At 50.6% G+C, this 57671-nt stretch carries 59 protein-coding genes (2 of these 59 only partly in view); 31 read left to right on the top strand and 28 right to left on the bottom strand.

The genetic code is table 11. The features are described from left to right. The 3 genes from EL216_RS10820 to EL216_RS10810 form a co-directional block, all read left to right on the top strand. Positions 1-16 carry the end of an ABC transporter permease subunit gene (locus EL216_RS10820; protein ID WP_085390318.1) on the top strand. It extends 962 nt beyond the left edge of the window, so 16 of the gene's 978 nt are visible here — the last part of the coding sequence; its start codon lies beyond the left edge, outside the window; the stop codon is at positions 14-16. After that, positions 16-906: an ABC transporter permease subunit gene (locus tag EL216_RS10815; protein WP_085390317.1), complete on the top strand. Its 891-nt coding sequence runs from the start codon at positions 16-18 to the stop codon at positions 904-906. Before EL216_RS10820 ends, EL216_RS10815 begins: the two co-directional genes overlap by 1 nt. Positions 907-1173: 267 nt before the next feature. Beyond that, complete coding sequence (locus EL216_RS10810) at positions 1174-2232, top strand: NAD(P)H-dependent flavin oxidoreductase (RefSeq protein WP_085390316.1); 1059 nt, start codon at positions 1174-1176, stop codon at positions 2230-2232. 408 nt (positions 2233-2640) lie between these two features. Here EL216_RS10810 and EL216_RS10805 read toward each other — a convergent pair whose 3' ends face one another. The 6 genes from EL216_RS10805 to EL216_RS10780 form a co-directional block, all read right to left on the bottom strand. After that, positions 2641-3762, bottom strand: coding sequence for an endonuclease/exonuclease/phosphatase family protein (locus tag EL216_RS10805; protein WP_085390355.1), 1122 nt, complete (start codon positions 3760-3762; stop codon positions 2641-2643). Between the two features lie 156 nt (positions 3763-3918). Continuing rightward, a complete protein-coding gene (locus EL216_RS10800) occupies positions 3919-4779 on the bottom strand; it encodes a phosphoribosylaminoimidazolesuccinocarboxamide synthase (protein ID WP_085390315.1) in 861 nt (286 codons plus the stop codon). A gap of 158 nt (positions 4780-4937) precedes the next feature. Continuing rightward, positions 4938-5615, bottom strand: coding sequence for a hypothetical protein (locus EL216_RS10795; RefSeq protein WP_085390314.1), 678 nt, complete (start codon positions 5613-5615; stop codon positions 4938-4940). A gap of 463 nt (positions 5616-6078) precedes the next feature. Next, entirely contained in the window at positions 6079-8256 is a 2178-nt protein-coding gene (locus EL216_RS10790; protein ID WP_085390313.1) for a malate synthase G, read from the bottom strand. 484 nt (positions 8257-8740) lie between these two features. Continuing rightward, positions 8741-9271, bottom strand: a complete 531-nt coding sequence (locus tag EL216_RS10785) for a cupin domain-containing protein (RefSeq protein WP_085390312.1) — start codon at positions 9269-9271, stop codon at positions 8741-8743. Positions 9272-9486: 215 nt separating this feature from the next. Then, complete coding sequence (locus EL216_RS10780) at positions 9487-9951, bottom strand: universal stress protein (protein WP_085390311.1); 465 nt, start codon at positions 9949-9951, stop codon at positions 9487-9489. Between the two features lie 140 nt (positions 9952-10091). Here EL216_RS10780 and EL216_RS10775 point away from each other — a divergent pair, with 140 nt between their 5' ends. From EL216_RS10775 to EL216_RS10740, 8 genes are all read left to right on the top strand, one after another. Then, positions 10092-10868: a tRNA threonylcarbamoyladenosine dehydratase gene (locus EL216_RS10775; protein WP_085390310.1), complete on the top strand. Its 777-nt coding sequence runs from the start codon at positions 10092-10094 to the stop codon at positions 10866-10868. Beyond that, positions 10865-11707: a segregation and condensation protein A gene (locus EL216_RS10770; protein WP_085390309.1), complete on the top strand. Its 843-nt coding sequence runs from the start codon at positions 10865-10867 to the stop codon at positions 11705-11707. The genes EL216_RS10775 and EL216_RS10770 overlap by 4 nt, the downstream gene beginning before the upstream one ends. Before the next feature lie 519 nt (positions 11708-12226). Then, positions 12227-12814 carry a Csu type fimbrial protein gene (locus tag EL216_RS10765; RefSeq protein WP_085390308.1) on the top strand — a complete coding sequence of 196 codons (588 nt, stop codon included), beginning with the start codon at positions 12227-12229 and terminating at the stop codon, positions 12812-12814. Between the two features lie 44 nt (positions 12815-12858). Next, on the top strand, positions 12859-13590 hold the full coding sequence (locus tag EL216_RS10760; protein WP_085390307.1) for a fimbrial biogenesis chaperone: 732 nt from the start codon (positions 12859-12861) through the stop codon (positions 13588-13590). A gap of 112 nt (positions 13591-13702) precedes the next feature. Continuing rightward, complete coding sequence (locus EL216_RS10755; RefSeq protein ID WP_232005244.1) at positions 13703-16090, top strand: fimbria/pilus outer membrane usher protein; 2388 nt, start codon at positions 13703-13705, stop codon at positions 16088-16090. Positions 16091-16188: 98 nt separating this feature from the next. Next, positions 16189-17115 carry a Csu type fimbrial protein gene (locus EL216_RS10750; RefSeq protein WP_158087728.1) on the top strand — a complete coding sequence of 309 codons (927 nt, stop codon included), beginning with the start codon at positions 16189-16191 and terminating at the stop codon, positions 17113-17115. 161 nt (positions 17116-17276) lie between these two features. Continuing rightward, positions 17277-18497, top strand: a complete 1221-nt coding sequence (gene pncB, locus EL216_RS10745; RefSeq protein WP_085390304.1) for a nicotinate phosphoribosyltransferase — start codon at positions 17277-17279, stop codon at positions 18495-18497. Between the two features lie 432 nt (positions 18498-18929). Beyond that, positions 18930-20300, top strand: a complete 1371-nt coding sequence (locus tag EL216_RS10740) for a DEAD/DEAH box helicase (protein WP_085390303.1) — start codon at positions 18930-18932, stop codon at positions 20298-20300. A 78-nt stretch (positions 20301-20378) separates the two neighbouring features. Here EL216_RS10740 and EL216_RS10735 read toward each other — a convergent pair whose 3' ends face one another. Both EL216_RS10735 and EL216_RS10730 read right to left on the bottom strand, forming a co-directional pair. Next, positions 20379-22007 (bottom strand): ABC transporter substrate-binding protein, encoded by a 1629-nt coding sequence (locus EL216_RS10735; RefSeq protein ID WP_085390302.1) that lies wholly within the window; start codon positions 22005-22007, stop codon positions 20379-20381. Between the two features lie 111 nt (positions 22008-22118). Further along, entirely contained in the window at positions 22119-22913 is a 795-nt protein-coding gene (locus tag EL216_RS10730) for a thymidylate synthase (protein ID WP_085390301.1), read from the bottom strand. Positions 22914-23308: 395 nt separating this feature from the next. Here EL216_RS10730 and gdhA point away from each other — a divergent pair, with 395 nt between their 5' ends. Then, entirely contained in the window at positions 23309-24646 is a 1338-nt protein-coding gene (gene gdhA, locus EL216_RS10725; protein ID WP_085390300.1) for an NADP-specific glutamate dehydrogenase, read from the top strand. A gap of 88 nt (positions 24647-24734) precedes the next feature. Here gdhA and EL216_RS10720 read toward each other — a convergent pair whose 3' ends face one another. The 3 genes from EL216_RS10720 to EL216_RS10710 all read right to left on the bottom strand — a co-directional run bounded on the left by EL216_RS10720 (position 24735) and on the right by EL216_RS10710 (position 26792). Continuing rightward, positions 24735-25232 (bottom strand): DMP19 family protein, encoded by a 498-nt coding sequence (locus tag EL216_RS10720; protein ID WP_085390299.1) that lies wholly within the window; start codon positions 25230-25232, stop codon positions 24735-24737. Positions 25233-25301: 69 nt separating this feature from the next. Then, a complete protein-coding gene (gene lapB, locus EL216_RS10715; protein ID WP_085390298.1) occupies positions 25302-26471 on the bottom strand; it encodes a lipopolysaccharide assembly protein LapB in 1170 nt (389 codons plus the stop codon). A 6-nt stretch (positions 26472-26477) separates the two neighbouring features. Continuing rightward, a complete protein-coding gene (locus tag EL216_RS10710) occupies positions 26478-26792 on the bottom strand; it encodes a LapA family protein (protein ID WP_085390297.1) in 315 nt (104 codons plus the stop codon). Positions 26793-27081: 289 nt separating this feature from the next. On the opposite strand from EL216_RS10710, the gene EL216_RS10705 reads away from it, so the two are divergent. The 3 genes from EL216_RS10705 (at position 27082) to EL216_RS10695 (ending at position 28819) form a co-directional block, all read left to right on the top strand. After that, entirely contained in the window at positions 27082-28014 is a 933-nt protein-coding gene (locus EL216_RS10705; protein WP_085390296.1) for a branched-chain amino acid transaminase, read from the top strand. 92 nt (positions 28015-28106) lie between these two features. Next, complete coding sequence (locus EL216_RS10700; protein ID WP_085390295.1) at positions 28107-28292, top strand: zinc-finger domain-containing protein; 186 nt, start codon at positions 28107-28109, stop codon at positions 28290-28292. Positions 28293-28471: 179 nt separating this feature from the next. Next, positions 28472-28819, top strand: coding sequence for an MliC family protein (locus EL216_RS10695; RefSeq protein WP_085390294.1), 348 nt, complete (start codon positions 28472-28474; stop codon positions 28817-28819). A 177-nt stretch (positions 28820-28996) separates the two neighbouring features. On the opposite strand, the gene EL216_RS10690 is transcribed toward EL216_RS10695, so the two are convergent. The 7 genes from EL216_RS10690 to EL216_RS10660 all read right to left on the bottom strand — a co-directional run bounded on the left by EL216_RS10690 (position 28997) and on the right by EL216_RS10660 (position 34792). Beyond that, on the bottom strand, positions 28997-29824 hold the full coding sequence (locus tag EL216_RS10690; protein ID WP_085390293.1) for an undecaprenyl-diphosphate phosphatase: 828 nt from the start codon (positions 29822-29824) through the stop codon (positions 28997-28999). Positions 29825-29917: 93 nt separating this feature from the next. Then, entirely contained in the window at positions 29918-30625 is a 708-nt protein-coding gene (locus EL216_RS10685; protein ID WP_085390292.1) for a thiol:disulfide interchange protein DsbA/DsbL, read from the bottom strand. A gap of 22 nt (positions 30626-30647) precedes the next feature. Further along, entirely contained in the window at positions 30648-31457 is an 810-nt protein-coding gene (locus EL216_RS10680; RefSeq protein WP_085390291.1) for an SPOR domain-containing protein, read from the bottom strand. Between the two features lie 109 nt (positions 31458-31566). Beyond that, the gene (locus EL216_RS10675) at positions 31567-33057 is read right to left on the bottom strand and encodes a YifB family Mg chelatase-like AAA ATPase (protein WP_085390290.1); all 1491 of its coding nucleotides are present in this window, start codon (positions 33055-33057) and stop codon (positions 31567-31569) included. A 16-nt stretch (positions 33058-33073) separates the two neighbouring features. Then, a complete protein-coding gene (locus EL216_RS10670; protein WP_085390289.1) occupies positions 33074-33355 on the bottom strand; it encodes an accessory factor UbiK family protein in 282 nt (93 codons plus the stop codon). Positions 33356-33475: 120 nt separating this feature from the next. Further along, positions 33476-33916, bottom strand: a complete 441-nt coding sequence (locus tag EL216_RS10665; RefSeq protein ID WP_085390288.1) for a hypothetical protein — start codon at positions 33914-33916, stop codon at positions 33476-33478. A gap of 75 nt (positions 33917-33991) precedes the next feature. Further along, on the bottom strand, positions 33992-34792 hold the full coding sequence (locus tag EL216_RS10660) for an NUDIX domain-containing protein (RefSeq protein ID WP_085390287.1): 801 nt from the start codon (positions 34790-34792) through the stop codon (positions 33992-33994). A 231-nt stretch (positions 34793-35023) separates the two neighbouring features. Between EL216_RS10660 and EL216_RS10655 the strand changes: the two genes are divergently transcribed. Then, positions 35024-35701 (top strand): hypothetical protein, encoded by a 678-nt coding sequence (locus tag EL216_RS10655; protein WP_085390286.1) that lies wholly within the window; start codon positions 35024-35026, stop codon positions 35699-35701. A gap of 138 nt (positions 35702-35839) precedes the next feature. Beyond that, positions 35840-36760: a hypothetical protein gene (locus EL216_RS10650; protein ID WP_085390285.1), complete on the top strand. Its 921-nt coding sequence runs from the start codon at positions 35840-35842 to the stop codon at positions 36758-36760. A 69-nt stretch (positions 36761-36829) separates the two neighbouring features. Here the strand turns inward: EL216_RS10650 and EL216_RS10645 are convergent, their stop codons facing one another. Beyond that, positions 36830-37870, bottom strand: coding sequence for an endonuclease/exonuclease/phosphatase family protein (locus EL216_RS10645; RefSeq protein WP_085390284.1), 1041 nt, complete (start codon positions 37868-37870; stop codon positions 36830-36832). A 373-nt stretch (positions 37871-38243) separates the two neighbouring features. On the opposite strand from EL216_RS10645, the gene EL216_RS10640 reads away from it, so the two are divergent. The 3 genes from EL216_RS10640 (at position 38244) to EL216_RS10630 (ending at position 42247) form a co-directional block, all read left to right on the top strand. After that, complete coding sequence (locus EL216_RS10640; protein ID WP_085390283.1) at positions 38244-39452, top strand: ABC transporter permease; 1209 nt, start codon at positions 38244-38246, stop codon at positions 39450-39452. 110 nt (positions 39453-39562) lie between these two features. Beyond that, positions 39563-40705: an ABC transporter permease gene (locus EL216_RS10635; RefSeq protein WP_085390282.1), complete on the top strand. Its 1143-nt coding sequence runs from the start codon at positions 39563-39565 to the stop codon at positions 40703-40705. A gap of 369 nt (positions 40706-41074) precedes the next feature. Next, positions 41075-42247 (top strand): MFS transporter, encoded by a 1173-nt coding sequence (locus EL216_RS10630; protein ID WP_197720432.1) that lies wholly within the window; start codon positions 41075-41077, stop codon positions 42245-42247. 106 nt (positions 42248-42353) lie between these two features. Here the strand turns inward: EL216_RS10630 and deoC are convergent, their stop codons facing one another. Continuing rightward, the gene (deoC, locus tag EL216_RS10625) at positions 42354-42893 is read right to left on the bottom strand and encodes a deoxyribose-phosphate aldolase (RefSeq protein ID WP_232005243.1); all 540 of its coding nucleotides are present in this window, start codon (positions 42891-42893) and stop codon (positions 42354-42356) included. Positions 42894-43126: 233 nt separating this feature from the next. Continuing rightward, on the bottom strand, positions 43127-43855 hold the full coding sequence (rph, locus tag EL216_RS10620) for a ribonuclease PH (protein WP_085390280.1): 729 nt from the start codon (positions 43853-43855) through the stop codon (positions 43127-43129). Positions 43856-43955: 100 nt separating this feature from the next. Between rph and EL216_RS10615 the strand changes: the two genes are divergently transcribed. The 4 genes from EL216_RS10615 to EL216_RS10600 all read left to right on the top strand — a co-directional run bounded on the left by EL216_RS10615 (position 43956) and on the right by EL216_RS10600 (position 46457). Continuing rightward, complete coding sequence (locus EL216_RS10615; protein ID WP_085390279.1) at positions 43956-44828, top strand: YicC/YloC family endoribonuclease; 873 nt, start codon at positions 43956-43958, stop codon at positions 44826-44828. Between the two features lie 97 nt (positions 44829-44925). Further along, positions 44926-45702: a ferredoxin--NADP reductase gene (locus EL216_RS10610; RefSeq protein ID WP_085390278.1), complete on the top strand. Its 777-nt coding sequence runs from the start codon at positions 44926-44928 to the stop codon at positions 45700-45702. A 168-nt stretch (positions 45703-45870) separates the two neighbouring features. Beyond that, positions 45871-46125, top strand: a complete 255-nt coding sequence (locus EL216_RS10605; RefSeq protein ID WP_085390354.1) for a type II toxin-antitoxin system HicA family toxin — start codon at positions 45871-45873, stop codon at positions 46123-46125. Next, a complete protein-coding gene (locus EL216_RS10600; RefSeq protein WP_085390277.1) occupies positions 46122-46457 on the top strand; it encodes a type II toxin-antitoxin system HicB family antitoxin in 336 nt (111 codons plus the stop codon). Before EL216_RS10605 ends, EL216_RS10600 begins: the two co-directional genes overlap by 4 nt. 161 nt (positions 46458-46618) lie before the next feature. Here EL216_RS10600 and EL216_RS10595 read toward each other — a convergent pair whose 3' ends face one another. The 7 genes from EL216_RS10595 to EL216_RS10565 all read right to left on the bottom strand — a co-directional run bounded on the left by EL216_RS10595 (position 46619) and on the right by EL216_RS10565 (position 52591). Continuing rightward, positions 46619-47980, bottom strand: a complete 1362-nt coding sequence (locus EL216_RS10595) for a PFL family protein (protein WP_085390276.1) — start codon at positions 47978-47980, stop codon at positions 46619-46621. Between the two features lie 12 nt (positions 47981-47992). Then, positions 47993-48265 carry an ACT domain-containing protein gene (locus EL216_RS10590; RefSeq protein ID WP_085390275.1) on the bottom strand — a complete coding sequence of 91 codons (273 nt, stop codon included), beginning with the start codon at positions 48263-48265 and terminating at the stop codon, positions 47993-47995. A 93-nt stretch (positions 48266-48358) separates the two neighbouring features. Next, positions 48359-48736, bottom strand: coding sequence for a holo-ACP synthase (gene acpS, locus EL216_RS10585; protein ID WP_085390274.1), 378 nt, complete (start codon positions 48734-48736; stop codon positions 48359-48361). A 47-nt stretch (positions 48737-48783) separates the two neighbouring features. Then, complete coding sequence (gene pdxJ, locus EL216_RS10580; protein ID WP_085390273.1) at positions 48784-49515, bottom strand: pyridoxine 5'-phosphate synthase; 732 nt, start codon at positions 49513-49515, stop codon at positions 48784-48786. A gap of 55 nt (positions 49516-49570) precedes the next feature. Then, a complete protein-coding gene (gene recO, locus EL216_RS10575) occupies positions 49571-50317 on the bottom strand; it encodes a DNA repair protein RecO (RefSeq protein WP_085390272.1) in 747 nt (248 codons plus the stop codon). 202 nt (positions 50318-50519) lie between these two features. Next, positions 50520-51896, bottom strand: a complete 1377-nt coding sequence (locus tag EL216_RS10570) for a HAMP domain-containing sensor histidine kinase (RefSeq protein WP_085390271.1) — start codon at positions 51894-51896, stop codon at positions 50520-50522. Between the two features lie 17 nt (positions 51897-51913). After that, positions 51914-52591, bottom strand: coding sequence for a response regulator transcription factor (locus EL216_RS10565; RefSeq protein WP_085390353.1), 678 nt, complete (start codon positions 52589-52591; stop codon positions 51914-51916). 364 nt (positions 52592-52955) lie between these two features. On the opposite strand from EL216_RS10565, the gene hisH reads away from it, so the two are divergent. From hisH to EL216_RS10530, 7 genes are all read left to right on the top strand, one after another. Further along, positions 52956-53600, top strand: coding sequence for an imidazole glycerol phosphate synthase subunit HisH (gene hisH, locus EL216_RS10560; protein ID WP_085390269.1), 645 nt, complete (start codon positions 52956-52958; stop codon positions 53598-53600). Positions 53601-53695: 95 nt separating this feature from the next. Beyond that, a complete protein-coding gene (gene hisA / locus EL216_RS10555; protein ID WP_085390268.1) occupies positions 53696-54436 on the top strand; it encodes a 1-(5-phosphoribosyl)-5-[(5-phosphoribosylamino)methylideneamino]imidazole-4-carboxamide isomerase in 741 nt (246 codons plus the stop codon). Positions 54437-54548: 112 nt separating this feature from the next. Next, positions 54549-54866, top strand: coding sequence for a hypothetical protein (locus EL216_RS10550; protein WP_126300871.1), 318 nt, complete (start codon positions 54549-54551; stop codon positions 54864-54866). A gap of 226 nt (positions 54867-55092) precedes the next feature. Further along, positions 55093-55860: an imidazole glycerol phosphate synthase subunit HisF gene (gene hisF, locus EL216_RS10545; RefSeq protein ID WP_085390352.1), complete on the top strand. Its 768-nt coding sequence runs from the start codon at positions 55093-55095 to the stop codon at positions 55858-55860. A 58-nt stretch (positions 55861-55918) separates the two neighbouring features. Next, on the top strand, positions 55919-56464 hold the full coding sequence (locus EL216_RS10540) for a CreA family protein (RefSeq protein WP_085390267.1): 546 nt from the start codon (positions 55919-55921) through the stop codon (positions 56462-56464). Between the two features lie 55 nt (positions 56465-56519). Then, on the top strand, positions 56520-57278 hold the full coding sequence (locus tag EL216_RS10535; protein ID WP_085390266.1) for a sulfite exporter TauE/SafE family protein: 759 nt from the start codon (positions 56520-56522) through the stop codon (positions 57276-57278). Between the two features lie 46 nt (positions 57279-57324). Then, positions 57325-57671: the 5' portion of a copper resistance protein NlpE gene (locus tag EL216_RS10530; RefSeq protein ID WP_085390265.1), read on the top strand. It continues 112 nt past the right edge of the window; 347 of the gene's 459 nt are visible here — the first part of the coding sequence; its start codon is at positions 57325-57327; its stop codon lies beyond the right edge, outside the window.

Below are 57671 nucleotides of genomic sequence, written 5' to 3'. Positions count from 1 at the left end.
AGAAGGAGCCAGATAATGTCCAAATACAAACTTTCTTGGTTTCTCAAAATGATGCTGGTGCTGGGCTTGGCCTTTCTGTATATCCCGCTGGTTATTTTGATTATTTATTCTTTCAACGAATCGAAACTGGTAACGGTTTGGGGCGGGTTTTCCACCAAATGGTACGGCGCATTGGCTAACAACAGCACGATTCTCGAAGCGGCATGGCTGTCATTGCGCATTGCCGTGGTGTCTTCGTTGGCGGCGGTAACGCTGGGCACGCTGGCCGGTTATGCTCTGGCGCGTATCAAGCGTTTCCGCGGCAGCACACTGTTTGCCGGCATGGTGTCCGCGCCGATGGTGATGCCCGATGTGATTACCGGTTTGTCGATGCTGCTTCTGATTATTCAGGTGCAAATGTTTCTGCAAAGCAGCGAATTATTGAGCTGGCTTTATTTCGACCGCGGGTTCTTCACGATTTTTCTGGGCCACACCACATTGTGCATGGCCTACATTACCGTGATTATCCGTTCGCGGCTGGTAGAGCTCGACCAATCGCTCGAAGAAGCTGCCATGGATTTGGGCGCACGACCGTTGAAAATCTTTTTCGTAATTACCCTGCCGCTGATTGCTCCGGCAATCGCTTCAGGCTTCCTGCTCGGCATTACCTTGTCGCTGGATGATTTGGTAATTACTTCGTTCCTGTCAGGCCCGGGTTCCTCCACCCTGCCACAGGTGATTTTCTCGAAAATCAAACTCGGTCTCGACCCGCAGATGAACGTGCTGGCAACCATTATGATTACCATCGTCGGCACATTGGTGATTGCCATCAACTACTACATGATGCGCCAAGCCACCAAACGCGAACGCGAAGCTGCCGAAGCCTACCGCCAAGAGAAGCTGGCATTAGAAAATGTAGGCCGTTAATCACAACCGGCTGCCCGTTAAACGGCAGCCTGTTTTTTTGCCTGAATTTGCCTGCTTTATGCGGCCTAAACGCTCATACTGATGGCCGGATTTGCCGATATAATCAATCAACGCATTTTTACAAGGCAGCAAGCTGCAGGCAGTACAGGTAGTACGACGAGGCAGTAACGCCGTAGTAAAAGTTAAATTGATTGACTATATCGCGAATATAACAGCCTGCCGTCTGAATCTTTTCAGACGGCCACAATCCGTCGCAAAGGAAAAATCATGAGCCCTGTTACCAAACTACTCGGCCTTATCCGTACCCGCCTGCCGGTTATCCAAGCACCGATGGCCGGCGTTCAAAGCAGCAAACTGACGATTGCCGCCTGCCAAGCGGGAGCATTGGGTTCATTGCCTGCTGCCATGCTGCCGTCTGAAAAACTGTGCGCCGAAATAGAAACAATCCGCCGACACACCGACCGACCGTTCAACATCAACTTTTTCGCCCACCGCCAACCTGAAGCGGACGCAGTGCAACAGGTAAAATGGCTTGCCGCACTCGCGCCGTTTTACCGTGAATTCGGCTTGTCGGAACAAGACGTACTGCAACGCGGCGGCCGACAGCCGTTTGGCGAAGAGCAGGCGGAAATCGTGATGCGGTACCGCCCGCCTGTGGTCAGTTTTCATTTCGGCCTGCCGGAACAAGCCTTGTTAGACAAAGTAAAAAGCAGCGGTGCCAAGCGCCACCACCGTCGAAGAAGCCTGTTGGCTGGAAGCGCACGGCACAGACATCGTTATTGCGCAAGGTTTGAAGCAGGCGGGCATCGGGGCATGTTCCTCAGCCGCGACGTAAACCGCCAACAAGGATTATTCAGCCTGTTGCCGCAAATCCGTGCCGCGGTGAATGTGCCGGTTGTGGCTGCCGGCGGTATCAGCGATGCAGCCACCGCACGGGCGGCGCGTGCTTTGGGTGCCGCCAGTATCCAAATCGGCACGGCTCTGATGTTGGCAGACGAAGCCGATACCTCCGCACTCCACCGCAAAGCCCTGCAAAGCGAACGGGCTGCCGATACCGTGTTAACCAATCTGTTCAGCGGCGGCTTTGCCCGCGGTATCGTGAACCGCTTTATCCGCGAAGCAGGCCCCGTCAGCGATGCCGCACCGCCTTTCCCGCTCGCCCAATCCGCATCCGCACCTCTAAAGGCAGCCGCCGAAGCGCAAGGATCCGATGAATTCTCCTCATTATGGGCAGGACAAAACGCACCGCTTGCCCAAACCGGCAGCACGAGAGAAATTATCAATAGCTTGGCGGATGCGTTTGGCAGTTATCACTGCGAGGCGTAAATTTCATAACAAGCGGCAAATTATGCCTGTTTCAGCAACCCGCAATCATTATCTGCACATTAAAACGAGGGAGACGTGGCATGAGATATCAAGTTTGATGGTTGCGGCGATATTTTTGCTATTTTTCATATAGCAAATAAACTTATTTTTGATACAACGTGGCAAGCCGTAGACTATACAAATAATACGGAACCGATTCCGTTGCCGCTCGGCAGCTTACAAAATCATTCTCTTTAAACTAAAGCGCAACAACGCCGTAGTGGAAATAAAGTTCATTTGCTATGGATAGAATGTATAGATAAAGTGTGTACGACAACAAAGAGGCCGTCTGAAAAATTTTTTCAGACGGCCTCTTTAACTGTCTTTCGAATACGGCGGCAAAACCATTCCCGCAGTCGTGTCTTTTTCTTATTCTCCGCTTTTGCCGTTATATTTTTCTTCCACCACTTCTTTAATCGGCTCGGCTTCGGCAATTTTCTCCTCTGCTTCCCGCTTCTCCTCCGCATCCGCTTCTTCTTTTTCCTGCACGGCTTCGGCATGCGGCGAGAACTGGAATTTCCCATATACGGGGAAATGGTCGGAACCGATATAAGGCAGCACTTTGATTTCGCTCATCATGAAATCGCTGCTATGGAAAATATGGTCTAGCGGCCAACGCAGCAGCGGATATTCGGCATGGAAGGTATTGTACAAACCACGCCCTTTGCGCGGATCGAGCAGGCCGCTAATCTGCTGGAACAAACGCGATGTACGCGACCAAGCCACATCATTCAAATCACCGAATACCAACACGGAATGATTGTTTTTGGCAATCTCCTTACCGACCAGCAATAATTCGGCATCTCTGTCGGTAGAAGTGTCGGCCTCGGTGGGGCTGGGCGGCATCGGATGCAGGCAGTAAATACGTATCCATTCTCCCGAATGCAACTGCATTTCGGCGACAATCGACGGAATATCTTCGGCCACCCAATGGCGTATTTCGACATTGCGTAACGGCAGGCGGCTGTATAAATGCATGCCGTAGAGGTTATCAAGCGGAATCTTCACCGTGTATCCGTAACCGTATTCATATTCCAATGGTGCAAGCTGTTCTTCCCACCATTCGTCGCTTTCCAAAGCCAACACCACATCCGGGCGGTATTGCCGCACTTGTGCCAACAGTAAATCGGCACGGCGGTTGCTGGTCAACACGTTGCCGGTAATCAGCGACACGGTGCGGTTGTCGTCTTCGCCTCGGTAACGTATCACTTCCGGCCTGCTTAAACGCGTGTAGGCGGCAATTTCTTTCAATTGATAGAGAAAGCAGAGAATGTTGAGGATTTCGAACGCAACGAACGCCGGATGGTTGTTGGCCTGAAAAGCATAATTCAAAACCACGCACAGTAAACTGAATGCGGCAATTTGCAGGCGCGGAAAATCGAAAATACGGAACGCCCAGTGGTTATGGTTAATCAACGGCAGCAGAGTCGCCAATATCGGCAAGGACAATAAAACGAACAACAGCCAGTCGGTAACAGTAAAATCCGGCATGGTTAAAATATCAATGAATTGTTGGTAATAAACGGCATAATCCGTCGGCAATGCATCGAATATAACATATATCCTGCAAGAGAGGCCGTCTGAAAACCCTCGTTTGCAGGTTTTCAGACGGCCTCTCGATGTATCGGAAGTAACAAACTCCAATTATCACCGAGTCAGTAGATTTAATGCTTCCTGATATTTTTCAACGGTTTTGCGGATCACATCGTCGGGCACTTTAGGCGCGGGAGCCTGTTTGTTCCAGCCGCTTTGCTCCAGCCAGTCGCGTACGAACTGCTTGTCGAACGACGGCGGGTTGGTTCCTACCCGGTATTGGTCTGCCGGCCAGAAACGGCTGGAATCAGGCGTAAGCACTTCATCCATCAAGGTCAACGTACCGTTTTCATCCAAGCCGAATTCAAATTTGGTGTCGCAGATGATGATGCCGCGGGTTTTGGCGTATGCTGCCGCTTCACCGTAAAGCCGGATGGCCTTGCTTCGCACTTCGGCGGCAAGCTGTTTGCCGATAATGTTTTCGCACTCTTCAAAGCTGATGTTTTCATCGTGATCGCCAACCGCCGCTTTGGTAGACGGGGTAAAAATCACTTCGGGCAATTGCTGCGCCTCCTGCATGCCTTCGGGCAATTTAATGCCGCATACTGTACCGGTTTTGCAATAATCTTTCCAACCGCTGCCGGCCAGATAGCCGCGTACGATGGCTTCCACTTTCACTGGCGTGAGTTTTTTGGCAACGACGGCACGGTTTTCCAATGCTTTAGCTTCGGCTTCGGGCAAAACGTCGTACACGGTGTCGCCGGTAAAGTGGTTGGGCATGATGTGGGCAAGCTTTTTAAACCAAAAGTTTGAGATATGGGTAAGGATTTCGCCCTTGCCGGGAATGGGATTACTGAGAATTACGTCGAATGCGGAAAGGCGGTCGGATGCAACTATCAACATGCGCCGGTTGTCGATTTCGTATAAATCACGGACTTTACCGGAATAGATTTTCTTCAGGCTGATGTCTGACATGGCTTTCTCTTTGTGAATTTAAGCGGTATTTGCGAAAGCTATTATTTTAGCCGAATTCTTGTATCGGATGCGGATTGTTTACAAAACGAAGGAAAAAAGGCCGTCTGAAAACATGATTTTCAGACGGCCTTTGTTCAATCATTCACCACTCTAATTTATCAGATAATGCCCTGATTTTGAGTTTGTTGTTGGATTTGATCTTGGCCGGCGGCATAACCGCTGTCAACGCCGTAACCACCTGCAGTAAAATCAGCGGCCACATTATCCCAAGTAGTATTGCTTTCAGTGAAAACAAGATCTCCGATGTTGTGTGTGTTTACTGCAAATAGGTCGTTAATAACGATACCGTTATCTTGACTTCCGTTACTTTGCAAGTCCGCACCTACATTATGATATGGGATGGCACAATCCCAACCCCAATCAGGTTCCAGACATGGTGGGCAGGGTTCCGGTACAGGACAATCCGGCTCGGGTTCCGGAATCGGGCAATCCGGCTCAGGTTCCGGAATCGGGCAATCCGGCTCGGGCTCCGGAATCGGGCAATCCGGCTCGGGTTCCGGAATCGGGCAATCCGGCTCGGGTTCCGGAATCGGGCAATCCGGCTCGGGTTCCGGTATCAGGCAATCCGGATCTGGTAATGGCAGAGGCTCTGGCAACAGGCAATCCGGATCCGGTAATGGCAGAGGCTCCGGCAGCGGGCAATCCAGTTCAGGTTCTGGCAACGGGCAAGGATCCAGTTCTGGCAATGTACCGGGATCTATTTCAGGTTCGAAGCAAAAATCATAAGCTGTATCCGAAGATGCTCCCGCTTGATAGCCGGAATAAAAATCTTTCATAATTGATACTCCCAAATGTAAGTTTTAAATATATTTTCAACAAATTTCATAGTAAGCATAAGAATTCATTAAGGCTTACAATAATTTGCATAATTATTCTAATTTAAGTTCTTACATTCTTCCAATTATCATATTGAACGGTACTTTCTTATGATAAACGGTTTTTTAAATAATAAAATAAAAACTCTAAACCGATAGTTATTGAAAATTCATCCCACCATCAAAAAATCTAATATCATAGTATTTTCAACAATTTAATTCTGATTATTTCTACCTTCTCAAGATATGGCGAAAGTTTTTCATCGCACTATTCACTATTAAACAGCAGAGGTTGGAGTAGGTGCACCTGAAATACCTCACCAACCCCACGAGATTCATCCGTTGTCATTTAAACCCATAAAAAAAAGCCACTTGAAAAAACTTCAAATAGCTTTTTAAAAAATATATTTTTATATTCAGTTTACTATTTTAGCTTCGCAACACGTCTCCACCGGTGCAGCAGCGGTTCGGTGTAGCCGTTCGGCTGTTCCGTGCCTTTAAACACCAAGTCACAGGCGGCGAGGAAGGCGGGGGAGGTGTCGAAACGGCCGACCATCGGCGTGTATGCCGCATCGCCTTCGTTTTGTTTGTCCACCACGCCGGCCATGCGCTCCAACGTTTCGCGCACTTGCGCTTCGCTGACTACGCCGTGCAGCAGCCAGTTGGCGATGTGTTGGCTGGAAATGCGCAGGGTGGCGCGGTCTTCCATCAGGCCGACGTTGTGAATGTCGGGCACTTTCGAGCAGCCTACGCCTTGTTCTACCCAACGCACCACATAGCCGAGAATGCCTTGGCAGTTGTTGTCCAATTCTTGCTGGATGTCGGCGGCAGACCAGTTGCGTTCGGCGGCGAACGGAATGGTGAGCAGGTCGTCGGTGTAGTTTTTCGGCTCTTGCGCCAACAAACCCTGCTGCACGTCAAACACGTTCACTTGATGATAGTGCGTGGCGTGCAGGGTGGCTGCGGTGGGCGACGGCACCCAAGCGGTGGTGGCACCTGATTTGGGGTGGCCGATTTTCTGCTTGAGCATTTCGGCCATCAAATCGGGCATGGCCCACATGCCTTTACCGATTTGGGCTTTGCCGCGCAAGCCGCATTGCAGGCCGGTTTGGACGTTGCTTAATTCGTAGGCGTTGATCCATTTGCTGGCTTTCATGTCGCCTTTGCGGATGAACGCGCCGCCGTGCATGGAGGTGTGCATTTCGTCGCCAGTGCGGTCGAGGAAGCCGGTGTTGATAAACACCACGCGGTCTTTGGCGGCTTGGATACAGGCGGCGAGGTTGGCGGAGGTGCGGCGCTCTTCGTCCATAATGCCCATTTTCAGGGTGTTGCGCGGCAGTTTGCCCAAGTCTTCAAACGCGGCGAACAGTTCGTTGGCAAAGGCAACTTCTTCGGGGCCGTGCATTTTCGGTTTTACGATATAGACGGAACCGGAACGGCTGTTTTTGTTTTCGCTGCGGTTGAGGTCGAACGGGGCGATTAAGGCGGTCATCACGCCGTCGAGAATGCCTTCGGGGATTTCGTTGCCGTCTGAATCGAGTACGGCGGGCGTGGTCATCAGGTGGCCGACGTTACGGATAAACAGCAGCGAGCGGCCGGGCAGTTTGAATTGGCCGCTGCCGTCGGGTTTGGTGTATTCGCGGTCGGCATTGAGTTTGCGGGTAAAGGTTTTGCCGCCTTTTTCCACTTCTTCGGTGAGCGTGCCGTTCATCAGGCCGAGCCAGTTGGCGTATACCAGCGCTTTGTCTTCGCCGTCGACAGCGGCTACGGAGTCTTCGCAGTCCATAATGGTGCTCAAGGCGGCTTCTAAGATGATGTCTTTCACGCCTGCCGGGTCTTGGCTGCCGATGGCGCTGTTTTTGTCGATTAAGATGTCGATGTGCAGGCCGTTGTGCAGGAACAGCAGGGAAGCGGGCGCGTCGGCACTGCCGTTGTAGCCGACGAATAATTCGGGAGAGGCCAAACCGCTCTCGCCGCCGTCTTTCAAGGTGGCTTTCAGACGGCCTTCGGCTACTTGGTAGGCGATAACGTCTTTATGGCTGCCGTTGGCAAGGGGAATGCTGTTGTCGAGAAATTCGCGGGCGGCCGTAATCACGGCATCGCCGCGTTTGGGGTTGTAGCCTTTGCCGGGTGCCAAGTCGCCGCTTTGGTCAACGGCATCGGTGCCGTAAAGCGCGTCATACAGGCTGCCCCAGCGGGCGTTGGCGGCGTTCAGGGCGTAGCGGGCATTGTTAATCGGCACCACCAATTGCGGGCCTGCTTGCTCGGAAAGCTCGCGGTCTACATTTTGAGTAGAAATTTTGAATTCGGACGGCACATCAACCAAATAACCCAACTCTTTCAAAAACGCCTGATAAGCGGCTTCATCTTTAACCGCGCCGGCGTTTTGCTTGTGCCATGCGTCGATTTTGGCTTGGATTTGGTCGCGTTTTTCCAGCAGGGCACGGTTGCGCGGGGCGAACTTTTGCACCAGCTCGGTGAAGCCCTGCCAGAATTGGGCGGATTTCACGTTGGGGTGTTCGGCAAGCACTTCGTTTTCGATGAATTGATAGAGATGGTTGTCCACCTGCAAACCGGCGGCTTGGGTGTAGTTGTATGCCATGATGATTCTCCTGAATTGAATGTTTTTCTGATTGTACTTTGTGCATTGTCGACAAAGTTAATGCGAAAATACCACTAATCGCAGGAATAATCCATAGCCGGAAACCGTCTTTTTCAGCAAGAGGCCGTCTGAAAAAAGTTTTTCTACTCAATCGGTTTCACGCGACTACATTTTCAGACGGCCTCGATCTTTACAAATTGCAATTGCATGCCAATGTACATCAAATTCTCCGCCAGAATAAAGGTCAAAATCACAATCCATGCCTTCGAACACTGTCTGTTCGCATGACAACCGGCAACCACGCAAAAATTTAATTGCAGCAGTACCAAACACCGGCCGGATGAAATTCGTCAAATATTAAGACGGCCTAAAACCATTGTAATCTGTAGTACATATTTATATTACGGCTAAACACTCCCCCCCTTGATAAAAAGAGGCCGCCTGAAAACTTTTCAGACAGCCTCTATCTTTCCCCAAAACAATACTACTTAGCCTGCTCTTTTACCGGTGCAACTTTACCTGCAGCAGGGTTAACCGCAGAAGGTGCGCGCTGGGCAACCACATTGATAAACACCAACGGTTTGCTGCCTATATTTTTTAAAGCATGGCTCTGTCCCGGACGGGCAATCGTAATATCTCCCGGCCCTACGCGGGTTTCTTTGTTATTCGAATCGGTAAACAGCCCTTTTCCCGACACGATAATATAAACGTCTTCATTATCTATATGCTTATGCAGCCCGATGGATGCACCCTTGGGCAAAGTCAGCCAACCGGCCTCCCTAAACGCGTCCTGATCGTCTGTTTGATGGCGCGTATAGGCAAATTCACCCAACAAAGGCCCCTCGCCACCGCCTGCTTTCTCGCGGTTCCACTGCATCAGCTTGCTTTTTTTATAAACCTGTACGCTTCTATCCACCGGTGTTTTATCCGTTTGGGTAGGTGTCGGCGGCGCGGCAACGGCAAAATGAACACTCAACAACCCGGCAATCACAACAAACAGTGCTTCTTTCTTCATGGCAGTTTCCTTAAAAAACACAACGAAAAATAAGCCCGCAGCCTGTCGGAACCGCATCGGCAGCTTGGTTTGTATACAGAAAACCAACTTCCCTCCTCTCGATTCAGACAAACTCCAAACCTCGATACGCTTTTATCAGACAACATTAAAAAAGGCCGTCTGAAAACATGCTAATGATATTTTCCAAACGGCCCGTTTTTATTTCAAACGATAACTTATTCTTCTTCGGATACGCTGCGAATCACTAACAGCGGCAAATGGCTTTGGCGCATCACGGTTTCGGCAAAGCTGCCCATCAAAAGGTGCATCAAACCGCTACGGCCGTGCGTGCCGAGCACCAAAAGATCGGCACCCTGCTCATCAGCGTAATCTACTAAGTCCTGAGCCATTTCACGTGCGCCTTTATTAGCCACCAGCAAATGCTTGGCTACATTGGCAACGCCTTTTTCCTTCGCGCTTTTTTCCGCAAATTCCAACACCTCGTTACCCTGCGCGATGGCGGCGGCTTCATAACTTTCGTGTTGCAGGAATTCGGGAGCCAGCGCCATGTATTCGGCAGGATTGGCCACATGTACCAGAGTCAGTTGCGCACTACCCATCCGCGCCAACTCGGAAGCATGCTGCAAAGCGTTCAGCGCAGTAGCACTGCCGTCAACGGCAACCACTAAATGTTTGTACATCGTCTTCTCCTTTCCCATCACCGGAACCTACCGGCCTGTTGTGTGAAATGTGATTCATTAATGAGCTTGCAGTATAATACTCCTGCGCTGTTTTGCCAGCGTTTTTTTGTTGAATTTTGATTTATCACAAGGCACTGTTTATGTCCCGCCCCGCTTCCGTCTCTTCACGCCGCTTCGGCGGCATTGCCCGCCTGTATGGCACCAAAGCCCTGCAACATTTCAGTCGGGCGCATGTGTGCGTGGTGGGCGTCGGCGGTGTCGGCTCTTGGGCGGTAGAAGCACTCGCACGCACCGGCATCGGCCGTCTGACCTTGATTGATTTGGACAACGTGGCCGAATCCAACGTCAACCGCCAGCTTCCCGCGCTGACTTCCGAATTCGGCAAAGCCAAAGTCAGCTCGCTGCACGAACGTATCCTGCAAATCAACCCCGCCTGCCAAGTAACCGAAATCGAAGACTTCGTTACCGAAGAAAACCTCGACGAACTGTTCAGACGGCCTTTCGATTTTGTGATCGACGCCATCGACCAAGTGCGCGTAAAATCAGCAATGGCGGCCTATTTCGTCCAACATAAACAACCTTTTATCCTCAGCGGCGGTGCCGGCGGACAGAAAAACCCCGCGCTGATTCAAACGGCCGATTTGAGCCGCGTAACCCACGACCCGCTGCTCGCCAACCTGCGCTACACCCTACGCAAACGCTACGGCTTTTCCCGCGACACCAAAGCCAAAATGAACGTACCCTGCGTGTTTTCCACCGAAAACATCACCCCGCCGCAATCGGGCGAAGCCTGCGCCGCCGATGCCGCCCCGCAAGGATTGTCCTGCGCGGGTTACGGCGCGAGCATGTTGGTTACCGCATCATTCGGCCTGTATTGTGCGCAGGCAGCTATCGACCATATAGGTAATCGGAAATGACTTCGACAGCCGAACACACCAACAGGCCGTCTGAAAACGCCGTCGCATGGATTTTCGGCCAGCCCGTTACCGACGTGCCGCAGGATTTGTTTATCCCGCCCGATGCGCTCAAGGTGGTGCTACACAGCTTTCAAGGGCCGCTGGATTTGCTGCTTTACCTGATCCGCAAGCAGAATATCGATGTGCTGGATATTCCGATGATAAAAATCACCGAGCAATATCTGCACTATATCGCCCAAATGGAGGCTTATCAGTTTGATTTGGCTGCGGAATATCTGCTGATGGCGGCGGTGCTGATTGAAATTAAATCGCGCCTGCTGCTGCCGCAACCGGCCGGCATCGAAGAAGGCGAAGAAGCCGACCCGCGCGCCGAATTGGTGCGCCGCCTGCTGGCTTACGAACAAATGAAGCTCGCCGCCGCCGGTTTGGATGCCCTGCCCCGCGCCGGACGCGATTTTGCATGGGCTTACCTGCCGCTGGAAATCGCGGTTGAAGCCAAACTGCCCGACGTACACGTTGCCGATCTCACGCAAGCATGGCTGAACATCCTTTCCCGCGCCAAACATACCCGCAGCCATGCCGTGGTACAGGAAGCGATTTCGGTGCGCGCCCAAATGAGCAGCATCTTGCGCCGCCTGAACGAACACGGGCAATGCCGTTTTTCCGAGCTGTTCCATCCTGAACAGGGCATCGCTTATGTGGTGGTCAACTTTATCGCTTTGCTGGAATTGGCAAAAGAAGGCTTGGTACGCATTATTCAGCCCGAGAATTTTGCCGAGATTGAAATACACGTTAAAAACGACGAGCTGGAAACAGCCGAATCATCTGAATATCAATAAACTGAGTAAGCGGGCATTCAAACAATATTCAAACCGTGCCTGCTAAGTCTGCCAGTTGAAAAATCTCCGCTAAAGCATGTGAAATATCTATCGACACGGCTGTCTTGATTTATCAAGACAGCCGTATCGACACATCACTTTGACATCTTTCAAAAACAAAGCCTCTTCATCTATATGTTTAGGGTGCAACTAACTTCCAACAAAAAAACGAAAGAAACAGTAAACAATTTGATATTTTTTGTAAATAAAATGATAATAGCGAGGCTTTATAAATAACTGTTTTTATTATATTTTTATCCATTTGGAATATTTTAACGGGTAAATTAAAGATTCAAAAGGCTGAAAACGATAAAAGCGGTTTTAATCCAGGTGTACCCAACGATGCCTATCATTTTGAGCAGGTCAAAACATATTACTGTTTTTGGGAAAACAACGGTAACGACCGTCTCTCATAGCCATAGGTCAACTCAAGTACATCTAATTATTTTAAATTCCAATAAATAACAAGGAAAATTTAACATGCATACGGTGAAAAAACTTTCTACCCTCACTTCCATCATGGCCGCATCATTGTGCTCAGGCGCAGCCATAGCTGCAACTCAAAGTGCTGATTTCCACGTCACTATCCGTATTTTGCCGGTTTGTGAAGTAACTACCAGCACAGGAGGCGCACCTAGTCTAGAAAACTCCTCTCCTTCTGCTGGTGCAGATATTAACTTTGGAGAATATGCATCTAATCATAAAACTGAGGTCGATAAACAAAGTATTGCAGGTTCCAACGAAGGTATTCAAGTACGTTGTTCTAAAGGAACCCCTTATCAAATAGCATTAACTCCTGAAAGCACAAGTGACAATGCAGGTGCTGGTAACATGAAAGGGTTAGGCGGTACTGCTGCTGCAAGCGATCAAATTGCTTATACCTTGTATAAAGATAATGCCCGTAGAGAGGTGTGGGGCAATCAGCAGGGATCCAATACTTTAAGCGGTTCTGGTCAAGGTATCGCTACTACAATCAAACATCCTGTCTATGGACGTGTGCTCGGTACAGAATTAGATAAAACTGCCGGCCGTTACAGCGACCGTGTCAATGTTACTGTTCATTACTAATTCCACCTAAAAATCAACTCAAAACACATTAATCCGGTATGCGTATGTATTTAAAAAACAAATCCCTTCCTCTCTTATTGGGGATAACCATGGGAGCGGCTTCGTTATTCAGCCATGCTGCCGGTTTGCAAATCAGCCCTACCAGCCTGTCTCTGCCCGCAAAACAGCGGGCAGGTATTTTTACACTGAGTAATACGGGTAAAGGACCTCTGACGGCACAAGTGCGGGTGTTTCGATGGGAACAGGATGAAAAAGGCGAAAACATATTAACCCCCAGCACCACAGTTGTCGCCAGCCCTCCTATGGTCAAACTTTCTGCCGGAGGTGTGCAGCAATTCCGTATTATTCGAACACAACCCGCCGGTTCTGCGGAAGAAGCATACCGGCTGGTTGTTGACGAATTACCCGCTCCCGAGAAAAAGCCGAAAAACGGCCTGCAATTCGTTTTGCGCTATTCAGTGCCTTTGTTTTTGAACCAGACAGAAAACCCCGAAACCCAATTACAGTGGCAAATTCAAAGTGCAAAAAACGGCAAGGCCCTGCTAACGGTACAGAATGTAGGTTTTGCTCACGCGCAATTGAGCAATATCACTTTTCAGACGGCCACAGAAAAAAACAAACTGAGCTTGGTTAACGGCTTGGCAGGATATGTGCTGCCGGGGAAAAAATGGCAAACCACGCTAGATGTTTCCCCGTCCACACTACGCAAAGGCACCTTGTCCGTTACGGTAAACGGGCAGCAGACTCTTCCGGAGGTTCGGTTTGCGGGGAATTAAAATTTCTTCCTCAATCAATCGGATAGCTGCCAGCATATTATTATGTTTTTATCCAGCGCAAGTATCGGCACAACCCGACTTTCCAAAACCAACGGCGTTTTCGGCCGAATGGTTGCCCGTTTACCCTCAAGTGGCGGTAAACGGCACCCATTCAGACGGCCTGTTTAAATTCATGGAACATAACGGACGTATTTTTGCACAAGTCGAAACATTGGCTGCGCTCGGTATCTACGTGCCGTCTGAAACATTAACTCAAGCCCGCCGTGCCGATGCCTCCGTGCTTCAGACGGCCTCGGAGACTATTGCTGCAAATGGTGATAACGGCTTTTCAAATTCAACAGAGCAAACGGTTACCGAATTGCAGTCTTGGCTGGCGCTGGAAAGCATTGCCGAATTAAACACCGAATATGATGCCGCCCGACAGGCATTGTCTTTCACCGCCCCTCTGGCATGGCTGAATCTTCCGATCTCACACATCAAACCCGACGGAGAATCCGCATACACTACCGTCCGTTCAGATTTTGCCGGTATATTTAATTATGATTTCAACCTATCCCGCAACGGAGAAGGCCGTCTGAATCAAGCCCTTTTAACGGAAACCCGTTTGGCAACTCCCGCAGGCTATTTAAGCCACAATCAATATTGGCAGCGCGGCGCATCTCAAAGCAGCTCGGCTCAACGCAACAATATACGCTTGGATACTTACTGGCGCAGTGTTTGGCCGGAGCAAGGTTTAGCCCTAACTGCAGGGGATCTGCTTACCAGCCAGTTAGGGGGAGGAGGAAGCTCGCGTATCGGCGGTATTAAGCTGGAACACACTTATACGCTCCAACCTTGGCGCAACACCGCACCGTTGCGTTCGTATTTGGGCGAAACCACCCTACCCGGCACAGTAGATTTATATTTAAACGGCGTGAAACAATACAGCCGACAAGTGTCGGCCGGACAATATGAAATCATTTTACCTCCCACCATCAGCGGCAGCAGTACGGCGCGGATCATCACAACCGATATTTTGGGACGGACGGTTGTTGTTGATATGCCGCTGTACGGCGGCAGCGGCATGCTCGCAAAAGGATTGAAAGAATGGTCGCTTGAAGCCGGCTACCTGCGCCGCCAATATGGGAAACAATCGTTCAATTACGGCAAAAATTTAGTGGGCAGCGGAACATTCCGCTACGGCATCAACCATTATTTGACCGCACAAATACACGCGGAAGGGGGCGGAGGCCATTATCAGGCAGGTTTAGCCGCCAGCACCGTTTTGGGTTCTTTGGGACAGATGAATGCGAGCTATGCCCGAAGCAGCTATCAAGAAAACAAAGGCCGGCAAACCAGCATTTCTTTCAGCACGCAAAAACGCGGTTTATCGTTTGGTGCCGGATGGAGCCGCACGGATGACCGCTTTACCGGCGTGGGCGTTATTGCCAATCCTTCGACCTACCGTCCCGAAGGAACGGCTACCCGCACCGCATCTGCTTCTCTCGGAGTGAACAGCAATCTTTGGGGTTCGTTTAATCTATCGTATCTGCACAGCCGCTATCAAAAAAACGAAGAAGCCGACAAAATCGGCGTGTTAAGTTGGCATCGTAATCTGGGACAAAAAAGCAGTCTGTTTTTAAGCGTCAGCAACAATTTCAACCATACCAAGCAACGAAGTATCCATGCGGGTGCGTCAATGAGTTTGGATAAAGGCTATTCGGCAACCGTTGCCGCCAATCAGAATAACGATCGCAGCAATAACTACCGCTTGTCGCTGGGTAAATCCGGCAGCGGCTTGGGTAGCACCACTTGGCACGTAGGCTGGCAGAAACAAACCCATGCGAAAGGTGCCGATAAAGACCATATCAACGGCTATCTCGGCCACAACACCCAATATGGCGACGGTAGGGTTAGCGTTTACCACACTAAAGGGCTGACCAACTGGGATGCCGGATGGAACGGCGGTTTGGTACTGATGCGTAACGGTTTGTTTGCCACCCGCACAATTAACGAAAGTTTTGCCGTAGTCAGCACCGACGGTATTGCCGACGTGCCGGTATCGTTGGCCAATAACAAAGTAGGCGCAACCGACCGTAGAGGGCTGTTACTGGTTCCCAACCTGTTGGCATTTCAAAAAAACAATCTCGATATCGATATTACCGATCTGCCTTTGGATATACAGGCCGACCGAGCCCGGATACAGGCCGTACCGTCCGAACGCTCGGGTGTTACAGTCAATTTCAAATTAAACCGTATGCATGCAGCTTCGTTAACCCTAAAAGACGGACAAGGCCAACTGATACCGGGCGGCAGCAGCATCATTTCGGAAAACGGCACACCTGTTGCGGTAGTCGGCTTTGAAGGCAAAACCTTCATTGACCATCTGACAGCCGGCAATAATCGGTTTACCGTCATCTTCCCCGAAAACAACGGCAATTGCCGGTTTACTTTGAAATACCAGAAACCGTCATCTTCAGACGGCCTCCCAGATTTAGGCGAAACAATATGTACACAATAAAAAAATCAATCCGTGCTACATCACAACTTGCAATCTCTGCCGCTTGCTTTCTAATGCTTCTATCGATGCAGCCGGCCAACGCCGAGTGCGTCGCAGAAATGGAACCGATAAATTTCGGCACCATTGATATCCTCAACCCGGGTCGCGTAGCTACTCGGGCCAACATAACCGTTACCTGCACCAGAACGGCATGGCTGACCAGCCAAAGTTTCAATATCTGCTTGGCCGTAGACGGTGGCAAAGCAGTATCTGCAAGAGATATCACCCCGCGCCACATGTGCCCCGACGGCTCATGTTCCGGCCACAGAAACAAACTTCCTTTTAACCTTTACAGCGATGCGGGGCACAACACCATTTGGGGCAGTTCATTATATGGAACGCCTACCATCAATACCGTCATAACAATTCCTTATTCTTTGTCGCATTACACCAAATCCATTACCCTGCCTATTTACGCAGAGTTGCTGCCCCCTCCTAAAAACCTGCCTCCGGGAGAATACCTCAACCGTTTTACCGGCGGTTCGACGGCGCTGTATTACAAAGATGCCTCAGAAGGTACCGCCAATGCCTGCAATTCGCCGAATTTCAGCAGATTCGACTTCGAGGTATCCGCCCAAATAAAGAAAAACTGCACGGTAAACATTCCCAACGATATTAACTTAGGGGCGGTAGAAGCCAATGCCACCAATATCGCAGGACAAACCAACTTACAAGTTGCCTGCACGCAAAACACACCCTACTACATCGGCCTGAAGCCGTCGAACGGCAACAACAATGGGGCAGGCAGAATGAAATCGACCCGCCCTTCAGCCAATACCGACCAAATTCCTTACCAGCTCCGTTCCTCTTCGGAAATGAACGGCCGGATTTGGGGGAATACTGCCACGGAAAAATCCGTAGGCAACGGAGTCGGAAGTACCGGCAACGGGCAAATTCAAACACATACGATTTACGCCACCGTTCCTTCGGCCAATTACAAACCCGATGAATACAAAGATACCGTAACCGTGCAAGTCAACTATTAACCGGGTTGTTGGGGAGCAGTGCAAACAATAGGCAGCTAATTCAAACGTTAAAACAGCCGTTTACACACCGTGCGGCAACAGGCCGTCTGAAACGAAAACGCCACAAAACCGCCTAAACGTGGTTTAATGCCAATTCAACCAACAAGATAAGAACCGTTATCATGACACCGCACGCCCCCATCATCCAATCGCTGCTTGATACCGATCTCTACAAATTCACCATGTTGCAGGTTATTCTGCACCAATTTCCCCAAGCGCACGGCGTATATGAATTCCGTTGCCGCAACAACGACCAAACCGTTTATCCGCTCGCCGAAATCCGCGAAGACTTGGAGCGCGAGCTAGACGAGCTGTGCCTTTTGCGGCTAACCCAAGAAGAGTTGGATTATTTGCGCAGCCTGCGTTTCATCAAAAGCGACTTCGTCGATTACTTGGAGCTTTTCCAACTGAAACGCCGCTTTGTCAAAGTCGGCACCGACGGCTCAGGCCGTCTGAATATAAAAGTAGAAGGCCCGATGATACAGGCCATGTTCTTCGAGATTTATATACTCGCCATTGTCAACGAACTGTATTTCCGCCGCCTCGAAAACCGCGAAGTGTTGGCAGAAGGCGAACGCCGCCTGCAAGCCAAAGCAGGCCGTCTGAAAGAGCTGGCCCGTTCCCAAAACCCCAACGATCCGCCTTTTCTCATTTCCGATTTCGGCACCCGCCGTCGTTATACATTGGCATGGCAGGAACACGTCGTCCGCACCCTGCATGCCGCCGCGCCCGATATCGTACGCGGCACCAGCAATGTTTATCTGGCCAAAAAACTCGGCATTACCCCCATCGGCACCATGGCACACGAATTTTTGCAGGCATTCCAATCGCTTGATGTCCGCCTGCGCGACTTCCAAAAAGCCGCCCTCGAAGCATGGGTGCGGGAATACCGCGGCGACCTCGGCATCGCCCTCACCGATGTCGTCGGCATGGATGCTTTCCTGCGCGATTTCGATCTTTACTTCGCCAAGCTGTTCGACGGCCTGCGCCACGACAGCGGCGATCCCTACGTCTGGGGCGAAAAAGCCTATACGCACTACAAAAAACTCAAAATCGACAGCCGTACCAAAATGCTCACTTTTTCAGACGGCCTCGATATCGACAAATCATGGGCGCTGCACCAATATTTCAAAGACCGTTTCAAAACCAGCTTCGGCATCGGCACCAACTTTACCAATGATTTGGGTCATACCACGTTGAATATCGTGCTGAAACTGGTCGAATGTAACGGCCAATCCGTCGCCAAACTTTCCGACAGCCCCGGCAAAACCATGACCGACAACGACACCTTCCTCGCCTATCTGCGTCAGGTTTTCCAAGTGCCCGAACCGGAAGCGGAATAACTTCCTCTGTAAAAGGCCGTCTGAAAACATCCCCTTCCGCTCCATCCTCATCAAAGCGGGAACCAAATGGTTTCAGACGGCCTCATAACATCAACAGAGCTTGCACAATGCAGAAATGCATCGCAGGCGGCGGTTTTACAAAAATTTCGGGCCGTCTGAAAGCCCTCAGAATTTATGGCATAATAAGCATCCGTTTTCCACGGCAGGTGGCATAATCCGTCCGCCCTATAGTGAAATCAACTGCAACAGATACCGGCTACGTATAAGAAACAACCGCCGCGCAATCCGATATTGCCGACTTGCCGTTGATTTCACTATATCTTTATCAAACACATACCACCACACCAAACCATATTAACCATATTTTCAGACGGCCTGTTCCGTTAAACAGCACATCGAGGCCGTCTGAAAAGAAAGTAAAAGTATAAAATCATGAACCCGACCTTTTCATCACTCGGCTTAGGCAGTGAAATCGTTGCCGCCCTCACCGAGCAAGGATACGACACACCCACACCCATCCAAGCCGCCGCCATTCCCAAAGCATTGGCCGGGCACGACCTTTTGGCCGCCGCCCAAACCGGTACCGGCAAAACCGCCGCCTTCATGCTGCCCAGCCTCGAACGGCTGAAACGCTACGCTACCCCCAGCACTTCCCCCGCCATGCACCCCGTGCGCATGCTGGTGCTGACCCCCACCCGCGAGCTGGCCGACCAAATCGACCAAAACGTGCGCGGCTATATCAAAAACCTGCCGCTGCGCCACACCGTGCTGTTCGGCGGCGTGAACATGGACGCGCAAACCAACGACTTGCGCGCCGGCAGCGAAATTGTCGTCGCCACCGTAGGCCGCCTGCTCGACCATGTGAAACAGAAAAACATCAACTTCGGCAAAGTCGAAATCGTTGTGCTCGACGAAGCCGACCGCATGCTCGATATGGGCTTTATCGACGACATCCGCAAAATCATGCAGATGCTGCCCAAACAGCGCCAAACCCTGCTGTTTTCCGCCACCTTCTCTCCGCCCATCCGCAAGTTGGCGCAAGACTTCATGAACAGCCCCGAACAAGTGGAAGTGGCCGCCCAAAACGCCACTAACGCCAACGTCGAGCAGCACGTTATCGCCGTCGATACCATGCGTAAACGCAACCTGCTCGAACGTCTGATTGTTGATCTGAGCATGAATCAAGTGATCGTGTTCTGCAAAACCAAACAAAGCGTCGACCAAGTAACCCGCGATCTCCAACGCCGTGAAATCGCCGCCCAAGCGATTCACGGCGACAAATCGCAGCAAACCCGCCTTGAAACCCTCAACGCCTTTAAAGAAGGTAATTTGCGCGTCTTGGTTGCCACCGACGTAGCCGCCCGCGGCCTCGACATTGCCGAGTTGCCGTTCGTGATCAACTACGAACTGCCCACCCAGCCCGAAGACTACGTCCACCGCATCGGACGTACCGGCCGTGCCGGTGCCGATGGCGTAGCCATCTCGCTGATGGACGAGCAAGAACAGAAAATGTTTGAGGCTATTAAAGAGCTGACCGGCAACAACATCGAAATCGAACGTATCGAAGGCTTCGAGCCGAGCTGGTGGGGAGTCGAAACCCCGGCTGCAGCCGGCCAACGCCGGCCGCGCGAACGCAGCAATGCCCGCATAAACCGTTCACGTGATAACCGCGAAACCCGCAACGACAAACAAGCCGACCGCAACGACCCCGGAGCTGCCTGCGGCAAAATCGCCGGCCGTTCGCGCCGCAGCCGCCGCGAACGCCCCAAATGCGCCCTGCTGCAACCTAACTACGGTACTTAACGGTGCGAAATAACCCTCTATCATGCAAAGAGGCCGTCTGAAAAGATATTTCAGACGGCCTCTTGGCTAATCCAACCTTTATTCTTTAATAAACAACCGTTTGCTCGGCAGCTCATTCAATACGTCTTCGGTTGAATAGCCGCCGATACGCGGTTTTACCAAACGCGAGTTCACATAACCGTAAACCGGAATAATGGCCGTATCTTTATCAATCTGTTCCTCCGCCTGCCGATACAGCTTGCTGCGCTCTTCATCGCTTACCCCTGCCTGCAAGGTTTTTGCCAAAATAGCGTCGTACCGGCTGTTTTTGTAAAACGCACGGTTACTGCTGTTGGCGGATTGCAGGGTATTCAAGAAAGTGGAAGGTTCGTTGTAGTCGCCGCACCATGAAGCGCGGGCGAGCTGGTAATTACCGCTGCGGCGGTTGTCTAGATAGGTTTTCCATTCCTGGTTTTCCAGATTAACCTTCACGAAACCAAGCGACTGCTGCCACATTGAAGCGGCGGCAACGGCAATTTTCTTATGCTGTTCGGATGTATTGTAGAGGAAGGTAAACTTCAACGGTTTGCTTTCGCTATATCCTGCTTCGGCCAACAGTTTTTTGGCTTCCTCTACACGCGCGGCATAGTTCAGCTTCGTCCATTCGGGCGTATAAGGCGTAAAGCCCGCCGTACCGACGCGGGTTAAGTTATAAGCGGCTTCTTCACCGCGCCCCAATACTTTGGCGGCAATGGTATCGCGGTCGAGTGCGAGCGATAAGGCTTTGCGCACGCGTTCGTCGGTAAACGGCACTTTTTGGTTGTTGATTTCAAAATAATATGTGCAGAGATACGGGCTGAGTTTCAGCTCGTTAGGATATTTCTCTTTGAGCTTTCCGTACATTTCGGGCGGCAATGCATCGGAAATATCCACTTCGCCCGCTTCGTAACGCGCTACGTCATCGGTTTGGGACCCGATGGGCAAAAATACCACCTTGTCGATTTTCACGTTATCGGCATCACGGTATTGCGGGTTTTTCGCCAGTTCGATACGCTCGTTAACCACCCATTTTTTCATCACATAAGCACCGTTACCGACAAAATTTTCAGGCTGAGTCCACTTCACGCCGTACTTTTCCACCGTCGCGCGGTGCACGGGCTTGGTGGAAGCGTGATACAGCATTTGCGGGAAATACGGCACGGCGGCTGTAAGGGTAATTTGCAATGTATGCGCATCGAGTGCCTTCACACCCAATGTGTCGGGAGCTTTGCTGCCTTTGAGAATGTCGTCGATATTGGCAATCTGAGCCGCCTGAAGATAGGACGCGTATTGCGATGCGGTTTTCGGGTCAACCAACCGCCGCCAGCTATATACGAAATCTTCAGCGGTAACCGGCTCGCCGTTGCTCCAGTTGGCATCGGAGCGTAATTTGAATGTCCATGTCCGGTTGTCGGCACTTTCCCAAGATTCGGCAGCCGCCGGCACGATGGCACCCTTTTCATTGGTTTCGACCAAGCCTTCAAACAGATCGCGCACGACATTGATTTCGGGCACGCCGGTAATTTGGTGCGGATCAAGCGACTGCGGCTCGGTTACATTGTTGCGCGTTACCGTATTGCCGGCGGATTTTGCGGCAGATGTTGACGGCGTGCTTTCTTGTTGGTTGCAGGCGGCAAGCAGGACGGCCGCAAACGCCAAAGCTGAAATACGGTACGGTACGGACAACATGTTTCTCTCCGGAACAATAGAAGCACAAAATATAGCGGAATTTATTTTGCCGCAAAACGGAAATACGATAAAAGGCCGTCTGAAAGTATTTTCAGACGGCCTCTGGGCAATTTATACGGCAACCGGTGCTTTAATATGAGGATGGGGGTCGTAATCAATAAGCTCGAAATCTTCAAATTTAAAGTCAAACAAATCTTTCACTTCAGGGTTCAATTTCATGGTAGGCAAGGCCCGCGGTTCGCGGCTCAATTGCAGCTCGGCCTGCTCGAAATGATTGCTGTACAAATGGGCATCACCGAAAGTATGGATAAACTCGCCCGCCTCCAAACCGCACACTTGAGCCATCATCATGGTTAACAACGCATAGCTGGCAATATTGAACGGCACACCCAAGAAAATATCGGCACTGCGCTGGTAAAGCTGGCATGAAAGTTTACCGTCTGCCACATAAAACTGAAACAGCGCATGGCAAGGCGGCAGTGCCATTTCGTCCACCAGCGCGGGGTTCCATGCCGACACAATCAGGCGGCGGCTGTCGGGATTGTTTTTGATTTGCCGAACCAATTGGGCAATTTGGTCGATATGCCTGCCGTCCGGAGCCGGCCACGAGCGCCATTGGTAACCGTACACCGGCCCTAAATCGCCGTTTTCGTCCGCCCATTCGTCCCAAATCGAAACATTATTATCTTTCAGGTACTTGATATTAGTATCGCCTTTTAAAAACCACAACAGTTCATGAATAATCGAACGCAGGTGCAGTTTTTTGGTGGTCAGCAGCGGAAAACCCTTGCCCAGATCAAAACGCATCTGGTAACCAAACACGGAACGTGTGCCGGTACCGGTACGGTCGGACTTATCAATACCGTTTTCAAGCACATGGCGCATTAAATCTTGATAGGCTTTCATGGGGTTCCTTTAGTATGTGTCGGATTGTTTTTCAGGCCGTCTGAAAAAATGGTGCATTGTAACATTCCATCCCTTATTTGGGTTTACCCTTGCCTTCGTAGCGGCAGCCAAATTTGCCCCAAATCAATTTGCAAGCCGGATATAAAAAATTATTTTTTATTTTTACAATATCCACAATTGAAATATAAATTTAAAAATAACAACTAAATAATAATTTAAATCCAATTTAAGAATATTAAAAATAATAAAATTTTAAATTTTTGAAAATAGAAAAAAATAATGTCAACAATTTTACTCATTTTTTTCTTGGCAACCATTTGAAACGGGTTTATATTATTCCCCACTGTAATTCAATTTTTCTACATCCGCCTATGGCGATATCTCGGAGAAATTTCATGTCTGTCAATCTCAATAATCTCTTTGAACAAATAAAACAACGCGACCCTAACCAAGCCGTATTCCACCAAGCCGTAGAAGAAGTTTTTATGAGCCTCGGCCCTTTCTTGGCCAAAAACCCCCGCTACACCGAACAAGGGTTGTTGGAACGCATCGTCGAACCGGAACGTGTGATTATGTTCCGCGTACCGTGGGTGGATGATGCGGGCAACGTGCAGGTCAACCGCGGCTACCGCGTACAGATGAACTCTGCCATCGGCCCCTACAAAGGCGGTCTGCGCTTCCACCCCAGCGTTGATTTGGGCGTATTGAAATTCCTGGCATTCGAGCAAGTATTTAAAAATGCGTTGACCACATTGCCTATGGGCGGCGGTAAAGGCGGTTCCGATTTCGACCCCAAGGGCAAAAGCAACCAAGAAGTCATGCGTTTCTGCCAATCTTTCATGAGCGAACTGTTCCGCCATATCGGTGCGAGTACCGACGTTCCGGCCGGCGATATCGGCGTGGGCGGCCGTGAAATCGGCTATCTCTACGGCCAATACAAACGCCTGAGCAATGAGTTTTCTTCCGTGCTCACCGGTAAAGGTTTGAACTACGGCGGCAGTTTAATCCGCCCCGAAGCCACCGGCTACGGCACCGTTTACTTTGCCGATTCCATGCTGAAAACCCGCGGCGATTCTTTGACCGGCAAACGCGCCGTGGTATCCGGCTCCGGCAACGTGGCACAATATGCTTGCGAAAAATTACTGCATAACGGTGCAAAAGTATTGAGCGTGTCTGATTCTTCCGGTTGCGTGCATTTCCCCGACGGCATGACCGAAGCCCAACTCGAAGCCTTGAAAGAATTGAAAGAAGTACGCCGCGAGCGTTTGTCTGTTTACGCCAAAGAGCAAAACCTGCCTTACTTCGCCGGTGAAAAACCGTGGGGCATTCCGTGCGACCTCGCCCTGCCCTGTGCCACCCAAAACGAGTTGGACGAAAAAGACGCGCAAACTTTGCTGTCCAACGGCTGCTTCTGCGTATCCGAAGGTGCCAACATGCCGAGTACCATCGGTGCGGTGAATGCTTTCCTGAAAGCGAAAATCCTCTATGCTCCGGGCAAAGCCAGCAACGCCGGCGGCGTGGCCACGTCGGGCTTGGAGATGAGTCAGAACGCGTTGCGTCTGTCGTGGCCGTCTGAAAAAGTAAACACACGTCTGCGCGACATCATGGAAAGCATCCATGAATCCTGCCTGCGTTACGGCAAGGAAGACGGTGTGGTGAACTATGTGAACGGTGCGAACATCGCGGGCTTTGTGAAAGTGGCCGATGCCATGCTGGCACAAGGTGTGGTGTAATCCGCTTTCAAACAGGCAATGTCAAAGGCCGTCTGAAACGTTTCAGACGGCCTTTCTTCATATGGCCTACATGGACGGCTTCATTGAATCAACCCGAAGGTAATGCAAATTTTTTCGGATTAGCCGACACATACCCTGCCGCTGTCGCCAAATCCTCATCCGCCACTTCATAATAATCACCGTCAAGCTCTTCGAATTCCGCAAACTCGGCGCGGATTTCTTCCAACGGTGTTTCCTCCGCGGCAAGCGATTCGATTGCTTCGCCGTGCTTGGCATATAGTATTTTGGCCTTGTCGATGATTTTCGGTGTCGGCTTGATCTGCCAGCGGCGCAAGCTGTCGGCCAACGGGTTCATGAAAATATATTCGCCGTAACCGGCTGCAATCAACTGTACAAAACCGCCTTCCTGCACTTGGCTGTCGAGATAACAATAAGCCAACAGCGTATGTTGCTCGTCGTTTAGCAAAGCCATTTCACCGTCATGATTGGCTTCACAGTACTCAAGATAAGAAGCGGTCAATGTATAGAGGAATTCAGCCGGATTCTGTGGATCGAATGCGGAAAGGTCGATAATCGGGGCGGACATGATGTTTTGCTTTAACAGAGTTTTAAATGATTTTCAGACGGCCCCACGGTTTAAGAGGCCGTCTGAAAACTATACTTCGATTCGGTTGGGCGTAAACGTTTCCCACTTGTTGCAAGCGGGGCAATGCCAGAAAAACACTTGTGATTTGAAATGGCAGTTGCGGCAACGGTACATCACTGCTTTTTGTAACTGGCGGCCGATTACCGAACGCATCATATCCGCATCCGCTTTCCAAGCCGGATTCAGCCCGCTCAACTGTAAACCGAGCAAACGGTAAACACCGCTCAAATCGGGTTTTTGGCGCACCAGTTCTACTGCGGTTTGGGCGGCTTCGCCCTCTCCGTTCAGCAACAGCGATTTTTCATAAATCACATTAATCAAATCAAGCTGCGGAAAGGTTTTCATATAGCCGGTCAGCACGTTCAAACCTTCCTGCGCTTTGCCGAGCGCATCGTAAGCGTCGTACAGCCGCTCGCCCACCATGCTCAGATAAGCATAGTTTTGTTTTTCAATCGCGGTATAAGCCTCAATCGCGGCACCGAAATTACCCTGCTTTTGCTCGATATCGCCCAAAATCATATTGGCGCGGGTGCACTTTTTATTGGCATCCAAAGCCTTCTGCACGTAAGAACGTGCGGTTTCAAAATTGGATTGGAACAATGCCGCTTGCGCCAGTTCGCAATAAAATTGGGCGATTTCAAACTGGTACGTCTGCTCGTCATGGCTTAACAATTGCGCCATTTCGATGGCTTTTTCCCAGTCGCGGTCTTGCTGGTAAATACTCAACAGCACCTGCCGTGCTTCTTTTGCCATATTACCGTTTTGCAAGCCGAGAAAAATCTGTTCCGCACGGTCGACCAACCCTGCGCTTTGATAGTTCTGCCCCAACTCGAACAATACGCGCTCACGCTTTTCGCCCACGGTATCGGGGGAATCCAACAAGGCCCGATGCATGTTGATGGCTTTATCGTTCTCTCCGCGCTGGCGGTAAAGTTTGCCCAAAGTGAGATTCAAGTCGTAAGACTGCGGCTGCTGATCGATCACTTCGGCCAATTCGCGCGCCGCTTTGCCGCTGTTGCGATCTACCAAAGCATCAAGGCTTTTATAAAATCCGCCGGGCACGGTTTTAGCCTGTTTCAACACCGCTTTCATATCCACCCGTGCGGCAAACCAGCCCATTGCAAAAAAAACAGGCAGTAAAATAATCGGCAGCAGCAAAATCCAGATTTCGGTATCCATACCGGTTTATTCCTTACCTGCAGGAACCGCGGCAGCGGGTACCTGAGGCACGGCCAAATCACGTTCGCCGATGCGGGCGGATTTTTTCAATTCGGCACGCAAACGGTTATTCTCGCTGCGCAAAGCCAACAAACGGCCGAACAGGGCAAACAAACCGAATACCGCACCGATAACAAATGCGCCGAACAGCACCACAATCAAAGGTAAATCAGCACTTTGGGCGGGCAGGTAGAAAAACTGCACGGTTTGGGTATTACTGATTGCCAACACTAAAAACACCAGCAAAACAATCAGTTTTATAACAAGATAAACAATTTTCATCGGGTTCTCCGTATACGGCACACACTCGGGCCATCTGAAAGCAAATTTTATTTGGGCAACAGTTTAAACGATTTACCCCGTTTAGGATACGCCCAAGCCTTTCAGACAGCCTCTCAAGGCTTGCCAGCAACACCTGAAAAACGGTTATAATGCAAAAGATTATTCCGCTTTTCTGCCCGAAAAACTGCCGCAGCCGCTACGCAGCCGCAGTTGCAAGCCGCCCACAATGCGGCCGATTCCCGCAGCACAGCCCCACCGATTAACATCACATACAAGAAGAAAGCGAATCATGGCTTTAACAATGGACAACCGCGACGGCAAAATCTGGGTAAACGGCAAGTTGATCGAATGGCAAAATGCCACTACCCATGTTCTTACCCACACTTTACACTACGGTATGGGTGTATTTGAAGGCGTACGTGCTTACGAAACGCCCAAAGGCCCCGCCATTTTCCGTCTGCAAGAACACACCAAGCGCCTCTTTAACTCCGCCAAAATTCTCGGCATGAAACTGCCGTTCAGCCAAGAAGAAATCAATCAGGCCCATATCGACGTAGTTAAGGCCAACGATCTTTATTCATGCTATTTCCGACCGATGGCTTACTACGGTTCGGCCAAGCTCGGCGTAGCACCGAAAGACGATGACGTACAGGTTATCCTCGCCGCATGGGCGTGGGGTGCATATTTGGGCGAAGAAGGCATGAAGCGCGGCATCCGCGTGCGGGTAAGTTCGTTCACCCGCCACCATCCCAATATCCATATGATTAAAGCCAAAGCCAACGGCAATTATCTGAACTCTATTCTTGCTAACACCGAAGCAACGCGCGACGGCTACGACGAAGCTATTTTGCTGGATGCACAAGGCTATGTAGCCGAAGGTTCGGGCGAAAACATCTTCCTAATCAACGAAGGAAAAATTTACACCCCTGCCCTCGACGTGGCGCTGGACGGCATTACCCGCAGAAGCGTGATTACCATTGCAGAAGAAATGGGATTGAAGGTTATCGAAAAACGCATTACCCGAGACGAACTCTACGCTGCGGACGAAGTATTCTTTACCGGCACCGCCGCTGAGGTTACCCCCATCCGCGAAATCGACAACCGCGAAATCGGCATCGGCGAACGCGGCCCGATTACCACCGAAATCCAACAACGCTATTTCGACATCGTACAAGGCAAAAACCCGAAATATAGCCACTGGCTGACTTATGTACATTCATAACTAAAACCCTGATACACCGGAGGCCGTCTGAAAAAAAGCTTCAACCGAATTTAAAAGTTTCAGACGGCCTGCTTACAAAAAAGGACAAAACCATGAGCGACCAAAACAATCCCATCGTTATCACTCCGCATGATTTGCCGCTGCATTGTTTCGGCCCTCAGAACGAAACTTGGAACGGACACCCTCGCGTGTTTTTACCGATTCAATCCGACAGCACCATTGAATGCCCGTATTGTGGTGCTGTATATAAACTGGAAGGTGAAGCCAAAGCCCACTAACTTAACATTGCCGTTATGAAAATAAGTTTATCTGCCGCAACCGCCCGCATATCGCGCATAAGCCGAATTGATACGAATTGATACAAAATAAAAACGGACTTTCATAACCAAACCCACCAAACAGCCGAGGGCCGCAACCCTGCCGTTTTGCTTTTCCCCTATCAACACAGAGCAAGCATATGAAAAAACATGCCGTTATTTTACTGACCGCCTTTCTTTGTGCCGCCTGCGGTTCACAAAAAGCCGTCCGCCCCGATGCCCCCACGCCTGAAGTTGCCGAATCGCAAACTTACAACATCAACTATAAAGCAGCCAACGGCAGACGTATCACTGCCGTTTATCACAATAACCACAGCCCGCTTACCGTCGAACTGCGCCAAGGCAATACGGTGGAAACACTCAAACAAATCCAGTCGTGGGCTAAAGGAGCGGAATACGGCAACGCCACCACCCGCTGGCACGTGCAGTCGGACCGCGCCATCTTAACCCGTAAGGGCAAGAAAACCGTTTATAGAGAAACCGATTAATCTCCCGCTTCCCGACTATCTGCTAGAAAGCACGTTTTACTAATGTGAAGCGCAAAGCTGTAAAGCGATACGGCTAAACACAGCATGCTGTTAAGGTTTGCTGTTACAAAAATAAAAAAGACGCAACATGCGTCTTTTTTATTTCGCCTACACAAGAGGCCGTCTGAAAAACCCTACTCACATCTCCGTCCAATCCACCCAGCCCATTGTCCAAGTCAGCAAAATCAACCCACCGAATACAATGCGGTAGTAAGCGAACGGCACATAGTTTTTAGAAGCGACAAACTTCAGCAACGCTTTTACCGCCAACAAGCCGGCTACAAATGCAGAAATGAAACCGACAACAATCAAACCGATATCTTGCATTGTAAAAAGTTTATAGTGCTTCAACACATCGTAAGTAGTTGCGGCAATCATTACCGGCACAGCTAAAAAGAACGAGAATTCCGTCGCAACCTTGCGCTCCAGCCCCCATAGCATTCCCCCCATAATCGTACTGCCCGAGCGGGAAGTACCCGGTACCAATGCACAAATCTGAGCCAAACCGACTACCAAAGCATCGCGCATTTTCATATCGTCTACATTCGTTACTTTAGGCGTGGTTTTCAATTGGCGGCATTCGACCCACAAAATAATAAAACCGCCCAACACCAAAGCCGCGGCAACGGTAATCGGGTTAAACAGAAACACTTTGATCTGTTTACTGAAAATCAATCCAACAACTGCTGCGGGAATAAATGCTACGGCAAGATTTACCACAAAACGGTTAACGGCTTTGTCTTTACCCAAATGGGTAATAACATGGGTAAACCGCTGGCGGTATTCAAAAATAACCGCTAAAACCGCCCCTAACTGAATGGCAATTTCAAACACTTTTCCGTTGCTTTTAAAATTTAACAAATCCCCCACCACAATCAAGTGACCGGTACTTGAAATCGGTAAAAACTCGGTTAACCCTTCAATAATGCCCAAAATCAGGGCTTTGAACAGCAAAATAATATCCATAGATTTTCAGACGGCCTTGAAAACAATAATTTAAGGCAGCCTTACGACTGCCCGATTAGCCGAACAACTCAATATTGCGGCTCTATCAAAATGTTATTTGTTGGCAGCCTTTGCAAGCAATGCCCCTTTGCTTTTCAAAGCAGGTGCAACTGCAACCGGCTTGGCAGAAGGCGTTTTCATACCACGCTCGGTACGGACTTTTGCTACCAATTCATCAATTGTTTTCATCCCTGCCTGCCAGTCGCCGGTAAATTTCACTTGGTATTTACCACCGACGATAACTGTCGGAGTACCGCTGATTTGATAGGTATTGGTCAAATCTTCCATTCTTTTCGCTTGGGCTTGATTGCCGAAAGAGTCATAGGCGGCAATCAGTTTTTTGCCATCAAAACCCTTTTGGGCTGCCGCCCATTGCTTAAAGGTCGCAGAATCGGCCAAATTGATTTTCTCTTCATAAACCGCACGGAATACGGCCTGATTGGCCTGGTATTTCAAACCTGAACTGTTTACTGCAGCCGCCACACGTGCGAACCCCAGCATTTCAGGTTGCCATACAACATGTTCGGTACGCAGATAAGTGTCTGAAGGGAATGTTTTTGCATGCTTCAGGAGCACAGGATCCAAGTGATAACAATGTACGCAGAAATAACCGAAAAACTCCAATACCTCGATTTTATCTGCCTGGCTCTGAGGAATCGGCTTGGGTAATACGGTATAATCTTTACCTTCAGTCGCCGCGTAAACATTAGCTGTCAATGCCAATGCTGCAACGGCGGTCAGCAATACGGTTTTCAATTTCATGTGCTTTCCTTAAGTTTAAGTTTTATTTCACCGTGCGGGCAAAGCTGTCCACACCGTTCTGTTTAAGAGTTTGTTGCGCTTTCCGAGCCGCTTCTTTATTCATCCGGCTGCTTTGGACACGATAGACGGACTTACCGCCGGTGGCTCCCTCAACGATACTGGACGACACCCCCATCATTGCCAGCTTGGCACGGTGTGCTTCAGCACTTTCACGGTTGCCGAACGACCCCATTTGCAGCACGATACGGCCGCCTTCTTCAGAGGACTGCGCTTGGCGTTCTTTTTTACGTTCGGCCTCTGCTTGGGCAGCTTCTTCACGGGCTTTTTCAATACTGCCGCTGTTTAAAATCTGCTCGGGTGTCGGTTTGGCCGCTTTCTTAGATTCTTCTTTTTCTGCATCGGCTTTTTTCTCGACCGGTTTGGTTTCAGCTTTAGGTTTGGCTTTCTGGGCCGGCTTTTCAACAGGTTTGGTTTCCGGTTTTTGCGGCACCGGTATCACGTCTATTACGTCGGGAAAAGTTTCTTCAGGTTCCTCAATCTTTTCTACCGACTCAGAAGCTTGTTGTTCCTGAATAAAACCGCCTAATACATCGGAAGCGGGAGGGCTGACTGCACCGGAAGCCTGCTGCTGCGGCACCGATATGATAGGCTCACTGCTTCTAGGTGTTAGAATTTCCGGCGCAGGCAGCTCTTTCGGAGCTTCTTCTTTTTTGAAAACTTTCTGATTGCTTTTATTTAAAAAGAACAACACACCTGCAATTACAGCAGTTGCCAACAGCAAACCCAACATAAAACCTGAAAGGCCTTTACCGTATTGTTTTTTTGCGTCCATAAAATACCTTATCTTTTTTATTCCGAGATGCCGTCTGAAAACACTTTAATTTACCCAAATTTTCAGGCTGTCCATTTTAACAACATCTTATGTTATTGGGCAAAAGCCCTTACAAAGCCCGACGAAAACTTACTGCCTGCAACACATGCGAACGGTTTACCGTTTCGTCATTGCCCAAATCCGCCAACGTGCGCGCCACCCGCATAATACGGTGGAAGCTGCGGGCCGACAGCGATAACTTTTCCAGCAATTCCCCTAACGCTTGTTGGGCCTCTTTACTGACCATTGCAATAGTATCCAGTTCCGTAACACTCAGGGCGGCATTCACTTTACCTTGTCTCGAATACTGTTTTTCTCTTGCCGCTTCAACGCGTTTTAAAACTTCCGCACTGCTTTCGCCCGCCTCTTGCCGCATCAATTCGGCTGAGGAAAGGCCAGGGACTTCAATGGTTAAATCAATGCGGTCTAGCAGTGGGCCGGAGATTTTGCTGCGGTAGCGGGCTATACTTTCGGGCGTGCAGCGGCAAGGCTTAACCGGATGACCGAGGTAACCGCACGGACACGGATTCATTGCCGCAACCAATTGGAATTTGGCCGGATAAACCGCCTTATGGGAAGCGCGGGAAATGTGAATTTCCCCACTTTCCAAAGGCTCGCGCAACACCTCTAAAACCTTGCGGTCAAACTCGGGAAGTTCATCTAAAAATAAAATTCCGTTGTGAGCCAACGAGATTTCTCCGGGCCCCGAATTTCCGCCGACTATGGCCACTTGGCTGGAAGTATGATGGGGGGTTTGATAAGGTTTTTTGTAGTCCAATTCCTGCCTATGATTCGGCAGCAACGAGCGCAGCGACCACACCTCAATCAATTCCTCGTCGGTCAGCGGCGGCAAAATACCCGGCAAACGTTGGGCGAGCATCGATTTTCCCGTGCCCGGTGGTCCCATCATCAGCAGGCTGTGTCCGCCCGCGGCGGCAATTTCCAAAGCCAACCGCGCCGTATGCTGGCCTTTAACGTCTTTCAAATCGGGGAAATTGATGTTTTCAGACGGCCTGATATGCGCATCATAAACGGTTTGCGCCAACGGTTCGACTGCATTCAGATGGGCGGCAACTTGGCCCAGACTGTCGGCACCGTAAACAGTGATGCCCCTCATTACCGCAGTTTGTTCGGCGTTTTCAGACGGCAGCACGAATGCCCTGCCCGCCTGCATGGCTTGCCAAGCCATTGCCAGTGCACCGCGCACGGGGCGCAAGGTGCCGGACAAAGCCAGCTCGCCGGCGAATTCATATTGGGGCAGTTTGTCACCGGCGATCTGCCCCGATGCGGCCAAGATACCGAGAGCGATAGGCAAATCAAAACGCCCCGACTCTTTAGGCAAGTCTGCGGGCGCAAGGTTTACAGTGATTTTTTTAGCGGGGAAATCGAATCCGCTCTGTATGATGGCCGCTCGCACACGGTCGCGGCTTTCTTTGACTTCGGTGTCGGGCAGACCGACGATATTGAAAGCGGGTAAACCGTTGGCAAGGTGAGCTTCCACCTCGACCAACGGCGCATTCATACCGTTTAATGCACGGCTGTAAACAACGGCTAAGGACATCTTGCTTCAAGCGGCCTTATTCCACTTGTTCCGGCACTTCGGCAACGGTTTCCACTTGTTGTAGCGGCTGTTCGCCTTCAAGCTTGGCAAGACGTGCTTCCAATTCTGCCAATTTGGTGCGGGTTTTAATCAGCACTTGTTGTTGGATGTCGAATTCTTCGCGGGTAACCAAATCCATGCGGTTGAATGCGCTGCCCAACATGGCTTTCACGTTTTTTTCCACGTCTTTGGCGGGGCTGTTGGCGATGGTCTCGCTCAGTTTGGCAGACACTTCTTCAAATAGTTTTTTACCGATCATTTTGGTCTTCCTTCTTTTGTAAGATGGGGTTTGTGGCATTGTATAGCGAATCAGGCCGTCTGAAAACCGCTGTACGGTGTACTTTCAGACGGCCTTCGCAATTTTTCAGCATTACAGGCGCTACTCGGCAGTAAAGGCCGTCTGAAAAACCTCGTTACCGATATGGATGTCGGCCAGATAATCGTTGCGGTTTTGCGTGCACACCGGCAGGCGGATTTGGTTTGCCGCCCATGTGCCGTCTTCCTGACGGATGAGTTTGTAGCGGTTGAAACCCATATCCATGTTGCTCATCGAAAAGCTCACAAACACTTCCTGCACCGACGGCCCGACATCGCGCACCACGATATCGAACGGGGCTTTGGCGGAAACATTTTCACTGAACTTCACGGTCGCACCGTTTGGCAACCGGCAGCCCGTGCGTACATTACAAGCGGCTTCGCTTACCGGCGTAATATCGGGCTGCTGTCCTTGCCACCACAACAAAGAAACGACTTTCACCGCAGCAAACGCCAGCAGCACAACGGCAATCAAAATTTTCTGGTTTCGGGTTAATTTCGACATTTTCAGACGGCCTCAAAACAATCAAAAATCTAGTGATAACAACTCAATCAAAATAAAAACTTAGACGGGCTACCTTCAGGCCCATTCGGTTTCATCGTCAACCAATACCGTATGCGCCCCCAAAGCCAACCAGCGGTTGCGGTATGTTCCCGCCGCGTCGGATGCAGCGGACACCACCAAAGGCACGGAAACTCCGTCTTCCAACACCGAACAAACCGCTTCCGCCGCAGCCGGATTCTGCACCTGCCACACCACTACATCGGCATCCTGCACACGCAGCCATTGTTCCGGCCGGGAAATCACTACCCAAACACTGTCGGCTTCCGGCATTTTGCCGCGCTTTACCAATTCGGTTTCTTCAATCAAAACATTTCCATGCTGCGGCTCCGCCGACTCAAACGGCACCACACGGTATCCGCCCATACCGTTTTCGCCATACAAGCCCGTTTTCAGACGGCCTTGAAGCTCCGTCGGCACCGCCAGCGCAGCCAGCAACGGGCCGTTGGCAGGCAGCATCGGCGATACGTCGAAATCCCCCGCCCGCTGCCACGACCAAGCCTGCCCTTCGCACGCTTGAATTTCTCCCGACCAATCCCCCGCTCCCACACGGAAAAAACGCAGATGCACCCGCGCGTGCTCGTAATCGTGAATCTTAGTCAGCCACGGCCGCGCTCGGCGGATTTGAATGCCCAACTCTTCTTCAAACTCGCGTTTTAACGCCTGCAACTCCGTTTCGCCCGCCTCAACCTTACCGCCTGCAAATTCCCAATACCCCGCATAAGGCTTACCTTCGGGGCGCGAACTGAGCAAATAGCGGCCTTGCCCGTTCAACACGACACCGGCCACCACACGAACCAACGGACGGGAAGCATCCATTATTTCCTCCAAACCACACAGAAATTTTTGTGAAAAACGGAATATACAGAAATGCCTGAAAGCCGTCATCCGTTGCCCCTCAACCACAACTGGTTAAATGAACGGCAAACATAGTTTGCACTTAAACCGGTTGCACAAAAAACCGCACGGAATAACTTGTTTTTTCATCGGCACAATGCTATTTTCAGCCTACTTTAATTCTGCATTCCGCTCAACCGCTGCCGACCGTCTATGCCTGCCCCGACCAATCCGCCATCCGCATCCCGTAACAAACGTAAACAAACCGGCCTATCCCGATTGGCCGTCTTGTCCGTGCTTCTTACCGCCTTAGCCCTAAATGGCTACGGCTGCAACGGGTATCGTGCCTTTGCCGCCGCGCCTGTTGTGGCAGCTTCGCAAAGCGAAGTTTTTTATCAAGGCAACCTATTGGAAAACGCCGCCGCCCTGCAAGCCGCCGAAGATGCTTTAAAAAACCTGCCGCTGCTTCACGGCAAAGCCGTTAATGTGTATGAAAGCGTAGACTTTTTCGACGGCGTGCGCCCGCGCATCGAAGTCGATATCCAAAACCCCAACCAACCCGAAAAAATCGACCACTATATTTACGAACGCGGCCGATGGACGCTTACCCAAACCATGCGTATCCCCGCTGCAGAACGCATCGCCCGCTACCAATACCTCACCCCGCTTGCCAAAGTCCGCTTTGCCGATGTCGTGCCCGTTGCCCGCAACTGGTCGGCCAAAGCAAAATCCGTCGATGCCGTTATCACCGAACCTTATTACGTTTCTTTCGTATTGCTCGGCAAGCAAAAGAAACGCTTCTGGCACACTGCTACCATCGAAGCCGTGGGCGCGCAGTATTATTTGAGCTTTCATGAAGATGGGAAGGTTTGGGAATTTAAGAAATTGTGAGGTATGGATAAATGAGGCCGTCTGAAAAATTGATTTCAGACGGCCTTTTAATTATGCTATATCTTAATTAATTAGATGATAATTAATATTTTAATTACAACTATTTATAACTAACTTTGATAAAGAAAAGGAGAACAAATGGCTTACATCTCTAGATTTAATTTTGGACGATTAGTTGCTAACAGAGAAACGACACTCAATAATGATGACCTAACAAGAGAGTGTAATAAAATTTACGCAGATAAAGATATTGATTGGTTCAGCGATTTAGAGAAAAAGAGATTATTTTTGTGCAAAATATTACTAACTGAACCAAATAATCCTCTATTTCAAAAAATAATATGTAATAAGTGGATAAAAATCCAAACTACAGATAATTTTAAAAAAGCCAAAAAACCAAGAGAACCCAGATTTCATCGGGATAAAGACTGCGAGTGGCTTAATAAAGATTATGAAAATTATAACTTACCTGCTAATTTTTTAGAATTTTACAAAACAAAAGGTGTAGAGGAGTTTAGATTATGGTTTAAGACACCTATCATTGATCACAGAAATAATGAAATGAGAACACCTGAAGATTGGATTAATAATGGGGATAAGATGAAATTTCTCGCTCAAGTAGAAACAAAATGGAATAAAGTTAGCTGGTCTAATTTTGAGAAACAATTTCGTCCTAATAGTGGAAGAGAAAGTTTTGACAATTGGAATTTAAAAAAAATAGAAGAGAAAATAGATCAATTATTATCTAAATTTGATAGTTGGTATCTATCTTTAAGTGAAGAAGACCAAATTAGAATAAATAAAATAAAAAATAAAAATATCACGACAAAAGAAGATCTAGAAATCAAATTTAAAAAAGAATTTAGATTTTCAATGAAAGATCTTCTTCTGACTTACTATTATGCTACTGCTATAAATTCTAATATACCTATAGAAAATACAACTATTCTTGAAAAATTAGGATTTAAGCCTTGTAAAAAATGTTATCCCAATACAAAAAATATTGATATCACAGATGTTACCAATTCGACGATAATAAAAAATTTTGAAGATGATTAAATTTAGGCTTAAAAAGCAAAAGGCCGTCTGAAATATTCAGACGGCCTTTTGCTTTCGGCTTTTTAAAAACTATTTCAATCCGCTCAAATAAGTATCGCTGTCGTCAATCCCCAATTCAATCCACATCGGCAGGTGGTCGCTCATGAGGTAGGTGCGCCAGTCTTTGAAACTGCGGCCGGGCTTGGTTTCGCGCTCTTGGGCGTAGGCGGCTTCGTCTTCCAAGCGGTAAACGTGTTCGAAGAAGTCGAATACACCTGCGCATCCGGTGGGCTTAAGTTTGGCAAGCTGTTTGTAGTAGGCAATTTGGTCGTAGTGGCGGTTTTTGGCGACGTTGGAGCCGGGGATGGTTTTGAGTTCTTCGGGAACGACGAATCCGGCTTCGGTAATCGCCTGCATGGTTACGTCGCTGCGGTTGAAGATGTTGAAGTCGCCAAGCATGATGAGGTTGTCGGGTTTTACTTCTGCGCCGGGACGGTATTGCGGTGCGCCGGAAAGTTTGGCGGCGTGTTTGGCGATGGTTCGGCTAAATGATTTGATTTCGTCGAATCGGCGCGGATCGACGGCCACGCCTTTGCCGTAGTAGATGTGTACGGTGGCGAGGGTGAGGTAGGCCCAGCCTGCTTTGAAGCCTGCCACATAGGGTGAACGGGCGAGCTGCAAGGGTTCCTGTTCAGCGTTTTTGTCTTTGGGCAGTACGAGTTCGGCGGCCAAACCGGTGAAGCTGACTTTGCGGCGGTCATAGAGATAGGCCATGCGCTCGGAGTTGCCGGACGTGCCTAGGGTTACGTCGGTAACGAGAAACTGCCAGTTGTCGCCGAGCAGCCGTTGCAGGTGTTGCAGCGGGTAGAGGCCGTCCCGCACTTCTTGGATGGCAATAAGGTCGAAATGGTTGAGGATTTCGGCAATGTAGTAATAGGCTTCTTCGCTGCGGTAGCCGTATTTGCCGGAATCGAACTCGCGGATGTTCCATGTGGCAAGCAGCAGAGTGTCGGAGACGGTGCGTGTGGGAATCTGCTCGGCCAAGGCTCGGCGCAGGCGTTGCAGGCCTTCGATGGTGCGGTGGCGGATGGAAGCGTCTTGGATTTTTTTGATTCCTGCATAATAGGTCATGGTTTTTCCTATGAGAGCTGTTTTCGAAAACCTCGTGTATATTTTAAATATATTACTTTGTTTATGAAGTAAAAAGTTATTTACAGACGGGAACGGGCCGATTTTCAGACGGCCTTGTTTTATATCAATCCCGAATTGGCCCGGCTATTTGTTTCGAATAGATAGTTTAATTTGTTTCGTGCGGTAAGATGGTATTGATGATATGATTTTTTTGATTGCTTTTTCAGGCAGATTGCTTGTTTCGACAGGGAAAAACAGGCCGTCTGAAAAAAGTTAATATGAACACGAATCGGATTTTCGGCTTTATTTGCGACAAGAATGATTTTCAGACGGCCTCCAAGCTGAAGAGGCCGTCTGAAAAACCAAGATACCTATGAATAAACTAACCGACATCTTTTGGCAAAGTGCGCGTTTGGAATTGAACTATCTGAGCCGTGAACGCTGGGAGCTTTCGCTGCTGCTGTGGTTGCCGCTTGCCAGCGTATTGCTGGTGTGGTGGATGTTTGCCCGCGCCGCCATCACCGATCTGCCCGTCGGTGTGCTGGATAAAGACCACAGTGCCTTATCGCGTCAAGTGGTGCGTTATCTCGACGGCGCACCGGCTTTGAAAGTAGTTCGGACTTATACCGACGAGCGCGCAGCACAACAAGGTTTGGACGGAATCGACGTATACGGCGTGGTGGTGATTCCCGACGGTTTTTCCCGACAACTCAAGCAAGGCGGAGCTTCGCCGTTGATTTTGCAGCTCAACGGGCAGTTCGGTTCGTTTTCCGGCGTATTGGTGCGCGACGTGCAAGCCGTGGCGGGCACGCTCTCGGCAGGGGTGGAAATGAAAGCCCTCAACAAACGCGGCGCTTCGCCGCAACAGGCGGAAAATACGTTCAGCCCGATACGCACGAGCACTTCCGCGCTGTTCAATATTTCCACCGACTACCAGCAATTTCTGGCCGCCACGCTGATTCCGGGGCTGCTGCACATTCTGGCCATGACCGCCGGTGCGGTGGCTTTCGGACGGGAAATCCGCGATAAAAGCCTGCACGATTGGCTGACGGCGGCAGGCTGCCGTCTGAAAGACGGCCATATCCGCTTTGGCGATGCCATGTCCGCACTGTGCGGCAAGCTGCTGTGGCCGGCGCTGGCCTTTACCGTATGGAGCGGCATGCTGTTGTGGCTGCTGGCGCAAACGCATGATGTCGGCGGGTTGTCGTGGCTGGCCGCATTTTTAGGGCTGTGTTTGATGATGCTGGTGTCGTTGTGGCTGGGCGTGATCGCCACCGCTTTGCCGATGTCGCTGCGTATGGGGCTGTCTACCACCGGCTTCATTACCGCACCCGCTTTCGCTTTTTCGGGCATTGCATTTCCGCGTATCGCCATGCCGACATGGGCGCAAAATTGGTCGGACATATTGCCGCTCACGCATTATCTGGAATTACAGCAAGGGTTGCTGGAAATGGGCATACCGTGGCAATGGTCGGCCGCGCCGCTGTTGTGGTCGGCATTGGCCGCAGTTTTACTGTTGTCGGTTGCAACCAAATTGTCGCAACGTGCCTACCGGCTGCCCGAACGTTGGGGCGCACGATAGTTTTTCAGACGGCCTCCTCAGCTTGGAGGCCGTCTGAAAATACGATGACCAATAGACTTTAGTTTCTGCTGTGCCTTGTACCAAAAACAAACTGCAAAACTTTCCCGAACATGAAACAGAAAATCTTCACCGCCGCATTTATCGACACTGTCCGCAACATCTTTTCCGACAAAGGCGTGCTGCTGATGTTGGTAATCGCACCTGTGCTTTACGGCTTTTTCTATCCGTGGCCGTACAGCACGCAGGCGGCGCGGCGGATTCCGGCGGCAATCGTCGATTACGACAAAAGCACTTTGTCGCAGCGCATCATCCGCATGGCAGAAGCCAGCCCGCGTTTGGACGTTCGGGTGATGCCCAGCGAGAATGATGCGAAAACAGCCTTGTGGAAAGGGGAAATCGGCGGCTATATGGTATTGCCCGCCGGTTTGAAAAACGATGTGATGATGCAGCGTCCCGCACGGGCAGGGGTGTTAGCCAACGGCAGTTATCTCTTAGTCAGCAAAGAAGTGCGAACCGGTTTTGCCGAAGTGGTCGGCACGGTTTCGGCAGGCATTCAAATCAAACGTCTACAAGCGGGCGGCATGACTTCGGAACAAGCTTTGGCCGCGCAAAATCCGATACCGTTTGTGATGCAGGTGCAATACAACCCGACTCAAGGCTACGGCAATTATGTCGTGCCGGGCGTGGCGGTGCTGATTGTGCAGCAGCTTTTGATGATGGGTTCGGCGTTGCTGGTGGGTACATGGCGCGAACAGAAACGGCAATACGCCACCATGCAGGCGTGGGCGGGCAGAATTGCCGCGCTTTCGGTGATGGGCTGGCTGATGTCGCTGTTTTACTTCGGCTGGGTGTTTTATATCCAAGACTACGGGCGCGGACAGAATATCGGCGGCATGCTGGCGTTCACACTGCTGTTCGCACCTACGGTTGCCACGCTCGGCTGTTTGTTCGGGCTGTGGTTTCAAAAGCGTGAGCGTTCTTTGCAGTTGTTGATGTTCACGTCGATTCCGATGTTTTTCCTCAGCGGCTATGCTTGGCCCGCCGAATTGCTGCCGCTGCCGTTGCAGTGGTTGCGCTGGCTGATTCCGAGCACGGCGGGCATTCAAGCTTCGGTGCGCTTCAACCAAATCGGTACGCCGTTTGCCGATGCCGCCTATTTACTGTTGGTGCTACTGACCCTACTGGCGGGGTACCTTTTGATATTACTGTGGTATGTAAAAAAACACACTGCTCTTCCTATCCCGCGTAATTGAAACTCTTGGGCAGCCGAATAAAATAAAACTGCATGAAAGATTCCGTTTACCGGGTTGCTTCCGCATATTGGACAGATACCGGTAAATCTAATTGATAAAAAGCCGTCTGAAAAAATTCAGACGGCCTTTCTCTTTTTTAAAACAATAAAATTTGAAATCTCGATCGATAAAATCAGGATAAAAAATTACAAAACAGAAATAAAATCATTAATTTGCATTATTTATTACATTATTAGGTTTTTATATCACAATAAAGTTGATAAGGGAAATTTATTGCTTTTATGCTAAAATCGGAAAAATTTATTTCACATACCATTGAGAATTTTCATGACGACAACCAAACAAGTAAGCCAGCGAACCGGCATAAGTATGTTCTTTATCCTTTTGCTTGCGTATATTACTTTTGCGGCAAGCTGGGTGGGCGGTTCGACACTAAGCCCGCAAATTCTGGAAACCTATTTCGACGGACATGTATCTTCCGTTGTAGGCCAAGTTATCAATTATACCATTACCATAGCCAGAATTTTTGCAAATTTTCTGGCAGCCTATTTCCTGATTAAGCTGGGTGTAAAAAAAGCAGTAACTCTGGCATTGGGATTACTGTGTTTCTCTCTCATTGCAGTTTGGCTTCCAAACTATTGGTTCTATACTGTCGCCCGCATGATTATGGCATTGGGCGGTTCTATGATCATGGTGTATATGAACCCGATCGTCGCCCGGTTTGTCAGCCAACACTATAAGCTGACATACAGTGCATTGATTACCGCATCTTACAATATCGGTGCCTTCATCATTGCCGTCTTATTCACGGTTTGGTCCGACGAACTGCATGCCGACTGGCGCATCACTCTGTCGGCTATTGCTCTGCTGACGGTTATATTATTCACATTATGGCTGGTTAAAGCCGAAAACTTCGACACCGCAGGCCAGCCCGATGGTTCTGTGAAACAATACGGCTATAAACAGGCTTTGGCCGATCCGTTTATCTGGAAAATTTCTTTGGGCTTTGGCGGTTATCTGTTTTTGTATGTGATGTCTTTAACCAGCCTTCCCGCAATATTCCCCAAACATGTCGATACCATCGATAAAAGCATGATGCTGCTGGCAGTGAGCGGAGGCGGTATCCTCGGCACACTGATCATGATGCGTGTGAAACTGGAGCGTACACGCCGCCCCGTATTGCTGTTGGCGGGAGCCGGCATGATCGGCACAATGGCCGCGGCTTTCCTAACCGCCCAGGCTATGCCCGCCATCTCTTATCTGCTGATGTTCGCCTCAGGCTGTATCATGTTTATGCAATATCCGGTTTTCCTTAACCTGCCGCACGAATTGCCAAATATGTCGCCGCAACGTATTACGATAATGTTCGGCCTGATTTGGGCTTTGGCCTACAGCCTCTATACGATTCTGAATTTCCTGTGGAGCTTAATACTCGACCACACCGGCTGGACAACATCGTTGATATTCTATTTCACTTGTTCCTGCCTGTACCTGCTGGCCGTATACCTGCTGCCTGAAACTTACCGCAAACCGGCAAACTGATTCAGCCGCAATCCCGCCCGGCCGGCTCCAACCGTTGCCGGCCGCAAAAACAATCAGGCCGTCTGAAACATTATTTTTCAGACGGCCTGAAATATAACGGCCGCTATCAGTATTTACCTTCCTCAGCCTGCAAACCTTGCACGATTTCCACACCCGAGCTTGTGCCTAAACGCGTTGCACCCGCTTCGATGTATTTTTGCGCATCGGCCAAATTTTTTATGCCGCCGCTGGCTTTGACTTGGGCTTGGCCGCCGACCGCTTTTTTCATCAGACCCACATCGTCCGGCGTTGCTCCGCCCGTACCGAAACCGGTGGAAGTTTTCACAAAATCGGCACCGGCATTGACGGCAAGCCCGCATGCTTTGGCTTTTTCCCCGTCGCTTAAATAGCAGGTTTCAATGATCACTTTCAACACATTATCACCGATGGCCTGTTTGATTTCGAGGATTTCCTGCTCCACCAAGTCATAGTCTCCGCTTTTTAACGCCCCGATATTGATCACCATATCGATTTCCGAGGCACCGTCTTTAACAGCCTGCACCGCCTCAAAAACCTTGACCTCTTTCGCCATTGCCCCCAAGGGAAAACCGACCACCGCCGCCACTTTAATCCCGCTGCCGGCCACTTGGCTTGCGGCGAACGCCACATTGGCACCGTTCACACATACCGAAAAAAAAACCGTGCGCTTTGGCTTCGTCGCACAACTTCCGAATATCTTCCTGACGGGCAACGGCTTTAAGCAGCGTGTGATCTATGTATCGGGCCACTTCCATTTTCTCATCCTCATTTCGTTAACATATTTATAACGATACGCCCTATCGCAAGCAGACTCAACCGTTTTCCCGAAGACAACCCCAAAGGCCGTCTGAAAACATCTTTTCAGACGGCCTCCAAAGCCTGTTGCTGACACCGCACCAACTCGGCGATCCCTTTTTGTCCCAACGTAATCAACACACCCAGCTCTTCGATGCTGAACGGCGCACCTTCGGCCGTGCCCTGTATTTCAATGATTTTGCCCGAAGCGGTCATAACGATATTCACATCACTGTCGCAACCCGAATCCTCGGGATAATCCAAATCCAGCAACGGCACGCCGCCGACCACGCCCACCGACACGGCAGCCACCGCTTCGCGGACAGGGTTTTGCATCAGCATACCGGCCTCCAAAAGTTTGTTAACCGCCATCTGCAAAGCCACAAACGCACCGGTAATCGAAGCCGTGCGCGTGCCGCCGTCGGCCTGAATCACATCGCAATCAATCAAAATCTGACGCTCGCCCAGTTTTTCCAATTCGACCACCGCCCTCAGCGAACGGCCGATTAAACGTTGGATTTCCTGCGTGCGACCGCTTTGTTTGCCCGCAGCAGCCTCGCGACGCATACGGGAAGCAGTGGAAGCGGGCAGCATGCCGTATTCCGCCGTTACCCAGCCCTGATCTTTGCCGCGCAGAAACGGCGGCAGGTTTTCATCGATCGAAGCCGTGCAGATAACTTTGGTATTGCCGAATTCAATCAGGCACGAACCGTCGGCATGCGGCAAAAAATGCGGCGTGATTTTAATATTGCGCAAAGCATCGGCGGGGCGCGAAGTGCGGGTGTAGGCGGTCATAAAAATTCCTCCGATATCAAACCGGCGGATTATAACACGCCGGTTTGTGGTATATTTTCAAAGATTTCACTCGATATTTTTTAAAACGGAGTAAAACACCATGACTATCCACAGCATGACCGGCTTTGCCAATGCCGCAGGCGAATGCGGCGGCAAACGCATCAATCTGGAAATCCGCGCCGTCAACCATCGTTATCTCGACGTACAGTTCCGCATGCCCGACGATTTACGTTATCTGGAAAGTACTTTGCGCGAAACCATCGCCGCCCAAGCAGCCCGCGGCAAACTCGAATGCCGCATCCAAGTTCAAGACATCGGCCAAAGTGCGCAAGGGCTGGACGTAAATCAGGAATTGGTCGGCCGACTCACCAAGCTCAACGAACAATGGCGCAAAGAATACAAAGAACTGGGCAAACTCACCGTGGCCGACATTCTCAAATTCCCCGGCGTGTTGGTCAGCCAGAACGAAGATGAAGAAGCATTCGCCGAAGCCGTGAAAAGCCTCTTGAAACAGGCATTAACCGACTTCACCGCCGCCCGCGAACGCGAAGGCGAAAAACTGGAACAACACCTACTGGTGCGTTTGGAAGTGATGGAAAAAATCGTCGACAACCTCAACACGCTTTTCCCTGCTTTGCTTGAAGCCCACATGGAAAAAGTCCGTACCCGCCTGCAAGAGGCCGTTGCCAACATTGAAAACGACCGCTTGCAGCAAGAATTCGCCTTATTTATGCAGAAAGCCGACGTAGACGAAGAATTCAGCCGCCTGCGTACCCACATCGGCGAAGTGCGCCGCATCGTTACCACCGCCAAAGGCAGCGTCGGCAAACGCTTAGACTTTCTGATGCAAGAACTCAACCGTGAAGCCAATACACTCGGCAGCAAATCCATCGCTCCTGAATGCACGCAAGCTTCAGTTGAATTGAAAGTGCTTATCGAGCAAATGCGCGAACAAGTGCAAAACATCGAATAACATTCCGCCAAACCCGCAAAAAAGCTGTGGTTATTTTTCAGACGGCCTTTAGGTATAATTCAGGCCGTCTGAAAACATTAGAAACATCGGAACCCCAATGGCCGCCTCACCCGAAGCCAAATATACGGAAGAAACCGTATTATGGATCAAGCACCACACACCCAAATTAATCACATTCGCCATCTCCCGCCCCGAAGCCTACCGTTTTTCGGCCGGCCAATTTTCACGTTTAGGCTTTCGTGACGGCGAAGGCTTTATCTGGCGCGCCTATTCCGTCGTTTCCGCCGAATACGCCGACACCCTCGAATATTTCGCCGTATTGATCGAAGGCGGCCCCATGTCGGCCAAGTTTGCCGCCATGAAAGCAGGCGACACCATCCTGCTCGACAAAAACGCCACCGGCTTTCTGCTGCCCGAACGCTTTCCCGACGGCAAAGATTTAGTGATGCTCTGCACAGGCTCCGGCATCGCACCGTTTTTATCCATTTTGGAACAACCCGAAATCTGGCAGCGTTTCGACCGCCTCGCCCTTGCCCATTCGGTATCTTATGCCGGTGAATTGATTTTCAACAACCGCATCGCCGCCCTTGCCGAACATCCGCTGATTGAAGAACATTTCCACAAATTGGTTTTTGTACCCGTCGTAACCCGCGAAACCAACGAAGGTGCACTCGGCAAACGCCTACCCGAACTGTTAAAAAACGGCGAATTGGCCGCCGCATTCGATATGCAGTTCACCCTCGCCGACACTCGCTTCATGATCTGCGGCAACCCCACTATGGTAAAAGACACCTTCCAGGCCCTGCTCGACATGGGTTTCACTATGCACCGCAACCGCATTCCGGGACAAATCATGATGGAAAACGGGTTTTAACAGGCTTTGACAAACCGTCTGATGCTTATTGAAGAGGCCGTCTGAAGACATTTTCAGACGGCCTTTTTAAGAAGCCGTTAGCTTACCCTATGTGATAACGTTCAAAGGTTGCCATACCGCTTGCCTTGCTCTAAAATGGTACTAAATATTAGTGCCATTTTATTTTTTATGAAAAAGAAACACCAGCGGACACTTGCCTCGATATTCAGCCGCCCCGTACCCGGCAGCATCAAATGGGCGGATATTGAAGCTCTGTTTATCGAATTGGACGCGGAAATTCAAGAGAGGGAGGGCAGCCGTATAGCGGTAATCCTTTTCGGACAAGTGAAAGTGTTCCATAGGCCGCATCCAAGCCCTGATACGGATAAAAGCGCGGTTGCGAGCGTGCGGAAATGGTTGGAAGAAAACGGAGTAAAGCCATGAACAATGTAATGGAAATCAACGGCCATAAAGCCATTATTCAATACGACCCTGAAACCGAGTTGCTACGCGGCGAGTTTATCGGCCTCAACGGCGGAGCGGATTTTTACGCCGATAACGTGGCAGACTTGCACAAAGAGGGGGCGGCAAGCCTGGCGGTTTTTCTCGATGTGTGCAAAGAAAAAGGTATTGAGCCGTATAAACAGTATTCGGGTCGCTTCAATGTGCGGGTAAGCCCTGAAACCCATGCGGCAGCTGCAGCTGCTGCGGCCTCTCAAAATATCAGCCTTAACGAGTGGGTAAACCGCGCCATCCGACAATGTGCCCATGCCTGAAAAATGATTTTCCCGCCCGTTTTCCAATTTCCAAATGAGTGCAAAATTTATATTCTACAATGTTGAAACCGATTTGAACCAATCTGGATAAATAGCTTGATGCTTATGTTAAAGGCCGTCTGAAAGCATTTTCAGACGGCCTCTTAACCCATATAAACCAATCAATTCTTCATCGACTGCACCGGAGCGGGAATACGTCCGCCGCGGTTAACGAACACTTCGCACGAGCCTTCCTTCACGGGCATGATCGGTGCGTATCCGAGCAGGCCGCCGAATTCTACGCTGTCGCCCACATCCTTGCCCGGTACGGGGATAATGCGCACGGCGGTGGTTTTGCTGTTGATCATGCCGATGGCGGCTTCGTCGGCAATGATGCCGGAAATGGTGGCGGCAGAAGTCGTGCCCGGCACGGCTACCATATCCAAGCCTACGGAGCAGACGGCGGTCATGGCTTCGAGTTTGTCTAAAGTCAGCACGCCCGATTCGGCGGCGGCAATCATGCCTTCGTCTTCGGAAACGGGGATGAACGCGCCGCTCAAGCCGCCGACTGCGCTGGAGGCCATCATGCCGCCTTTTTTCACGGCATCGTTCAGCAAGGCTAAGGCGGCGGTGGTGCCGTGGGTGCCGCACACGCTCAGGCCCATTTCTTCGAGAATGCGGGCGACCGAATCGCCGACGGCAGGCGTAGGTGCCAGCGATAAATCGAGAATGCCGAACGGAATGCCGAGCATTTTGCTGGCTTCGTGTCCGATCAATTCGCCGACGCGGGTGATTTTGAAAGCGGTTTTTTTCACCACTTCGGCCACTTCGGTAAGCGTATGCGTGTACGTGTTTTCCAAAGCGGCTTTAACCACGCCGGGGCCTGATACACCGACGTTGATAATCGCATCGGCTTCGCCTGCGCCGTGAAACGCACCGGCCATAAAGGGGTTGTCTTCGACGGCGTTGCAGAAAACAACGATTTTGGCGCAGCCGAAACCTTCGGGCGTGATTTCGGCGGTTTCTTTAATGATTTCACCCGCCAGTTTTACCGCGTCCATATTGATGCCGGCGCGCGTGCTGCCGATATTGACGGAACTGCACACGATATCGGTGGTTTTCATGGCTTCGGGAATCGAGCGGATCAGCACTTCGTCCGAAGGCGACATGCCTTTTTGCACCAATGCGGAAAAGCCGCCGATAAACGATACGCCGATGTCTTTGGCTGCTTTATCCAACGTTTGGGCAATGCTCACATACGAATCGGCTTTGGTTGCGGCAGCGATTTGGGCGATGGGCGTAACGGAAATACGCTGGTTCACAATCGGCACGCCGTATTTGGCGGAAAGGTATTGTGCGGCCTTCACCAAATCTTTGCCGATGCGGGTGATTTTGTTGTAGATGTTTTGGTTGAGAATGTTGATGTCGGCACTGATGCAGTCGTGCAGGTCGATACCGATGGTGATGGTACGCACGTCGAAATTTTGGTCGGCCACCATACGCACGGTTTCTAATATTTCGCTGGATTGAATGCTGGTTGTCATGATTTCAATCCTTTAAATGCGGTGCATGGCGTTGAAAATTTCTTCGTTTTGCATACGGATGTCGAGCGCGAGTTTTTTGCTCTCTTCTGCAAACAGGTCCAGCATTTCCTGACGTGATTTCGGGCATTTTGCCGTGTCCACCAAAATAATCATGGTAAAAAAATCGTCCATCAGCTGCTGGCTGATGTTGAGAATGTTGATTTGGTTTTCGGCAAGCAGTTTAGACACGTCGTACACGATGCCGACACGGTCTTTGCCGATCACGGTAATCACTGAATTGATCATATTGCGTTTCCTTGTTTCGAGTTGAGTTTGCAATCGGATTTCAGACGGCCTGCATGCAATAGAGGCCGTCTGAAAATAAAATAGATAAAGGCGTTATTTTTCTGCCACCGCAAACGCCAGCACTTTATCTTTTTCATCGCTCATGCTCAGATGCACGCGCTTGATGCCTTTTTCTTTCAGCCATTTTTGCAGTTCGGGTTCGCAATGGAACTCAGGTTTGCCCAATGCGTCATGGCCGATGCCGATGTTGCGCAGGCTGACGGGCGAACGGATACCGGTGCCGACGGCTTTGGCAAAGGCTTCTTTGGCGGCAAAACGTTTCGCCAAGAAATTCACGGGGCGGCCGGCTTGCGGATATTCGAGCAGTTCGATACGGCTGAGCAGGCGTTCGGCAAAGGCTTGCCCGTATTTTTTATGCAGCTTTTCGATGCGGTTCAGGGCAACGATGTCGGTACCGATTCCGTAAATCATGGTGTTTCCTTTGAATGGTTATTTCAGACGGCCTGAATCAGTCTCAATTAATAAGGCAGCGAGCGTGCTCTGAACATCACTTCCTTCATCTGGCGGATGGCTTCGGGCAGGCCGATAAAAATCGCTTGTGCCATCAGCGAATGGCCGATGTTCAGTTCGTGAATGGCCAGAATTTTGGCAATCGGGCTGACGTTGTGGATAGTCAGGCCGTGGCCTGCGTTCACCACCAACCCCAAATCGCTGCCGAAATTCGCGCCTTCTTCAATCCGCAGCAATTGTGCCTGACGCTCTTGCGGCATTTCGGCATCGGCATACGCACCGGTGTGCAGTTCGATCACCGGCGCACCGACATCGCGTGCCGCCTGAATCTGGGCTTCATCGGCATCGATAAACAGGGAAACGCGGATGCCGGCATCGGTGAGGGTTTTGGTGAACTCGGCGATTTTGTCTTGCTGCGCCAGCACGTCCAAGCCGCCTTCGGTAGTTACTTCTTCGCGCTTTTCGGGCACGATACACACGTCTTCGGGCATCACCTGCAAAGCGTTTTCCAGCATTTCTTCCGTTAAGGCCATTTCCAGATTCATGCGCGTGCAGATGGCCTGTTTGATGGCGAACACGTCGGCATCTTTGATATGGCGGCGGTCTTCGCGCAAATGCAGGGTAATCAGGTCTGCGCCGTGGGTTTCGGCAATCAGCGCGGCTTCAAGCGGGCTGGGATAAATGGTGCCGCGTGCATTGCGCAGGGTGGCAACGTGGTCGATGTTTACGCCTAACAACATGGGAAATCCTTTCGTGTTTTGTCTTTTCAGACGGCCTTCTGTTGCGGTTTCATCTTCAGGCCGTCTGAAACTGCTGCATCTGCTGCAATACCTGCCGCGACTTGATGCCCTCCGGCAGGCGAAAGTCTAACAACATACGGGTAAGCCGTAGCGCCTGCTGCATGCTTTCGCCGTTTTCAAACTCGCCGTTACGAAGCTGGATCAGGCTGCTGCCGTCCACCGCAATCCCTTCCGCTTCAGCCGGCGGCAAACCGTTTGCCTGCTCGAGCGGCAGCGGTGCGTGCTCGGGGCGCAGCCAGTAGCGGCGTTCCGCAGTAACCGCCTCGCCGTGTTCGTCTTGGTGCAAATCAGGGGCGAAACCGAGTTCGGTTAGCAACGTCCATTCAAAACGGCGCAAGGCGGCAACATGGTTGGCTTCGTTGGCAATCGTCTGCATCACGGTATGCAGCGCATCGTAAAGGGCGGGATGCGGATCTTCGCGGGCGGTGAGCTTATACACCAACTCGTTCACATACAAACCGCTAAACAGCGCCCTGCCCTGCGGCTGCCGCCAACCGCCCAGCCATTCGGCACGGTGCAGGGTTTTCAATTCCTGCGAACCATACCACGAGGCACTCATCGGCACAAACGGCACCAGCACGCCGCGCAATTCGCTCTGCCGTTTGCGCGCGCTGCGTGCCAGCAAAGCTACGCGCCCGTAGCGGCGACTGAACACTTCCAGCCACAAACTGCTCTCGCGCCACGGCTTGGCGGTAAGCAGAAAAGCGGGTTCGTGATTGATGCGGTGGGTTTGGGCGGCCATGTTCAAAATATAAAATAAAACGTGCGTTATTATAGCCGAATCAATGCAGCATGACTTTGCGGAACCGGCAGCCAATCTATATAAAGAGGCCGTCTGAAATCTGTTTTCAGACGGCCTCTTGAAGCCTGCGGTAAAGACGGTGTTTAGTTATGTTCAAAATGATAAACAAAGGCCGTCTGAAAAACTTTGAACCGCCGTAAGGCTACTTTTTCTTTTTCGGCAGGATAAAGCGCATTTTCAAACCGTTCGGCTTCACGTTTTCGGCAATGATTTTACCGCCGTGCTGCTCGACAATGTGTTTGGTTAGCGCCAGCCCCAAACCCGTACCCGGTTTTTGCGCGCTGCTGTCGGCACGGTAAAATGCGGTAAAAATATGCGGCAACTGCATTTCATCCACGCCCGGGCCGTTATCGACTACGTCAATCAACCAGTTTTTAGCGTCCTGATACAGCCTTAACTTAATATCGCTTCCTTCCGGGCTGTACGCCATTGCATTGCGAACCACGTTATCGAATGCACGGTAGAGGTAGCTCTCGTTGGCCAGCAACTGCGCCGTATCGGGTACTTTTTCAATCGACAGCGTAACTTTCTGATTGTTTTGCAAGGCTACGCTTTGGCTGTCTTCCACCAACTGGGTTAAAAAAGAAACCAAAGCAAGATTTTCTTTTTCCAGCGGCACGTTGGAAGTTTCCAGACGCGAAAGGGTTAACAGCTCGCCCACCAACGTATCCATACGGGTAAGCTCGCTTTCCAAACGTTTCAGATACTGCTCCTGCTTTTGCGGCTGGGCCTGAATCAATCCAACAATCGCCTGCATCCGTGCCAGCGGGGAACGCATTTCGTGGGAAACGTGATGCAGCAGATGGCGTTCTTTGGCAACCAGCTTCTGAAGCTGCTGCGCCATTTTGTCGAACTGCACGGCCAGTTGCGAAAGCTCGTCGTCGCGATCGTCCATCTGCTGTGAAATACGGGTTTCCAAATCGCCCACCGCCAATCGGTTCATACCGAAGCCGAGAATGCGGATAGGTTTGGTAATGTTATTGGTTAGGATGTAAGCCAACAGCAAACCGACCAGAATAATGAAAGAGAGAATGATAAATTCATGCCAAATCGGAGCCAGTTGCAAACCGGGAATAAACAGCGGGCTGGGCAGGCGCTGTATCTGTTGGTTGTCCCAACCGCGGATGAAAAACAGATATTCTTCCCCCCAACGGTCGTACTCGACATGGGCCAAATCGGAGCTGGGATGCTCGAAGGCATAACGGCGCGCACCTTCTATCATTTTGCCGTCAACCGGCCGGTTTAAAATATCCAAGCTGTCGTCGCCGGTAACCACAAACACATTTTGCGAAACCGGATTTTCTTTCCACTCGCTCAAAATCTCGCGCGCGCCCTGCTCTCCGCGCACTTTGAACGCGGAAATCATGCTGCTCATCAGCGTGGTTTCAATGGTACGCTGCTGCTGGAACTGGTTTTCGGCAATGGTGTTCTGCACCAGCCAAAAAGAAAAACTCGCCACGAATATGGCGCAGATAATCACTGCGCAAAACGTGGCGAATATGCGTTGGAACAGTTTCATTGATTTTCTGTTTCCGGTTAGTTTTTAACGAACAAATAGCCTAAGCCCCGAACCGTTTGAATCAACGAAGCATCACCCAATTTGTGGCGGATACTGGAAATATGCACATCGATGCTGCGGTCGAACTTGGCCAGCTTGCGATCAAGCGCTTCGATCGACAAAGTTTCCTTGCTCACAACCTGACCGGCATGACGCATCAACACTTCCAAAAGGTTGAATTCGGTGCTGGTCAACTCCAACGGTATGTCTTTAATCGTTGCCTGACGTTTGGCCGGATAAAGCACCACTTCGCTCACGGCAATGCTGTTCGGGCTGCTGCTTTGCTCGCCCGTTTGCTGTGCGCGGCGCAAAATGGCATTGATACGCGCCAGCAGTTCGCGGGGCGTACAGGGTTTCGGCACATAGTCGTCCGCACCCATTTCCAAACCGATGATACGGTCGATGTCATCGCCTTTGGCGGTAAGCATAATAACCGGTACGGTGCTTTGGCTGCGCACGTTTTTCAAAACATCCAAGCCGTTCATTTTCGGCATCATCGAATCCAGCACGACTACATCATACTGGCCGGAAAGAATTTCCTGCACGCCGGCTTCGCCGTCGGGCACGCTGTGTACGTTCAGACCTTCTGCCGTAAGATATTCGGTAAGCAGTTCGGTCAATAAAGCATCGTCATCTACCAATAATACGCGACTCATGGCCTGTCCTTTTTTGGTGGTTTGAATATTGCGCCTTTTCGGCGGTGTAATATTCGGCATCTTAACATGCAAAACAGCTTTGTTGATAGCGTGTATTTCTATGCTTTTGCGCTTTTTTGCAATGAGGCCGACGGCCTTTACATTTCAGACGGCCTCCGTGTGATTCCAACCGAACCGCCGCCGGCAAATAGGTTTGAAAACCCCGATGCATGCCGTTTACTTCAAACAGAGTTTGATATGCAAGGCCGCGGCGGATATGCTATCTTCGCTTTCTGCTTTTTATCAAAACAACCGCAAAACTACCCGCTCTGAACACAGCTATCAAAGAGGCCGTCTGAAGCCGCAATCAACAGAAAGGAACGATATGAAAGTCGCCGTTGTCGACTACGGCATGGGCAATCTGCATTCCGTGCTCAAATCCGTACAGGCCGCAAGCAATCTGGCAGGCATTTCTGCCGAAATCATGCTGACCGGCCGCCCCGAAGATGTGTTTGCCGCCGACAAAATCATCTTCCCCGGCCAAGGAGCCATGCCCGACTGCATGGGCGCATTACAAAAAAGCGGTTTGGGCGAGGCGGTTTCAGACGGCCTCAAAAACAAACCTTTCTTCGGCATCTGCGTAGGCGCGCAATTGTTGTTTGACCACAGTGAAGAAGGCAACACCGCCGGTCTGGGCTGGTTTGCAGGCGAGGTAAAACGCTTCCCGAACAATTTGCACGACACACACGGCGACAAGCTGAAAGTGCCGCACATGGGCTGGAATACCGTACATCAAACCCAAACACACCCGCTGTTTCAAGATATAGCCCAAGACACCCGTTTCTATTTCGTCCACAGCTACTATTTCGCCCCTGCCGCTTCAGACATCGTACTCGCTACCAGCAACTACCCTGACCCGTTTGCCTGCATTGTCGGCAAAGACAACGTATTCGCCACCCAATTCCATACCGAAAAAAGCCACAACGGCGGGCTTCTACTCTTACGTAATTTTTTACGCTGGAACGGATAAGTTGTGTAAAATATATGGTATTCTTTTTTCAGACGGCCTAAATCTCTGTTGAAAGGCCGTCTGAAAATCCCTGCAAACAGAAATAAGAAATCAATATGTTACTGATTCCCGCGATAGATTTGAAAGAAGGCCGCTGCGTACGCCTGAAGCAGGGTCTGATGGATCAAGCCACCGTGTTTTCAGACAATCCCACCGAAACCGCCCTGCACTGGGTGAAGCAAGGCGCGCGCCGCCTGCATTTGGTGGATTTGGACGGCGCATTTGCAGGCAAGCCGAAAAACCTTGAAGCCATTGCCGAAATCCTGCAAGAAGTGTCCAAAAACATTCCCGTGCAGCTCGGCGGTGGTATCCGCAATTTGGAAACCATTGAAAAATATCTGGCTTTAGGTTTGACCGATGTAATTATCGGCACGGCGGCGGTAAAAAATCCCGAATTCGTGCGCGAAGCCTGCAAAGAATTTGCCGGCCATATTATCGTCGGCTTGGATGCCAAAGACGGTATGGTAGCCATCGACGGTTGGGCAACTGTAACCGACCATCACGTTATCGATTTGAGCAAACGGTTTGAAGACGACGGCGTGAACAGCATCATCTATACCGACATCGGCCGCGACGGGATGATGAGCGGGGTAAATATCGAAGCCACCGTTAAGTTGGCCGAAGCGGTGAACATTCCCGTTATCGCTTCAGGCGGCCTGACCGATTTGAACGACATCCGCGCCTTATGTGCGGTAAAAAAAGGCGGCGTGGCAGGAGCCATTACCGGCCGCGCCATTTACGAAGGCAGCATTGATTTTGCCGAAGCGCAGCAACTGGCAGACTCTCTCGTTTCCTGAAGCACTTCACTGCGGATCGGGCACAACGGAGCAATCTCAAAACCGCTCCTGGTAACCGGTAAGCCGGATTTTTAAAATAACAATATCTTTATTTTTTATTTGGGGTAAAACCATGTTTCAAGCATTTGTTTTAGGCTTTTGGACGTTATGGTCGACAGACCGTGACATTCATGCACTCAGTGAAAGTCTGAGCTTTACAATCATCTCCGTGCTGATCGCGGCAGGCATATCTTTCGAGCTGCCGCATATTAACGGCGAGTGGTTTGTCTCTATGACTGTTTTATGGGCTTATGTAGCTTGCGTATTCGGTATCGTAAACCGCTTTGCCGGTAGCTTTATGGGCACGCTGGTTATGTCTGCGGCATCGGCGATCGGCTACTACCAGCTGGCTGAGCATATACCCAAAGTGGTGGCGGGATTATTTGCCTAACCGCAACCCGCGCCGGCCTACAAACCTGTTTTCAGACGGCCCGAAACCTTTGTAAAAAACCGCAGGCATCACAGCAATCCATAATGCGGGAATGTGCCGCAAAAGACGTTTTTACAGGGGTTTCGGCCTACATAATTCGCCGGTGCAACACACATACCTCAGACAGGTTTTGATTTTCACCGGCAGGCTGCTCAAAGCAGCCTGTATTCTTTTGGGAACCAACCACATGGCATTAGCAAAACGCATTATCCCCTGTTTGGACGTGGACAACGGCCGCGTTGTCAAAGGTGTCAACTTCGTCGGCCTGCGCGATGCCGGCAATCCGGTTGACGTAGCCAAACGCTATAACGACGAAGGTGCCGACGAGCTGACCTTTCTCGACATCACCGCCTCTTCCGACAACCGCGACACCATTCTGCATGTGATTGAAGAAGTGGCCTCGCAAGTGTTTATACCGCTCACCGTCGGCGGCGGCGTGCGCTCCGTAGCCGATGTGCGCCGCCTGCTCAACGCGGGTGCCGACAAAGCCAGCATCAACACCGCCGCCGTAACCAATCCCGATTTGGTGAACGAAGCCAGCGGTTTTTTCGGCTCGCAAGCGATTGTGGTGGCGATTGATGCCAAAGCCGTCAACCCCGAAAACACCCGCTGGGAAGTGTTTACCCACGGCGGACGCAAAGCCACGGGCATTGATGCGGTCGAATGGGCGAAAAACATGCAGGCGCGCGGGGCAGGCGAGATTCTGCTTACCAGCATGGACAGGGACGGCACCAAAATCGGCTTCAACCTGCCGCTCACCTGTGCCATCAGCGAAGCGGTGGATATTCCCGTTATCGCCTCCGGCGGCGTGGGCAACGTGCAGCACCTGATTGAAGGCGTAAAAGAAGGCAAGGCCGATGCTGTGCTGGCCGCCAGCATTTTCCACTTCGGCGAAGTGAGCATACGCGAAGCCAAAGAAGCCATGCGCGCAGCGGGTATCGAAGTGCGTTTGTAATATTCACTTTCAGACGGCCTCCCAACCGTTGAGGCCGTCTGAAAAGAAAGAAACCGATATGAAAAAGTTCATTCCAATTGTATTGATGTCTTCCCTGCTGGCCGCGTGCGGCGGTGGCAATACCGAAAAAATCGGCGAGGCCAGCACCGTATTCAACATGCTCGGCAAAAACGACCGCATTGAGATTCATGCGTTTGATGATCCGCAAATTAAAGGCGTTACCTGCTATATTTCCTACGCTAAAAAAGGCGGTTTGAAAGAAGCGGTGAACTTGGAAGAAGACGCGTCCGACGCTTCCGTATCCTGCGTGCAGACCGCGCCGCAAATCAGCTTTAACGAGGCCGAAATCGCCAAGCCGCAGAAAATTTTCAAAAAAGGCTCCAGCTTTATTTTCAAAACCCTGCAAGTGATGCGCTATTACGACCCCGCGCGCAAAGTGTTTTCATACATGGTGTACAGCGATAAAGTGATTCAAGGTTCGCCGAAAAACTCGATGGACGCTTTTTCCTGCTACACCGGCGCACCGCTGGATGCCGCCAAAGTGAGCGTGCAGCCCAACCAGCAGATTCACGGCTCGTGTATTGTTACGCTTGCCCAAAAATAAACAGGCCATCTGAAAGCCGTAGGCTTCTACCAAGCTACAAACAGATCGGAGCAGCATGGATTTAACCCTTTGGCATTATGCGGCGATTGCCGTGCTGGGTATTTTAGCCAGCATCATCAACATCTTGGCAGGCGGCGGTTCCAATCTGATTCTGCCGCTGTTGATGGCCTTCAGCGTGCCGCCCGACATTGCCAACGCCAGCAACCGCGTCGGTATTTTTTTCCAGTCGCTCACCGGTATCAGGGGGTTTAGGAATGCCGGCGCGTTGCCTACACACGATTTGCGCGGCATTTTGCTGCCGATGATATTCGGCGGTTTGGTCGGCTCCGTGCTGGCTTCGGTGCTGCCTAATCAGATTCTGAAACCCGCCTTGCTCGTCTGTATTCTCGGCGTGGCCACGCTCACTTTTCTCAAACCGCAGCTTTTATTGCCGCCGCAAAACGTGCAGGAACGCAAAGTGTCCGACACGCGCGGGGCAGTGGTTTTGCTTTTTGCTGTTGGTATCTATGGCGGCTTTGTGCAGGCCAGCACCGCATTTATTTTGCTGCCCGTACTGGCGGGCGTACTGCACTACAACCTACTGCGTGCCAATGCCTTGAAACTGGTGTGCACGCTGGCGTTTACCATCGTGGCTTTGGCCGTGTTTATCGTGCAGAGGCAGATTTGGTGGGACGTCGGCCTTGTGCTGGCAGTAGGCAATGCCATCGGCTCGATGATCGGCGTGAAAATTGCCTTAAAACTCTCGCCCAACACCTTGCGCACGATTTTGTTTGTGATGACGGTTGTGGCCGTAGTAGCGGCGTTTTTGAAGTAAATGAGGCCGTCTGAAAACACAGATTTCAAAAAATAAACTCATAAACATGAACATAAAATCCTACCACTTCATTCTGCTTGCCTTAGCCTTATTTCAGACGGCCTGCACGCCCGAAAGCAGCAGCGAACTCCAAGCCGAACGCGAAGTTTTATCACCGGTTGCCGCCAAAGATTCGGCTTCTTGGATCGGCATCTATCGCGGCGAACTGCCTTGCGCCGACTGCGATTACATCGAAGCCACCATCGTTTTGCGCGACAACTTGCATTACAGCTTAACTACCCGACACGTCGGCAGAGTGGCCGGCGTATTGCCGTCTGAAAAACGCGGCACTTTCCATTGGCGCGACGACGGCCTGCTGCAATTGGATGCGGCGGGCGACAATATGGTGTTTTT

The organism is Neisseria animaloris, assembly GCF_900637855.1.
GTDB lineage: Bacteria > Pseudomonadota > Gammaproteobacteria > Burkholderiales > Neisseriaceae > Neisseria > Neisseria animaloris.
Note: the sequence above shows the minus strand (reverse complement) of the source record. Positions and strands in the feature narration are given on the sequence as shown.

Bases quoted from the DNA above. Each gene is read 5' to 3' on its own strand.
- EL216_RS10815 (WP_085390317.1), top strand. From the start codon at position 16: ATGTCCAAATACAAACTTTCTTGGTTTCTCAAAATGATGCTGGTGCTG.
- EL216_RS10810 (WP_085390316.1), top strand. From the start codon at position 1,174: ATGAGCCCTGTTACCAAACTACTCGGCCTTATCCGTACCCGCCTGCCG.
- EL216_RS10805 (WP_085390355.1), bottom strand. From the start codon at position 3,762: ATGCCGGATTTTACTGTTACCGACTGGCTGTTGTTCGTTTTATTGTCC.
- EL216_RS10800 (WP_085390315.1), bottom strand. From the start codon at position 4,779: ATGTCAGACATCAGCCTGAAGAAAATCTATTCCGGTAAAGTCCGTGAT.
- EL216_RS10795 (WP_085390314.1), bottom strand. From the start codon at position 5,615: ATGAAAGATTTTTATTCCGGCTATCAAGCGGGAGCATCTTCGGATACA.
- EL216_RS10790 (WP_085390313.1), bottom strand. From the start codon at position 8,256: ATGGCATACAACTACACCCAAGCCGCCGGTTTGCAGGTGGACAACCAT.
- EL216_RS10785 (WP_085390312.1), bottom strand. From the start codon at position 9,271: ATGAAGAAAGAAGCACTGTTTGTTGTGATTGCCGGGTTGTTGAGTGTT.
- EL216_RS10780 (WP_085390311.1), bottom strand. From the start codon at position 9,951: ATGTACAAACATTTAGTGGTTGCCGTTGACGGCAGTGCTACTGCGCTG.
- EL216_RS10775 (WP_085390310.1), top strand. From the start codon at position 10,092: ATGTCCCGCCCCGCTTCCGTCTCTTCACGCCGCTTCGGCGGCATTGCC.
- EL216_RS10770 (WP_085390309.1), top strand. From the start codon at position 10,865: ATGACTTCGACAGCCGAACACACCAACAGGCCGTCTGAAAACGCCGTC.
- EL216_RS10765 (WP_085390308.1), top strand. From the start codon at position 12,227: ATGCATACGGTGAAAAAACTTTCTACCCTCACTTCCATCATGGCCGCA.
- EL216_RS10760 (WP_085390307.1), top strand. From the start codon at position 12,859: ATGTATTTAAAAAACAAATCCCTTCCTCTCTTATTGGGGATAACCATG.
- EL216_RS10750 (WP_158087728.1), top strand. From the start codon at position 16,189: ATGGAACCGATAAATTTCGGCACCATTGATATCCTCAACCCGGGTCGC.
- pncB (WP_085390304.1), top strand. From the start codon at position 17,277: ATGACACCGCACGCCCCCATCATCCAATCGCTGCTTGATACCGATCTC.
- EL216_RS10740 (WP_085390303.1), top strand. From the start codon at position 18,930: ATGAACCCGACCTTTTCATCACTCGGCTTAGGCAGTGAAATCGTTGCC.
- EL216_RS10735 (WP_085390302.1), bottom strand. From the start codon at position 22,007: ATGTTGTCCGTACCGTACCGTATTTCAGCTTTGGCGTTTGCGGCCGTC.
- EL216_RS10730 (WP_085390301.1), bottom strand. From the start codon at position 22,913: ATGAAAGCCTATCAAGATTTAATGCGCCATGTGCTTGAAAACGGTATT.
- gdhA (WP_085390300.1), top strand. From the start codon at position 23,309: ATGTCTGTCAATCTCAATAATCTCTTTGAACAAATAAAACAACGCGAC.
- EL216_RS10720 (WP_085390299.1), bottom strand. From the start codon at position 25,232: ATGTCCGCCCCGATTATCGACCTTTCCGCATTCGATCCACAGAATCCG.
- lapB (WP_085390298.1), bottom strand. From the start codon at position 26,471: ATGGATACCGAAATCTGGATTTTGCTGCTGCCGATTATTTTACTGCCT.
- EL216_RS10710 (WP_085390297.1), bottom strand. From the start codon at position 26,792: ATGAAAATTGTTTATCTTGTTATAAAACTGATTGTTTTGCTGGTGTTT.
- EL216_RS10705 (WP_085390296.1), top strand. From the start codon at position 27,082: ATGGCTTTAACAATGGACAACCGCGACGGCAAAATCTGGGTAAACGGC.
- EL216_RS10700 (WP_085390295.1), top strand. From the start codon at position 28,107: ATGAGCGACCAAAACAATCCCATCGTTATCACTCCGCATGATTTGCCG.
- EL216_RS10695 (WP_085390294.1), top strand. From the start codon at position 28,472: ATGAAAAAACATGCCGTTATTTTACTGACCGCCTTTCTTTGTGCCGCC.
- EL216_RS10690 (WP_085390293.1), bottom strand. From the start codon at position 29,824: ATGGATATTATTTTGCTGTTCAAAGCCCTGATTTTGGGCATTATTGAA.
- EL216_RS10685 (WP_085390292.1), bottom strand. From the start codon at position 30,625: ATGAAATTGAAAACCGTATTGCTGACCGCCGTTGCAGCATTGGCATTG.
- EL216_RS10680 (WP_085390291.1), bottom strand. From the start codon at position 31,457: ATGGACGCAAAAAAACAATACGGTAAAGGCCTTTCAGGTTTTATGTTG.
- EL216_RS10675 (WP_085390290.1), bottom strand. From the start codon at position 33,057: ATGTCCTTAGCCGTTGTTTACAGCCGTGCATTAAACGGTATGAATGCG.
- EL216_RS10670 (WP_085390289.1), bottom strand. From the start codon at position 33,355: ATGATCGGTAAAAAACTATTTGAAGAAGTGTCTGCCAAACTGAGCGAG.
- EL216_RS10665 (WP_085390288.1), bottom strand. From the start codon at position 33,916: ATGTCGAAATTAACCCGAAACCAGAAAATTTTGATTGCCGTTGTGCTG.
- EL216_RS10660 (WP_085390287.1), bottom strand. From the start codon at position 34,792: ATGGATGCTTCCCGTCCGTTGGTTCGTGTGGTGGCCGGTGTCGTGTTG.
- EL216_RS10655 (WP_085390286.1), top strand. From the start codon at position 35,024: ATGCCTGCCCCGACCAATCCGCCATCCGCATCCCGTAACAAACGTAAA.
- EL216_RS10650 (WP_085390285.1), top strand. From the start codon at position 35,840: ATGGCTTACATCTCTAGATTTAATTTTGGACGATTAGTTGCTAACAGA.
- EL216_RS10645 (WP_085390284.1), bottom strand. From the start codon at position 37,870: ATGACCTATTATGCAGGAATCAAAAAAATCCAAGACGCTTCCATCCGC.
- EL216_RS10640 (WP_085390283.1), top strand. From the start codon at position 38,244: ATGAATAAACTAACCGACATCTTTTGGCAAAGTGCGCGTTTGGAATTG.
- EL216_RS10635 (WP_085390282.1), top strand. From the start codon at position 39,563: ATGAAACAGAAAATCTTCACCGCCGCATTTATCGACACTGTCCGCAAC.
- EL216_RS10630 (WP_197720432.1), top strand. From the start codon at position 41,075: ATGTTCTTTATCCTTTTGCTTGCGTATATTACTTTTGCGGCAAGCTGG.
- rph (WP_085390280.1), bottom strand. From the start codon at position 43,855: ATGACCGCCTACACCCGCACTTCGCGCCCCGCCGATGCTTTGCGCAAT.
- EL216_RS10615 (WP_085390279.1), top strand. From the start codon at position 43,956: ATGACTATCCACAGCATGACCGGCTTTGCCAATGCCGCAGGCGAATGC.
- EL216_RS10610 (WP_085390278.1), top strand. From the start codon at position 44,926: ATGGCCGCCTCACCCGAAGCCAAATATACGGAAGAAACCGTATTATGG.
- EL216_RS10605 (WP_085390354.1), top strand. From the start codon at position 45,871: ATGAAAAAGAAACACCAGCGGACACTTGCCTCGATATTCAGCCGCCCC.
- EL216_RS10600 (WP_085390277.1), top strand. From the start codon at position 46,122: ATGAACAATGTAATGGAAATCAACGGCCATAAAGCCATTATTCAATAC.
- EL216_RS10595 (WP_085390276.1), bottom strand. From the start codon at position 47,980: ATGACAACCAGCATTCAATCCAGCGAAATATTAGAAACCGTGCGTATG.
- EL216_RS10590 (WP_085390275.1), bottom strand. From the start codon at position 48,265: ATGATCAATTCAGTGATTACCGTGATCGGCAAAGACCGTGTCGGCATC.
- acpS (WP_085390274.1), bottom strand. From the start codon at position 48,736: ATGATTTACGGAATCGGTACCGACATCGTTGCCCTGAACCGCATCGAA.
- pdxJ (WP_085390273.1), bottom strand. From the start codon at position 49,515: ATGTTGTTAGGCGTAAACATCGACCACGTTGCCACCCTGCGCAATGCA.
- recO (WP_085390272.1), bottom strand. From the start codon at position 50,317: ATGGCCGCCCAAACCCACCGCATCAATCACGAACCCGCTTTTCTGCTT.
- EL216_RS10570 (WP_085390271.1), bottom strand. From the start codon at position 51,896: ATGAAACTGTTCCAACGCATATTCGCCACGTTTTGCGCAGTGATTATC.
- EL216_RS10565 (WP_085390353.1), bottom strand. From the start codon at position 52,591: ATGAGTCGCGTATTATTGGTAGATGACGATGCTTTATTGACCGAACTG.
- hisH (WP_085390269.1), top strand. From the start codon at position 52,956: ATGAAAGTCGCCGTTGTCGACTACGGCATGGGCAATCTGCATTCCGTG.
- hisA (WP_085390268.1), top strand. From the start codon at position 53,696: ATGTTACTGATTCCCGCGATAGATTTGAAAGAAGGCCGCTGCGTACGC.
- EL216_RS10550 (WP_126300871.1), top strand. From the start codon at position 54,549: ATGTTTCAAGCATTTGTTTTAGGCTTTTGGACGTTATGGTCGACAGAC.
- hisF (WP_085390352.1), top strand. From the start codon at position 55,093: ATGGCATTAGCAAAACGCATTATCCCCTGTTTGGACGTGGACAACGGC.
- EL216_RS10540 (WP_085390267.1), top strand. From the start codon at position 55,919: ATGAAAAAGTTCATTCCAATTGTATTGATGTCTTCCCTGCTGGCCGCG.
- EL216_RS10535 (WP_085390266.1), top strand. From the start codon at position 56,520: ATGGATTTAACCCTTTGGCATTATGCGGCGATTGCCGTGCTGGGTATT.